Raw genomic sequence first — 47,113 nt, 5'->3', positions numbered from 1 at the left:
ACTTGTTGTAGCGTTATTAAACTGCCGTGCGGCGGTTGAAGATCGACGGCCAAGATGAGAGCGGCAACGAAGAAAATTCGTCGGCAAACTTCCTGGCCTGCTTCACCACAACCCCCAATGCAAAAACGACTCTAAGTCCCCTCATTGGCTCATCACGCGCCAAATACACTGGAGCTGAAATCTCCTTCATCGCGATCGCAAAGTGCGCGGCTTTCGAAGACCCCCATTCCGATTCAATGTAATGCGAGTACTCGAGTAAACTTGCGTGCAACGCTCTCGCATCGGCCTTCTCTTCCGCGGATGCACCACTGTCAGCCAAAACATGCCCTATTGTGCGCATCAAATGCGACAAATCGGACTGCCTTAGGTCTGGCAAATAAGCCAGCAAAGAAACACCTCCGGCAAGCTCAGACTCATCCGCGCGCAATACGCGGCTCGATAGCTCGCCAATATGGTTCACGGGATGACAGAACACACATTGAGGTGCGAAGTTTTCTTCAGAATTGTTTGCGTGATTGCAATCCTTATGATGAACTTCCAGGCCGCCACCAGACTTAACTCCGCAAGCCTGGCAGGTGTACTGCGCACGCTGTAAGACCAAAGGTCGTTTAGCTCTGTAGGCAGCGTCGGCCGCCTCGGCCTGAGGATCATGGTCTCGAAACGTGTTGCGGCTTACGCCTGGAATGAGCTCATTCATTTTAATTACGACCGGTTCGCAGTATTATTCGAAGCCGAGCCACCAACGAAGGTCTGGGTCATGGTGTCGGTGGTCACGGTCAAACCTACCAGAAGTGCTCCGGCAACGAACTTGATACCGACTGCACCCCACGTTACATCGCCGCCATCGCGCCCCTTCGACTTCTTGAGCATTTCCATACCAGCCCAACCGATCGCACCAAGTCCGATCAGGAAGAACAGGTAAATCAACGCCTCTTTGACCACCGGCATGTTGCTGGTAATCGTACGAATGCGATCGAAGACCGTTTCAGCTTGCGCAGGCTCGACAGCCATCAGGCTCAGTGCGAGAACAGGGACGATGATTTTCAAGAACTTTTTCGTGGTTTTCATATTTGGACTTCCTTTTGATTAAGTGGTTTTTTAACTAATTACCCGGCGTATATCCGGATTCGTTTAGCGAAGGGGTAAGTTCAGATCAACGGACTCACCCAACGCCATAAATTGATACCAAACGACCCTGCGACGATAAAGACTGCTGCTGTCCACCCAGGATCTTCAACTTGAGATTGACCACCGTCGGCCGCCTTAACAATCAAGCGCGTTCCCTTTATGATCGCCAACACGCCAAGCGTCGCCATCCAGACGAGAACACATTGAAGAATCATGATCGGCACGCTTCCACCGCTTCCTGGCATAACCGTCATCGAGTTCGATGCCGGCATCGCTTCCCCTGTCCATGTAAGGACCTGCATGTTCAGGTAAGCAGATGCGTTGATGAAAAAAGTGCCCACTATGAATCGGGCAGAGATCGAACCCATACCGTATGTTCGGCGCGGATCACTCCATTTAGTCATACGGTGGGCAGCATTTCCTACCAAGAACCAACCGAGTCCGTAGGAACATACCGCTACCGCCAACTCACGAACTGCTAGCGCACCATCCGCGATCGAAGCTAATAATTCAGGGAGGCCCATCAATTTGCTCCTTCTTTATTGGAAGCGCATACCGTTGATTTCAACGACCGGATTTCCGGCGGCATCTACAGCAACCCGATCGACAGCTCCCAATCCTGGAATGACTTCACCCGAGGAAACCCGGTGTTTTACGCCACCAAAGTCCACGAGCGCGGTTGTTACCCCACGCCGTGTAGATATTCCAAGGACGCGGACGCTGTCGCCATTGAGCACCACCGGACTTCGCACTTCGGTTGCCGGAGGCATATTTTGGCTGGCCGGTCGATTGTTCTGCATCTTCGCCTGGCGAGTGCTTTCAGATATCTCCGCTTTTGGTTTCGGTGCAGTTGCGCGCCGCTTGGTGGATTGAACTCGTTCGACCGCTTCAACGCGTTCAAAGCGAGCCAGACGTTTCTCAAGTGTTGCAACACGGACCGCAAGGCCATCGACTAATAATGAAGATGACTCCGTTTTCGTAGCAACTGAGGAGTTTGTGCTCGGGCCCGCCGGCACCACCGGGGTTGCAACCTTATTGTTGGCTTTGTTGACCGCCTGCACGCCGGGTTGAGTCTGTGGTTGCCCACCCGATACAGTTTGCTCAACCGGACCAGTCTCGGCATGCGTTGGCACTGAAGCTACACCTTGTGTTTGCTCAGCAACCGGCGGCGTTGACTTAGCCGGAACACCGGCAGGTACTTCTGCCGCTCCTGGCGCAGGCGTAGACACCGCAGGTGTCGAAACCTCAGCGGCTGTGGCAGGCGCATTACCCATCACCGTCGCTTCGATTTCTGCCTCTGCAGTCATAGGTCTGGCCGCGGGCGTAGCAGCTGAAGCCGGTGGTTGTGGAGACGGGTTTACTTTCGGTGGACCGGGGTCCAGAACAATCACCAACAGGAAGAAGGTGATCAAAAGGCCGCCTACAGCGATCCCAGCTTTCTTGCCGGTCGACAGTTTCTTCTTAATCTTTACTTTTCCTATCTTTAGTGGCGTGGCTGCAGATGGATTGCCACCGATCGAATCCACTGGTTGTGTTCCGAACCCTGTTGGTGCGGCACCATCTGTAGGGCCGAATCCGCTCTGGTTGGCTGTATTAAGAGGATCCATCTGCGAACCAAAGGCTGATTCCGCTCCGTCAGCTGTTTCGTACAATTCATTCTTAGACATATTCTTTTCTCTCAGTTGTCGCTCTGCCGAGGTTGGCCAATAAGATCGGATTGATAAATCGATTGCTCAAAAACAAGTCCAAACTGGGTACGTGGTTCGAGCATTACGTGTCCTTCTTTAGGACCAGTAGCGAGGCCACGTGAGACCTGATCCGCACCAGCGGAATACATTGCGTTTCGTGCTTGTTCTGCCGATGGTGCTGGGGTCTGCTGGGCACCGGTCACAGCGCCTGTTCCTGCCCCTGGGACAGAAATAGCAATTACCTGTGTTCCTGTTTGCGCGCGCGCACCGGCATATGCCTTCACACCCTCTGAAAGCACAGGGAAGACGTACCTTTGCATGTATCGCCCGTCGTAATCACCACGGACGATGTCTCCCGGCGCTTCGGCATCCATACCAAACGCTGCTATCTTTATAGTTTTGCCGTTGTACGAACCCTGGTTGAAGTCCAGCTGAAATCCTTTATCTCCGATCCGGCGAGTCGTGCCCGTCACGACAGCTCCGGACAGAGGTCCACTCAGGATGCGTGCACGCAATTTGCCTGGTGTGTCTGAATCAGCACCACTGATCAGCTCTGCAGCGTATGGTTGATCAAAGGCCTTAACCACCATCAAATCGCTTGCAGAACGCTCGCTTGAGGTAGCGCCCACTTGCTGACCAGTTTGTCCAGGGGCTCCATTTTCCACCGCTACTTTTGTTTTTTCGCGCACATATGTGGATAGCGTGCGTTGGCCGCCTTCGCTTGGAGCCATACCCCATGCACTCATCATGTTTTGCATCTGCGACTCCAAACCCTTGAGCTTGGCTTCGTCGGTACCCACCGTTGGTGTTTGGGCTTGAGTCTGTGGCCCGCCGCCGGAATGAGGCTGATCCAAACGAATCTCACCTTGTTGCGTGAAGCCTGGATTAGGTGTTTGCTGGGCGGACTGCGGCTGCCCAGTCACCTGCACACCGTGCGGGTCTACTGAATTTGTAATTACACTCTGTCCGCCGGTCAATGCTGCGGCGACACGTGCATTTTCCTGTTGTGCGAGTGCGGCCCGGTCATCTTGGCTCAACATTCCGTTCACGACAGATCTATCCGGTTGCACCTCATTAATTGTCGATACTTTTTTCTCGTCTCGACCGCCCTTGCTGCCTGAAAAAAGGAGTACCAGAAGCAAAATCGCGACGCCGATGACGCCACCAATGATCATCATGTTGCGCTTCCCCTTCGGGTCCCATCGCGGCTTCACTTTGACGGCTTGCGCATTGCTTCCATCGATCGTGTCACTAGCTGCTGGTGCCGCGCCGGCACCAAGTGAATCGTTAGCTTGCATCTGTTTTCCTTTTGTTATTTCGACCGGACTGCGCTTGTAACCGATGGGATATACGGCAGCTCGAGCACTGCATTGACCTCCCTGCCATCAACGCCCATACGCACCAAAGAGGTGTAAGGGAGCTTATAGACTGCTGTGCCGTCTACAGCAGCCTGGCGGCTGAACCAACCTGGGCTAAAAATGGTGTATGGAGTGCGTAAGTACAGGTGGCCACGCCACATCCACGCCGCGGTTGCCGCGACCTGGCTAACCTTCACATCGACCGCACCCTCCGGCGGAATACCCATTAGGAATGATTGCATCTCCCCAACCTGGGTACCACCGTCGGCTTCAAGTCGATCCCCTGGAAGAACGCTCTTGGCAGGATTAAGCACCGGCACCACTGCTTGGATAACGCTATCGACCGATTTCGATTCATTACCCACGCGGACTTGCAGCAGCACGGGATTGGGCACACCAACCAAACGAATCATCATGTTGCCGCTACCGCTAATTGTCTTAGCCGATACATCAATCGTGGACGAGCCTTGCTCATTAACTTCAGCAGTCGCTAGAACCCCTACATTGAATGCATATGAAAAGCTCTTTGCGCCATCAACGATAAGTGGTGATCCAGAACGATCAACAAAGGTCACCAAGGCGCCATGGTTAAATGCGATATCAATTGTGCCGGGGCGCGAATTTGGCTCGAAACTAATGGGCATTATTCGGCTCCCCTTGACCGTATATGGACCACCTGGCGTCTCAGCCATTGCGCGCGCGCGCTCATACATAAGTTGCTCAAACTTCCGGATTTCGCTTGGATCCAAAGGAGACACCCGTTCAACAGCCTCCGTCGGGTAATCGATCTTTGAATTTGGCAACTTCGGGTCTGGCAACTCACCGCCTGAAATGCGGCGGCTGTCGGCAGGAGCAGCATTGGCTTTGCCTGCACCGGCAGGGCCAATGCCGGTGCCAGGTCCATTCGCAGTGGAATTTGTATTGGGCGGGTTCAACTTATCCCAATTTTGCTTCGCCTCTTGCCGTGTTGGGAAATTTTCAACCACAGCTCCTTTCCCAGCGACGACATTCGCTGCGGAAGGTTGAGCAGCCGGCGCGGCTTGACTCTGTACGTTTTGTGCATATACCACAGAACAACCACAGACAAATGTAGCCAGTACTGATGCTTTAAGCTTCATGTGGATACTTTCAAAAAAAGCTACGGCCGGCCACGAGGTTGATGCTCTGGCGGAACGCGAAGATGGAGAAGAGATATTGGCGAACGAACCCATTCGGAGCGCGACGTAATGCGTCCACGAGTTCGAGTCTTGGGCAGATGTAGGGATCGATGTCCTCGATCCAGTCTGCAAATTCAGGATGCTGGAGCAATACACGCTCGTGCTCCGACTGGCACAGCTCGATCACCTTGGCCTCATCGCCTGATTGCATGGCGTCCAGTTCGGCATCGCTCAACACATTGGGCTCTATATTCATGCGAAATGCTTCCTTATTTGCGACTTCATTGCTACTCATCTTTACCTCTGCCAAGGCGCCAGGACAATATTCTGGAGGCGCATTCCTTCGATATGCGAGTCGTACGAGACACGAACAACATCAGACTGAAATGCATATGCAACTGGGCGAGACGTCGAATTCGCTTTACCACCACGATACCCGATTTCAATTACCCCCTGCACATGGAACACGTTTCGCGCGTTGCCGCCAGAGCCCTGCACACTGCGTCGGTTGATGAAAGGCTGGATGATATAGCTGCTGGCCAAATTAACATCTCCCTCACTCATCTTTTTGAGGAATGGTTCTATAGCTTTCCGAACCGACTCGCTACCACCACCAGTAAAGCAGTCGCCAATCGTCCGCTCCACGGTCGTCTGATAGTTGTGGAAAGCATGATTAAACAATCCATTGACGCAATCTCCAACCATTCGCGTTACGCGAGCATCGGGTGGATCCCCCTTTGTCAGCATCAGTACCGGATATGCTCTACCTTGAGCATCCAATGCGATTCGTTCTCGCTCAGGCTTGCTAGTCAGACCGATGATGGCCGCGGCGATGCCAATGGAGCCGGCAATTACAGCGATTGCGATGCCCGCAACGAGTTTGCCATTGAGCATCCTGAGGCGCAGCACTTCTGCGTGCAGATCGAGCCCAAACAGGTCCGCGACTTGTTGTTGGTTGGACATTATCGAGTTGCTCCTACTTCTTTAGATTGTGGCTCAACTAACACGAGCGCATGCTCTCGACCGGCAGGGTCCATACCCACAACACCAGCGCCTGGACGTACTAGGATCGCGACAACGAGCGCGATCGAACATACCACGAGCCACGCGCCAGAAACCATGGCCGACTTAATCAGGACAGCATTCAGGGATCTCTGTCTTACGTATTCCTGATAGTCGCTTGTGCCTTCATGGTCGTCGATTTTACGCTCACTTTCTTCCAAAACAATCTCCGAAAAATGGACCGTTTCTTGTCCTCAGGCAAGATGATTTCACAAAGATCAACCCCGGTCAACGGCGTAGCGTTAGGTGTCAGGACTCACCTAACATATGTAAAACTAGTACATTTTGCGTATATGCCCGCATAGCAACATTTTTGTGCCATACTAATAATACGTAACAACTTAAAAATAATTATGAATGAGAACCGCTTTGTTGCTGTCGGACGAATTGAACGCTTAATCCCCTCCATTCGTGGCCTCACGCTCGTCATCGGTGGTGCAGGCCCCGTTAAAGGGCTGGTAGTGATCGAGCTAAGAGATTCCGCACTCGTCGCCCTCGTATCCAATCCGGCAACCGGCTTCGCCGTCGGTGACATTGTGAGCGCCAGCGGACGACTCGAGCTAGATGTCGAGACCCTTCAAAATATCGCGGTCGCGGCACCAGACGGCGTTTCGAGAATCTGCCGCACACAATCTCCGCGCTCTGCCACACCGAACCCGTCAATTATCGGAGCCGCGCTCCCAAATTCTGCAATAGGTAGAAATCCATCTGGAGATCATTTCAACTCCCCCTTACGTATTGCCCAACCTCAAAGTACAGACGCTTCGATCCCCTGGCTTGAGCACGAGGTACATCACTATATCAACGGCAAGCCTATCGAACTTGACGACATACCTAGTTAGAATTTACACAGCACTCTCAGCTATGACCATACCAATCCACATTCACCTCAAAAATCCCCTCACAGCAACAAGCATGCCCATATCGGACGCTGATGAGCGCCGAATATCTGGCTTCAACAAAAAAGAATTCTGCAAGCTGCTATCAACCCGCTTTGGTGTAACTTTGGAAGAAGGTGCACTCTTTTACGAGGAAATCGGCCAACGAATTAGTCAAAGCCTTGGCGGCGGCGAAACAGCCTTTCTCTTCGGTCAAGGTACTCTTAAGGTCGTCAAGAAACGTGGAAACACCACCGAACGCAGAGTCAGATACCGTCCAAGCACTCGTACCGAAAAGAATGGCACTGTGGCCATAGAAGGGCTACCAGGAATTGTGGCGGGCATCATCACTGACGTTGTGCTCATTGGTAGCATCTCTGCGGGAGAACGAGCCTTGCAAATCGACCGCGCGTGCGCGGCCGATGGTCCTGGTGGGAAGCTGGTGATCTACAAAGACGACAACAACAAGTATCGAGGCGTTTTCACTACAGAATGCGCCGCCCCTCTCGAGACGATTATGGACACGAAACGTGCGGCTAAAACATGGCTGCGTGAGACATTTCCTGCCACAGTTATCAAGAGCTAATTTATGTCGCACTCCTTTGTTTTTACTAACCAAGGCCAACGCCCTATCTCATCTATAGGCAGTCTCAGGGGGGCCTGTCCCTAGACAGGCCTCTGCAACATCTTCGTTCTGTCGCCGAATTTCATTGCCTTGTCGAGCAACCGGCATATCGTCGGAGCGCCGGGCGTCCAACAATCCCTCCCGCTGGGAACGAACAATCTTCGCAAGGAAGTCCGTCGGTGACACACCTCTTCCACGAATCCAATTGCACACCGACTTCACTAGCTCCTGTGCCTTGGGGAAGAACTTCGTGAGTATCCGGCTCGCGCCGGCCTTGGCTTCGATACTCATTGCCAGGTTTTCAATACGCGACAGCGGCATCTGGCCCTTGCGCCATAATGAGTATGCATGTGCAGCCGCCTCCTCCCAATCTGCCATTGCCTGCTTCGCTGCATCGAACTCCCCGTGAGAAAGCAACAAGCGAACAGTACGAACTAAAAGCGGCGCGCCATAAGCAAATTGTCGCTGGACATCCTCTCTCTCACTCGCGCTAAAGTGATGGGCCAGAACGAGGTGAAATCCTTCGTGATCCAGAGCAGCAACTGGATCTTCGGCATTGAACGCGATACGTGCAGTGCGACCAACAAGCGCCGCCGCCGGGCGTCCCTGTTCATGGGCGTCCATCACCTCCTTGACAATCGAAACACGCATACGCACATCGCTTCCCAAGCATTTATCGGCGCGCAACTGTAGGAAGTTCTCCAGTTGGCGCGCACGAATTGGGTCGAAACTTGCTTGCTCTATCACGCGCGCGTATGAGTAAACTGGCGCTCGACCAGTGAACTTCTCTCGCATAGCAGCAGTTACAGGCATCACCGCCAACCGCCTCACCTGTCCCTTCAGCTCGAAGTCAGCCAGGCGCAGCTCTGCTTGGAACGGCTTCCCGATTTTCTTAGCCAAGCTGGGGACGATCTTCATGTAGAACTCATCCAGACCAGCAGCGCCAAAGTTCCCTCCATTGGCCATGGAGGAACCGCTGATCCAAGTTAACTGCTCGCAACCCTGCTCTACAGCCAACAACATCGCACGACGCAACAAAAACGCTGTCCAATGTTCAGTATCAGTTACTAACGGTGCGCGCTTATAGCTACCCTTCCATTCATTTGCGCGACCCTTTTGTGCCCAATCGCTCTGGAACTCATGAACAAAAAGGGTCTTAATGCCATCCTCGATCTTCACTGACCAACGCATGTGGGCAAAATCAGCCCGTGCGTCCGGGCACATCATTTGGAGCTGAGAAGAAAAGTGCGTGGACAAAGTGATGCCTGAAACGACGTCATCATGTTGCGCGAGTAATACTGAGCGTCGCTTGTCGAGCCGGAACACCGCATCAGGATCCTCTCCAAGCGCATCAAAATCGAAGTTCAGCAATGCGATTCGATCGTCCAAATCGGCAATTCGATCTGAAAGGTCCTCGTCGACGGTGGGAAAGTAAAACAAACTTTCACTATAGTCCTCGCCGTCGACTGCGAATGAATAACTACGATATCGCGTATCTGCGCCCGTAAGCCTCGCCTCTTTTATCGATGGAAGCCTATACGAAGCCACATCAGCGAGCTCTTCGCGCGTTACTTGTCGGTTGCCTTGATCTTGAAGCCATTCAGCAACATTGGAGTCTTCAATTTCCGATAATTTGATACCCTTTTGGGAAAAACCATTAATCACATGTATCCATTGGGACGCCTGCAACTTGGGCTGTTTATATCCTGCAATTTCCTGGGGCAAACGCCAAGAAAACAGCGGATATGCTCCACCTGTGAGTTGTATTACCTTTTTTGCCATTTTGCTTTCACCGATGTTGAATAGCTGATCCTCGGATAGTGGCATAAGACCTTCATTACTTCAGTGCAACCACGCCAGCATGCTGCTGGCCGGCGCCACGCTGTTCCTGCTGCTGATCTACGGTCTGTACCGCGCCATCGCCGCTGACGCGCCGCTGCGGCCCTGGCCAGCACCCAGTTGATGACATGCATTTATCTGGCTTCGTAGCTCTCGAAACCTCTATGGCACTGTCCGACATGCTCAGACCGTTACTTTGTCGTGGAGGTGCATCAAATTTGAGCAACACTTGTGATATGATGAGCGCATCGGCCAGTTCTTGGCTATGAACTTAGCGTTCTTAGATGACATTATGATAACCAACTCGCAAATTCAATACAATCAAGGAGCGTCCATGGCGTTCTCGGATATTGGCGAACGTCGTCTTGCGAAACATGTGCCCGTTGCATTGGCACTTCGTGATGCATCGGCCCAGGTTGTGAATGAAATTATCTCTTTGGCCAATCTCCAAGTGGAACGCTGGGAATTGAATTCCCTATGCAGCAAAGACTATATTTCCGCCTGGCGTGAACTTCTCAAGCGCCCGAGTGATGCAGCTTCCATTCTGGAAGAACGGTCGTCCCGCGCGGCCGCCTTGCGCCAGAACTCTCCTTTTGTCGCCTCGGTTCGGCAATTTCAAGCGCTAGCGCATGCGGCGTGAGCAAATACGGATTGCGCTTGAGGAGGCAATCAAGCTTGGAGCCCATAAAGAATTTGTCATCGTGGGAAGCCTGTCGGTCTTGGGGCTAAAAGAAGTTCCCCCCGAAATGATGTCAATGTCGATCGACATTGATTTTTTTCCTTTGCACGATCAAACCCATGTCCAGGAAATCAGTGCCGAGCTAGGGGAGGACTCTTCCTTCCACGAATCCCACGGCTATTATCTCGATCCTATATCGGCAGATGTACTCGTACTTCCTCCTGGTTGGATGGAGCGTATGGTCTTGCATGAATTTGGTGATCTTAGCGTCTATTTTTTGGATGTCAACGATACTGCGATTTCGAAGTATGTACGAAGTGCCGACAATGACTTTCGATGGATTGACGCAGGCTTTGAAGCAGGCATTCTTGACCTTGATAAAATTGACGCAAGGGCGAAATTCAGCATGGATTATCCAGGCGAAGACGACAAACGCCGAGTCCGCAATGGTATTGAATCCCACCGCGCGGCAATGAAGGATTCTGGCGCATTGCGTATGGATTTACTTGACACGATTCGAGCGCGCCCCGATGCGCGAATCGCCAATCTCATTGACGACGACTACGTTTACACTGGACTAATCCTGCACTCTTCGGACGACAGGGTCGTTCAGGAAGTAGGAAAAGCAGTGTTAGTAATTCATGATAGTACGAGTTGGGATTTCATACCCTCGGTCGGCGACACTTGCATTGTGTCGTACAGCGACGGGGAATGCCAAATCATTCACGATGCTGATTCGCCTGGCCCCTGCCCTGTTTAGCAAGCCTAGCGGCTGATACATTTGGTTGTCGGGACATCACGCATTCGGCAAGCATCCGTCGGGTAGAAACACAACGCGAATGGATGAGTGAACTTGACCGAGTATATTTCGACGCTGATAGTTGACTTACCACAAAAGCATCGAAGTCTAGGCTACAGCCGGCCGTCATTCCCATTATTAGGTTTGGTGGCTTTTCTCTTCTAGGGTATCCCTACTCATCGTCTTGAACCCGGCAGCCGCTCACCAGACTGACCCGCGCCAGCACCGCCGGCGCGCTACGAGAGGCCGCCGCGGTGGCCAGCACCACGTCGACGACCCGCACCAGCTGCTGCACGGCGCCTGGCCGGCGCCATTATGTTCCTGCAGCGGCTCACCGGCCGGGACCGCGCCGGCGCCGCCGACGCGCTGCGCACGGCCACCGCAGCGGCCAGCACCATGTCGACGGCTGGCTCCAGCTGCTGCCCAGCGCCTGGACGGCGCCAACTTATTCCTGCAGCGGATCATCGGCCGGCTCTCCACGCCAATTGATTCGACCGTTCAGTGAAAAAGTAACGATCCGTCACTTACGAATGAGAATTTGTGACATCATAAGTGCTCAAAATTTACGTTAGGAATTGAAATGGATCTATCGAAACTGAGTATGGCTGAATTGAAGGATTTATTAGGAAAAGCTCTGAAGGAGGAGAAGAATCGAGCGAAATCCGACCGGGAAGCTGCGCGCAACGAAATCTTCGCAATTGCCCAACGCCTCAACATGCCTTTGAGTGATTTGATTGGAAGTGGAAGAAGCAAGTCGACGCAAAAGGTCGCTGTCAAGTATCGAAATCCAGCCAACTCCACTCAAGAATGGAGTGGTCGCGGCCGTCCTCCGCACTGGGTAAAGGAAATGTTGGAGGCTGGAGCCGATCTTCAAACAGCGAAGATTGACGCTTGAATTTTCTAGTAGCCGACAGCTTGGAAAGCCACGTCGATGGCGCGCACCAGCTGCTGCACGGCGCCTGGCCGGCGCCATCACGTTCCTGCAGCGGATCTCAGGCCGGGACCACGCCAGCGCCGCCGGCGCGCCGCGCGCGGTCACCGCGGTGGCCAACACCACGTCGACGGCGTGCACCAGTTGCTGGCCAGCGCCTGACCGGCGCCACCACGTTCCTGCAGCTGGTCATCGGCCGGGCCCACGCCGGCGCCGCCGGCGCGCCGCGCGCGGCCCCCGCAGTGGCCAACACAACGTCGACGGCGTGCATCAGCTGCTGCACGGCGCCTGGCCGGCGCCATCACGTTCCTGCCGCTGATCATCGGCCGGGACCACGCCAGCGCCGCCGGCGCGCCGCGCGCGGTCGCCGCGGTGGCCAGCACCACGTCGACGGCGCGCACCAGCTGCTGGCCAGCGCCTGACCGGCGCCACCACGTTCCTGCAGCTGGTCATCGGCCGGGCCCACGCCGGCGCCGCCGGCGCGCCGCGCGCGGCCCCGCAGTGGCCAACACACGTCGACGGCGTGCATCAGCTGCTGCACGGCGCCTGGCCGGCGCCATCACGTTCCTGCCGCTGATCATCGGCCGGGACCACGCCAGCGCCGCCGGCGCGCCGCGCGCGGTCGCCGCGGTGGCCAGCACCACGTCGACGGCGCGCACCAGCTGCTGGCCAGCGCCTGACCGGCGCCACCACGTTCCTGCAGCTGGTCATCGGCCGGGCCCACGCCGGCGCCGCCGGCGCGCCGCGCGCGGCCCCCGCAGTGGCCAACACAACGTCGACGGCGTGCATCAGCTGCTGCACGGCGCCTGGCCGGCGCCATCACGTTCCTGCCGCTGATCATCGGCCGGGACCACGCCAGCGCCGCCGGCGCGCCGCGCGCGGTCGCCGCGGTGGCCAGCACCACGTCGACGGCGCGCACCAGCTGCTGCACGGCGCCGGGCCGGCGCCAACACGTTCCTGCAGCTGATCACCGGCCGGGCCCACGGCGGCGGCGCCGGCGCGCTGCGCACGGCCGCCAGCACCACGTCGACGGCGTGCATCAGCTGCTGCACGGCGCCTGGCCGGCGCCATCACGTTCCTGCAGCTGGTCATCGGCCGGGACCACGGCGGCGGCGCCGGCGCGCTGCGCGCGGCGGCAAGCACCACGTCGACGGCGTGCACCCGCTGCCGCCCGGCGCCTGGCCGGCGCCGCCACGTTCCCGCAGCGGCTCACCGGCCGGGACCACGCCGGAGCCGCCGGCGCGCCGCGCGCGGCGGCCGCAGTGGCCAGCACCAGGTCGACGACGCGCACCAGCTGCTGCACGGCGCCTGGCCGGCGCCATCACGTTCCTGCAGCGGATCTCAGGCCGGGACCACGCCGGAGCCGCCGGCGCGCCGCGCTCGAGCACCGCGGTGGCCAGAACCACGTCGACGGCGTGCACCAGCTGCCGCCCGGCGCCTGGCCGGCGCCATCACGTTCCTGCAGCGGCTCATCGGCCGGGACCACCCGGGCGCCGCCGGCGCGCCGCGCTCGAGCACCGCAGTGGCCAGCACCAGGTCGATGGCGTGCACCAGCTGCCGCCCGGCGCCTGGCCGGCGCCACCACGTTCCCGCAGCGGCTCACCGGCCGGGACCACGCCGGAGCCGCCGGCGCGCCGCGCGCGGCGGCCGCAGTGGCCAGCACCAGGTCGACGACGCGCACCAGCTGCTGCACGGCGCCTGGCCGGCGCCATCACGTTCCTGCAGCGGATCTCAGGCCGGGACCACGCCGGAGCCCGCCCAAGTTCTGACATATTGAAACCTTTCAACATGTCCGAGGCCTGTCCTACACCTTTTTCCCCACGGCGTAGGCGCAATACCAGTCGAGAAACCCTTCGATATCGTGGCTCATCCTGAGGACGTTGACAATTATCGGGGTGGTTTTGGCAAGCGGCTTTTCCGGATATATCCCTTCGGCTTTGAGAATAAGCAGCTCTACTTCGAAGTCATTCGGCAAGACCACGGACCTCATGTGTTTCGGTGCGGAGTGGACGACGAAATTGTCGCGCACTTCCTTCAACGGCATCTCGAACCATGAAGTCCCATTTCGAATGTAACTCGCGTAAGGTTCGTGCTCGCCGTAAGAGCCGGAGAGCTTCTGGAAGAACTTCTTGTGGTCGCTGAACGAATTGAAGCTCGGACGGTTTCCGCTCTTGAGAAACCGACTCGACATAGCGGCTACGCGGTCAAGCAGTATCCTTGCATGGATCAAGCAGTTGATGATTTCCAGTTCGGTATATGGCGCTATCTCCCGATACTTGTCGGCAATCTTCCGCTCGTGGGACGTGTAAGCCACCCGGTGTTTCCTGGCGTAGTACGCCGAAGCCATGTAGCGCGCGACGACCGACATGTTCGTTAGGAAGCGTCGAGCCGACAGGAAGTAGAGACGATACGCGTCGCGGTAGCGGGAGATGTCCGTACTGATTACCGGGTTCAAGTCGTGTCCCAAGACTTCGAACCAAGGCTCCAAGGGATCGCGCTTAATCCTAGCTATCTCATTTCGGACGTTCGGCCGTTTTCCGAGCGGGCGGTGCCCCAAGGGGAAATTCATGCGGTGCGGCTCCGGCTGTGAATGTTGTGGCTGAGTCCGGCCTTGCAATTAACTGGACCGTGTGTATAGTTTCCTGTAGCACATTGTAAGACAATCAGTATGAAAACAACTACCTTAAGAGCGCGCCTGCCCGACGGCTTCAGGGCCACCGTCTCAGCGCTCTCGAAGGTCTCCGGGCAGTCGCTCTCCTCGATTTACTGATTGGATTCTCGTCATGTCGTCCTTTGTCCGCTGTCATCCTCTGGCTCGTCGAACACCAAGCGCAGCGCGTATGGAATGGGCCGAGGTTGGGTCACGCCGGCAAACATCACTAGCAACCGCTGCACCTCGTGACGGGCAAATCCCGCCGGTGGTACGTGCAGCTCCAAGCGTGCGTGGAGCAGGGCACTGTCGCAAGCGCGTTTCCCCGTGCGCTCGGCCTTACCGCGCACCTGACGCATCTGCTTGGAAAGCACACTGGGATCGGACCCATCTTCCGGTGAAGAGATCGATTTGGCCAGCCGTCGCAGGAGCGTCCTGATAGGTGGGCGGTCGTCCCTATCGATGCGTTCTTTCACCCGCTGCGAGTTGAGTTCCAACGGAAACGATATCTCGCGCAAGGCCCGTCGCACGGGTTCCCATGTGGATTGCGACTGTGTACCGCCAGGTTGAGCATGCATCAGGAGCTGCGACCAGTTCGCCTCTGTGTCGACATGGATGATCGAGCCAGTAAGTGCCGCCAGATACAACGCCGCTTCCAAGCTCAACTCCTTGCGGATCTGGAACTGCGCACCGGCCCTTCCCACAGGGAGTGGCTGAAGCAGCGTGAATGGATCGGCCTCAGCTTGGCGCTTGAAGTCCGCGATGATCTGATCCGTCATCTTGGAGTCAGCCTTTGGTCTGTGGTTGGCAATCAAGCGCCGCTGGTATGCCTCTGGCAGCATCCAGATGAGGCGTTGCGCGTCTTCTTCCGGGAGTTTCAGGAAGCGGTACAGGCCGCCAATCTTAGGGGGCTTCTGTCCGTCGGTGCGCCGCGTGAGCACATCCTGAACATGCTGGCCGAGTGGGGCACTGACCTCGCCGGGATCAGGCACCAGATGCACGAGGCCGTCGCGAATAAATGGCTCGAGCACCAAGAGCAGCATGACGTTCTTGAGCGTCTGCATCTTGTGCCCGGCGGGCGACTCGATGGGGCTGAGCTCGGGCTTCATGCGCGTGCCCAGGAAGAATGGGTTGACCAATACAATTTCATCGACAAACGGCAGCCATCCCAGCACCGTCGCCTCGATGGTGCGCGGATCGCTGACGCCGATGTAGACAGAGCGCAGGACTTTCGGATTGGGTCGCGGTAGCAGGGAGGCCAGATCGGTGTCTTCGGGCCACAGACCCGCAAATGCGCGATGGATACGCTTAACCTGCTCGTCACTCAGGTTGCGGCGGACGTCTTCCCAAGACGCCCCGTCAAATAGCCCCAGGATGCCCTTGACCGCGTTACAGAACTTCAGGTTGCGCTCGCGCAGGCCGTAGACCTCCCACGACGGGCGCTCCCCAGATGGCAACTGCTGGCAGCAGTCCTTGAACGCGTAGGCGCTGCCGCAGCCGCAGAAGTCGTTGGCCCCGATGTTCTTGCGGGGGGATTCGCGCGTCAGGAATTCATGAACCTTGGACGTACGGCCATGTTCGTCCCAATAGCCAGACGTTCCGTCCTTGTAGCCGATGTAGATTTCTCCGCCAAAGTGCCACAGGTTGTCCTTAGGCAGCAGCACATTAGCAATCTGCGCCCATGCCCCCTTGAACTCCAGTTCCGGGTAGAGCCAGGTCTTGTCGGCGGCCGCGATGTAGCGCTTCGCCCGCGACTTGAGCAGGTGGTTGATCGCGATCACCTCTTCCCGATTCAATCGTCGGTCTCGGATGAAGGCGTCGGTGCGCGCCATGCCCACGCCCAAGTGTCGGGCGTTCGTGCGTAGCCGTATCAGGTCTGGTTGATCCGGCTCCTTAGCATATTCCAGGTGCGTGAGAATCAGGCAGGTGTTGGCATCCAGCGCGAAAACTGTCTGAGATCCAACGGCCGCAACCATCGGATCATGCGGGTAGGCGCACTGCTCAGACGTAGCATCCACCGCCGCGTTGTAGACCGTCACTGGGTGGTCTGTCAGGATAAACTTCACATCCGAGTCATGTGCCGAGACGATCTCCCGCACGCCCTCGACCCACATAGTGCAATGCATCCAGCGCAAAGCCTGCATCTCGACCATCAGATCGACTTGGCCCAGAGCGCCGTAGCACGAGCGAATCCAGTCCAAACCCTTGGGCGTGCGCAGCTTCTGCGCTGCCATGTGCTCAAAGAAATCCTGGAACGATTCGTGGACGTCGGCGTGATTCCCGAGCGCGAAGGCCCGGAGTGCTATCGCCCCCTGGTCGTCGATGGCACCAAACAAGTACTTCTCGACGTCGTCGTTGACGATCGGACCGAAATGCGTAGTGTATAGATCGAATTCGACGAAACATTTCTTGGTGACCGATTCACGGAGCGCATGATGCGGCACTTGTCGGCCGTCAGGCAGCGTATTGCAATCAGGGGCCAGATTGAGATGAAAGAGGCGTGATTGACCGGGAGCGAGGAAACCGCGCTGGTACCACTGTGGGACGTAATGGTTGTTCCTGGTCTGCTGATCGGTCATCGGCTCACTCGGTTCGTTTTATGCGTGGATTATCACACAACCTCTCCGGACCTGATGAGGAGTAAACCAGCATGCAACGGCGCTCCTGAACCGGCATCTGATCACCAGCCCGGGTCCGAGCTGGTACCTCCGGAGCGCAGCGAGCGAGCTCCGCGGTGGCCAGCACCACGTCGACGGCGTGCACCGGCTGCCGCCCAGCGCCTGGCCGGCGCCACCCCTGTTCCTGCAGCTGATCATCGGCCGGGCCCGAGCCAGCGCCGCCGGCGCGCCGCGCGCGGTCGCCGCGGTGGCCAGCACCACGTCGACCGCGCGCACCAGCTGCTGCACGGCGCCTGGCCGGCGCCACCCTGTTCCTGCAGCGGCTCACCGGCCGGATTCTCGCCGGCGCCGCCGGCGCGCTGCGCGCGGCCGCTGCTGTGGCCAACACCACGTCGACGGCGCGCACCAGTTGCTGCATGGCGCCTGGCCGGCTCCACCCTGTTCCTGCAGCGGCTCACCGGCCGGATTCTCGCCGGCGCCGCCGGCGCGCTGCGCGCGGCCGCTGCTGTGGCCAACACCACGTCGACGGCGCGCACCAGCTGCTGCATGGCGCCTGACTGGCGCCACCTTGTTCCTGCAGCGGATCATCGGCCGGGACCACGCAAGTATCAGGATCACCTTCCTAAACTACCCACCTGCAAACCCACCCGATTACCCCCCCTATTTCGGCGTGGTTGCACCTACCTAACACGGAATTTTCGACTAATCTGAACAGGTTCTCATAGGAGATAGACTGCATTTAAATGACGATCCCAATCTCATCTTCTGTGACAATAATCTCATCTTTGGTGACAGTTTACGGAGAAAAACAATTACAAAAAAGCAATACCAACAATTCCACCCAGCTCAGCGGCTTAAAATACATCGTAACTATGTAAAATTAGCCGGTATATAGCATTATTTGGCTATATTTACATCATACTAATGTACTTAAACGAACGCTTCCTCCTGATAATCATGGCGCAGCCCTCTCCTATGCAAAGCAAGACTCAAATCCTTAAATCGCGGGAAATTTTAAATGCAGAAAATGTCGCCAGAATGCTTGGGATCACTGTGCGTTCAGCCTCGAACCTTCTTCAACGCTGGTCAAATGAGGGAACCGTCTTCAGAATGGCACCCGGAGCGTATATGAGCGTCTTCGCCGAGATTGACAAAGATCGGCTAACTATCCAGAGCTTGGTCAAATGCATCGGCAAGAACTTCCTTTTAGTTGGCCCCTCTTCGCTTAAACGCGTAGGGTGGTGCGAAAGCGATACTCTCCACGTCGCGGTCCCACTCCGCCCATCCCGCATGACACCTCGTGTTCGTGACACCGTTATCTATCCAGTCGGTGCGAAGACCTGGCTACAATTGGCCAAGAAGGCGCTTCAGATGGATCTCGACAAACCTCCACTGCTTCACCCCTTAAGCCAGATGCTGTGGTGGATGGACAAGGACTGTCCAATCGAGATGCCCTCTCCTGACCGCATTAATTGGAAAGCCATCGAAGCCGAACCGCAAGTCACTGAAGCTATGCGCCAACATTGGCTTGACGAGCTTGACGATTCCTTTGATTTAGAGTTGTTTTATCGAATGTTACACAAGGACAGGCTGACGGGGAAAATAGAGGGTCGCGCGGAACCTTTTGCGAATGACTGGGTGGAGACAGCAGAATCAATGTCATACTCGACTTGATGGCTACTGAGTTCATCGCCGGCGCAAATTGCTGACCTACATTTGAATCCGCCCGCGGCCCCACATGCTTTCATGACACAGCTGTTTTCAAGCCTCAGATGGACGGAATCACACTGGGCAACCAAATCGCACGAGCTTCTCCTGCTGAGCCGGACTGATTGCGGATTTCAATGCAATATCAACGACCCGGCAAGTGCTAGCCTCCAGGTCCCGGGTCGCCAAGTCACATGCCATTACCGTCGATGCTTCGTGTTCTAAAAAAATACGCAATTGGTGCCCATCCTCAAGCAGGGTGGCCTCGCCCAGTCCGTAGGCATCGAGTATTTGACGCACGGCCTTCGAATTAATACTCTGTATCTCGTTCATCATTACTCCTTAATCTGCCTTCAATCGGCCGTTTACTTCATCTTGCCCCTTAGCCTCAAGATTGATCGAATCAACGATTGAGTCCAGGTTGTTAGCGTTGGCGTAACCCTATGCCGTCAAATAAAATGGCTATCACGGGGCCCGCCAGAACCATCTGTCGTCGTCACTGTCATCGTAATAAAAAGTAAGTATATTTAGTGCAATCTACGTCTGTCAAACACCCATCACCCGACCAGGATTCTCTCGGCTTGTGCGGTGGCCATCTGCACACAGAAAACATCCGCGGCGATCTTTGCTTCACTAGGTTTAGATCGCGACTGATACCTCAATGTCTGAATGCCCGCAGCGCTCATAAAACCATCACGAATAGTATCGCGCAGGCCATCATGCGTCCTATCGTCGAGTTCAATTACAAGCACTGTCGCCCATAGTGAATCAAACACCGCATAGTCGACAATTTTTTGCGAAACCCGTCGGAAATCATGGAGCCGAGTGGTGATATCAACAGCCGTGGGTTCTATCAATGCATGCATTGCAACCTGCGGGCATACGTGCAAGCCCGGTAGAGCCCTCTTCAATCTCCCATAAAATTCCAGCTCATTTGGCGTCAGAATTGCGCGCTTTCGATACGGAGCTGGAGAACAGCTGGGCGACTTCAATACATACGCAATAATTGACGAAGCTCCAAGAACTATAAGGAGGCAGAGAAAAATCTTCATGTTCAACCAAGGAGGAAATGCACTGAGGGCCCGCCCATGCACTTTTAAGGCTGAACGGGAATTCAAGGTGAACGTTGTCAATCAAAGAACAGCTCTACCTTATGTTCTTTCGACAGCTTGTAGCCAGCGGTGAATCCGTTTCCAGTCCGGGCACTGACAAACCCACTGCAAACAGGAGTCTTCCGTTTTTCGAGCAGGTAGTCTGCCTCGATGTCGATCATTCGACGGCCGGAGATCGTGCGATAAAAGAAGAAGTCTCCTTTTTCGCAATTGAAGGATGCCTCAAGAGCTCGCATTGTCCCTTTGCACTTCGGGCAATGATGCATAAGTGCCGGCGCAGCAGCGAGGGTTGCTGGGTCAGCTTGCTCACGGGGGGCAAATGCAAAATCAACCTTCCAATCTGCATTAAGTGTCAACATCGCTGAAAATGGCTTTTGAGTTTTCGGACTAATAAAGCCATTTAGGGTTTCCGTTGTGCGTAACCTAAGTAGATCTGTCACCTCCTCCGGAGACATCTTCCTGGACAACAGGTTTCGCTTCACCTCAAGGCCACATTGCCGATCACAACCATATGAGGAGAGACCGCCCTTAATGACGCCACCACATTTTGGGCACGGCACTTTCAACGTCACAGCATCAACAACCGGCGCCTTACTCCGGATCGCATCAAGCATGTCTCGCGTGGCCTGCTCAATCTCCTGCATGAATACCTGCCGCTGGTACTTCCCTTCACTCATCATCACGAGCTTGTGTTCCCATTCGCCGGTCATGGCTGGCGAGGTTAGTGCACCCACCCCGATTTGTCGAAGAAACGCAATCAAGCCCATTCCCTTCTCGGTAGGAACAAGCTCATTCTTGTCACGCATTAAATATGGTTCTTTAGGCTTTCCAGCTGGACCTACCGTGCTGAGCAAACCCTCGATCGTCGCTGCACGCGTAGCTGGAGTTCCCAGTCCCTTCCCTGCCATGGCCTCACTCAATTCCTCATCGTCGACCAGTCGTCCGGCATGCTCCATCGCGGACAGAAGGGTAGCATCAGTCAAACGCTTAGGCGCTTTGGTCTTCAAGGCTTTCAAAAGTACTTCCCTCGTACTCACACGCTCGCCGGGGGTAACCGGAACTAGAGCCGGCGTTTTATCGTCGTTGTCGATCAGGGCGCCATACACTGCTTTCCAACCTTCAAGTTTCATCACCCGCCCGGAAGAACGAAAATTTTCGCCCGCGACAACAGTAATTCGTTCCGTTTGTTGATACTCAGCTGCGGGGTAGAACGCTGCTATAAAGCGCCGCACGACCATGTCGTAGATCGCCTCTTCGGCCTTGGAAAGGCCACTTGGCTTTACACCCGTCGGAATAATTGCAAAGTGATCGGAAATTTTGCTGTTATCGAAAATGCGCTTGTTTGCACGAACCCAACCACTTTTGAGTGCAAGTTGCGCGTGGGTCTCGTATTGTGTACCACTCATCTCGGCGAGCACCTGCTTTGCTGGCTCAACATAGTCTTCAGGCAAAGCTGTCGCGTCCGTACGAGGATAGGTCGTCACTTTATGCAGGTCATAGAGTGATTGGGCAATCTTGAGAGTATCGGCTGCAGAGAGCTTATACTTTTTGTTTGCCTCTCGTTGAAGTGTAGTGAGATCGAATAGGCGTGGTGCATTCTCCGATGTTGGTCTCGTTTCGTCCCGAACTGAAGACGGCGCCGTACCACGACACTTCGCGATGATAGCTTCCGCGTCCTCCTTCTTTAATATCCGATATTTTGCGGCGTCACCATCTGCGCCAGGTGTAGTGGCCGCTGCGTTATACCAACGCCCGATGTAGTCCCCCGCGCCTGCGCCAAACGTACCGTGAATCTCAAAGTAGTCCACAGGTTTAAAGGTCCGGATCGTGTTTTCCAAATCGACCAATATGGCCAGTGTTGGCGTCTGCACTCGGCCAGCATTCATCGCCTGATAGATGCCGCGAACGACTATATGCAACATCGAGATACCGCGCGATCCATTGATGCCTACGAGCCAATCAGCCTCGGATCGGCAGCGTGCAGCATCGCCAAGCCGATCATATTCAGCCGATGGAACCATATTTGAATAGGCTTCCCTGATCGACTCTGGCGTCATCGATTTCAACCACATGCGTTTACATGCCTTACGGCACCCTGCAGCTTCATAGATAAGACGAAAAATCAACTCCCCTTCGCGACCAGCATCGCAGGCGTTCACAACTTCACTGACATCCGGACGGCTCATCAGCCGCTTAAGCATCTTGAACCGGGTCATTTTTTGCGGATCGGCGATAGGATGAACTTCAAACTGACTGGGAATCACTGGCAGCGTCTCCAGTGATTTTCCTTTTTGGTCTGCGCCTGGCGCTACAACTGTCGCCAAATGTCCGGCCGCGGCTGAAATGACTACACCGGAGTTCTCAAAGCCGTCAGCTGTTTTTGTGCAATTGCCGATCGCCTTGGCGATATCAGCGGCGACCGAAGGCTTTTCGGCGATGATAAGGATTTTGTTCATTTCTGAACCTTTTAAATGGAAGCTGCGGAGAACACACGCGTTTAGTAATTCAGTACTGGAGGAATTTTCGTTCCCTGATGCCAGAGAAGAAGTCGTATTAAGCAGATAGCGAAAAGGCGCGCGCGCGCGCCCTTTCGCTAATCAACGGTTAACCGGGCCATCGCCATCGCTTTCTTCGTCGTCCTGACCAAAGTCGGTGCCCAGGCCAACGTCATCTGCCGACAGCGTACCGCCCAGGCCAAGAAGATTCATCAGGTTCGTTGAGGCTGTCGGCTGCACAAGTGTCGGCTCACCTGGTTGCGCATTCACCTCACGCATTGGCTGTACCGACAACAGCAGCTCCCGCGTCCGCGAGGCATCGAAAACGTCAAAGGTTTCGTTAGTCGAATCCTTCGTCGGTGAAGTAAACTTCATCGCGTCGAGAGCCGGCCGGCCATCGCGGACAGCTTGCGGATCCGTCGTCAAAAAGACAGTACTTGTCTCGTAGGTGCGGGTGATTTTTTGTTCGACCACTTGCACGCCAGCAACAGAGAGTTCGTCGACGATCTTGCGCAGATCCGAGTTTGCCGCTTCGCCCAGAAGCGCCTGCAATACACCGCGATTGACGGTGCCATCAGGGCCAGCAGCGCGCTGACGGGCAATATCAGCAATCTGGCGCAAATACTGGAGGCCCATAATTGCTTTCTCATGCTCCTGGTCGACCGAGATGCGTTCCATCGTCACGGATTCCGACAGAGTCATCGGGCCGATTTCGCGAATGAGCGCTGGGACTCGCTCATCTGGCACCAGCACTACAGCACCACCCTGGCGATCAATCTTGCCGAAAATACCTGCTGCAATCATCACGACTGCAGGCCCTAAACCAACCTGGGGATAGCTCGCGCCATGTGGATTGATGATACGAACGAAATCGCCGGGCATCGCGGCGGCTGCGGAGGTTGGCTGAGAACGGTGAATGGTCATGGGATTCCTTATCGAGTTAATGGCGTTGTGCCCGTACGCTACGATAGGATTTTTATGCGGACGTGGTTACAAAATCGACGTCCGGCCGGCTACATCGTATCGCTCAATGTCTTCGATCAATTTCAATCTTCGATCACGATCACGGGTATTTCGGAGGGATATACGGGAAACATAACCAGAAAGTGCCTGCCGGTCCATCACTTGGCCATGCATGCTCTCAAAGCGGCCGCTCTTCCAGCTGAGTCCAATCTTGCTAGCCATCGCATTTTTTACATGGGCGCTATCTCCTGGCGATTTTGCATACACCTGTTTTTCTGATAAACGCGAAACACGCAGCCCGCACCTGGGGCACGTCGCTATTGCGTAGGTCGGTACCCACAAATCAACTCCCCCAAGCGCGCCACAACTTTGAATGCAAAATTTGATACGCGGGCCTTCGACCCCAGCGGGAATATCCACTATGCGCGCTTCGATCGATAGAGATCGACAGGTCACCATTTTGAACGAAGGAGGATCTGGCAGATCGAACACTCCCAGCGCTCTTGCAATCAGTTCCGGAACGTTTCGATACTCGAAGAGCTCAGGCCGCCCCCTCACGGCGTTTAGCAGATCTTCAACCGGCACCCGTGCTATACGCCCAGCCTTCGGACGTCTAAGCCAGCCCGCTCCAATATAATCCCTCCAATACACGCGATCGATTCCGGTAAGTATCGCGAGCTGCTGTAACGTGAACCCAGCTGCCTTAATGGAATCAATCAACTCACGCAGCCGAAGCTGCACTTCGGCCGTGTTCGTTCCCGATATCGCGGCTACCTCCCCGATGCTGACTCGACTGATGGTAGCGGCTAGCATTCTGTCGTAGCGCTCTGAACGCCAGCCGTCGTATTTTGGAAGAACACCGTGACGCCGCAGAAAATTTCCAATCGTACTCAACGACACCCCATAGGTTACCGAGAGTGCTGACAGCGACTGGCTCGTAAGCGCCATCTTAAGGTGAGGTAAGTGTGCTTCAGTGAGTAAAGGGTAACGGGGCATTACACGTTTGATGTCTATAAAACATAACAGAATTAGGCCGAATTATGACCGATTTCGAGTTCATGTGTCCATTCCCGTAACCAGTAATCGATCATCTCCCCCAGAAGTCAGCGAATATGTATTCAAGCTGCATGTGATAAGGAGCTAGGCTCAGGCTCGACCGGCGCAGTAGCTGGTGTCGGCGCTGGTTTATCTCCTGCTTTAGGGAAAAGATGCTGTGTCGCCGCTTGGCTACTGAACCATTCAGCCATCTCTGGAGTCGGAGCGACAGCTTTCATTGCTCTGGTCAATGTTACGTACGCGAGATTCGCTTCCTGCGGATCAATACGTGCGGGAGGAAGCCATTTCGTCCCGTCAGACTGGTCTTTAAAGGAGAAAAAATCGTTAACGAGACGAACCACTGGCCACTCAAGACCCTTTGCCTTATGCGCAGTAGTCAACGCAAATGGAGCCTGGTCACTAGACCGAACCTGTTCTCGTTTAAGCGTCTCCACTATATTCGGGATTTCATCCTTGTACTGCTCGATCAAACGAAAAACAGACCCTGCTTCTGCATCCTTTGTCACCTCCACGTAGTCGGCAAGTTCCGACCAACTTTTCATCAATTTGAGCACGGGGTCCTGAAATTTAGCTGCGCTCTCACCTTTATAGAGTCGGTAAGCTTCCATAATCGGGGCGATTCGATAGTCTTCAAACCCTTTTACCCAATGCAATTTGTGGCCCTTCATATGCAGCTCAAAACCTTTACCAATCAAGCCTGAGACCGTACGAGCTAAATAGGCTTGTTGATCACCCGGAAGTATGCGGCCGCCAGCCCCGAGGCCGCGAATTGGCAAAGGTTCACTCTTCCAATGTCCCAGGAAGGTTGACGCCAACAGACCGATGTTTTGCGCGAAGCGAAAAGACGCGGTGAGGTTATGTGTCTCGTCCACGTCCATGGTCGACATCGCATCGACGGCGCCGCGGAATCCGTAGATGGCCTGGTGCGGATCGCCGATGTAAAGCCTGGAGCAGTGTTTCTGCTGTTCTACCAGGTGAGACAACAATGGATTGGCGTCCTGGCATTCATCGAACAGGATGAAGTCGTAATCAAGCTTCGGCTCGGAATTTACCCAAAGTTTGATATATACATCTGGAACTATCATCGCATCGTGGTCATTCAAGTCGATGAGGCGACTCCAAAAGTTTCGCGCATTCTCCAATACGGTTCCTGCCGCGGCACGGACGATTGGATAGTCTTGCTCGTCTGGCAGGTGCACATCCGAAATTTGCTGGTCGGCGCTGCACATGTATTTCTTGACTGTCTCGTTGACAGCCTTGGCGATCGGCCAGTTAACACCCAACAACTGGGCGGTCGTGCCTGGACGCAAAGAACCGTTTGATAAGAGCTTTCCCGCAGCGTCAAACTTGGACCCAAAACCTCCCCATGCCAGGCTATGTGAGGTACGCGCTTCCGTATTAACGCCAAGTGTCCGCAGGCGACTACTTGCTTCCATTTGCGTGGGCTTGCCAAATGCTAGGTAAAGGCCGCGAGCCCCAGGGCGAGCTGCAGCGTAACCCATCGCCACCTTGGTTTTGCCAGAACCAGCACGCGCCACGACCTTAATGGACTTGGATGGGGATAGAATGACACCGCCCTGTTCACGGGTGAGACTTGCAAATTGGGCGATTCGGCTGATTGAATGGGTTTGTTTCATTAATAGCTTTCCAAGGGGGGCATCAAGCACCATTCTGGAAGGCTTTTACATGCGTGGTTGCAACTACTTATTCACTACGACCATCCGCGATATCAATCTCGTGTGGCGCGTGCGAGGTGAGGCGATCACGTTCAAGAGAGTCTGAAAGTTGACGAACGACTTCACTGCGCGCCTCAGCCGTGGGAGGCTGCTTGTTGACCTGGTATTCGGATAGTGGGCCTTCTAACTCGCGATACTTGCGCAGCTGACGTTCGGTGTCGATAGTTGACTTTAGCCACCGCACATCTTCACTTAGAATTTCAACCGCCTTCAAGGTCCTCTCATTTGCTGTTTCGCCTTCGATAGCGCTGGACATTAAGGCCAACGCCGCCTTGACTGTCGATTGAATAATGCCACGCACCGTGGCTTCATCCACAACAAGGTTCTCTGTCGGGTTGCTCCGTTGATTACATGGTGCCTGATGCGCCGCTTTCTTCGCCCCCTCATATCGAGCGCGGCCAGCCGCTCGTGCAACCGAAACGGCAGTTGCTTTCGAACCCCGGCCGGCCAAGGCGAGCAAAAGAGTAGATGTTGGGGGGAGCCCAGCTTGATCGAGCGCAATGGCGATTGCCTGCATTTGCATTGATGCAGTCTTGCCCGCATCAGCGCAAGGTAAGTACTGAGACACTAACGCGGCCTCTGTTGGTGTCAACCAAGGGAACGATGTCAGCAATGACGATACGTGTGAAGTCATATTAATACCTTATGGTGCAGAAATTGTACCATAAAGTACACCGACAAATTTAAATGTATCAAAGTCGTCACAAAGTCGTGAAACAATCAATTTTGAAGTGCAGTATTCCATTAAATATCGCGCTAACCCATTGTTCTTTATCGATCTTTTTTTTCTATACAAGAGAATTAATGTTTCACGAATCAGTATCGTGCACTTTCGCGGTCATCCTCTACGTTTCCAAGCGCGCTAAGCAACGCAGGGTTCATCTCGAACTTTGCAGCCATCTGTAAGACGTCCTCACCTGGCACAGGAACAGGGATGCCACCATGCCTTACCTTGCGTGGCCCCGCGAAAGAGTTCGCGCGGTGTTTCCCTGTGTACCAGTTATTTCCTACATACGGTGAGTGCCCCATCATTGCCGCCGCGACGAAACCGCCATATGCGGCCGCGACGTTTGCTCGTGCCTGGTGCCGTAGAGAGTACAACGTGATTCGAATTGGATTCTTGCCGCGAGTAGACACTGGCCACAGTTCCTTACAGGCCCGACCCATTGCCGACGAACACCTGCGTGAGTAGTTCTTAGCAGCGTCGTGTGGATCCTGGCGGGACAGCAATGCTGATTGCAGCTCCTCGTAATGCTGCCGGACGTGGATTTGATATACGCCAGGCTCCACGATAATAGTGCGCTCCCAATCTGGTTCGCCCGATTTTCGCTTGGCGGTGTCGACAACGACTGCGATCCAGCCGGCCTCGGGTTCTCCGCGAGGTACCTCGGCAGGAAGTGCAGGTCGAACTTTGGCGTTGACCCATTCTGTGGGCCTCATACCTGTAGCAATCGTCGCCATTGCAAACGATTGAGCTCGGCGAGCCCAGTGGTTCCGCTCTGAGTATGCAGTTGCGAGGTGGGTAATAACTTTGTCAAAATCTTTTGCTGGAATCGATTTATCACGGGAAACCCGGGCGACAGGCGGGCGACCTGCCCCATATGGCTTGGCCGACACGACGATCAGCGCGCCAAGCGCTCGCATGAGAGTGGGCTGCGGCAATCCCTGGAGTGCACACGACAGCGCACGCTCATTCATTGTAAAGATGAATCCCGATCTGTATAGCCGCCAGGTTGCTGCGCTAATGTTTGCCGAATGCAGGAAAAGGCGCTTGATAATATCGACAGGGCTGAGTATCCCCTCCTCTGCATGCACCTCGTTGGAATACTTAATCTCGAGCATGCGTGAGTTCGCGACGTAAGTTGCGATTGAACGAGCATTGGGATCTCCCATGCCAGCGAGTACTCGAGCTTGGCGCCATTCGAAGACGATCTGCTCGGCCGCGTCCTGGGGAATGTTTTCCAACAGCGTTTCGGCATCCAGTGTTTTTAGCGCGAGAGCTGTTGGCGAAGTCCCTGGAGCCATCGATATTGGTTTCGGAGGAACGAAGGATTGCAGCGTGGTTTCTTGATGCATTGGCGAGATTTCGTGATTTATCGGGCACGCAGCTTATGGCGCAAAATCGCGTCTGTCCTGCCCGGTGCTTTGTGGAATTTCCATGTGGCAATAGTATAGTTGTTTTTTGCGCCGCTCGGTCCCTGCCCTGCCATTAGGTGATGGGTCGAGACTCCCCTATGAGCCGTAGCCTAACCACTGTCAGATAGACGCAAAGCGACATCTCCACTGCGGCTATAGACCAGTGGAGTTGCGGTTCTTCCTAGTGAGCTCGTGTTGCAGCTATCTCAGCATAGGCGCTAGCGAATAATGGATGAATTTATGTTCGCGCCTTCACCAACGTGTCTCATTTTGATTACAGATTTCCCATTGATGCCTGTCTGCCTTTCAAGGCCGGCTCACTCTCCCTTTGCGAAGTTTGCCACGAAACATTTTCAACGTGTTTGCAACCACGCCTAGCTAACTGAATTTTGTTGAAGTTCATATCTGCAACAACATCGAATTTTTGACGGCGTAACTTGTTGATTACTAATGTTAGGTTGTTTTTTTGCATTGCGAATTTTGTTGGGTTAGGTGACATACACAACCTAACCGGTATTTAGCCCCGCTTTGATGCGGCACCAAACCGTTCTTCCAGGTACCCGTCGTGACGCTGAGTACTTTGGGCCTAGGCCTGACCATGCCGGCTCGTGCCACCTCACATCACCATTTCGATTCAACGGAAAGAACGATTGCTCTTCGTTCTTTCCGTTGAAGAATGCGCCCTCGTTACCTTAGCTAATCAACACCCTGAGCTGTATATATCCCTTCAAGAAAGCGCGCCCCCCATCACCCATCCCCCCCCCTGATCGCAACTCCACACCTAGTGCTTTCTCATACTCTATAGGGACTTTCCCAGATAAATACTCTAGTCTCCCGCCTGGAAGTAAAGCCACTGAGTGCATTTATAGTGCATAAACCAGCCGTAAAATGCATCACAAGGCCATATTGGCCCGTTGCTAAGAGGTAAAATGATGAATTTTAGAGCCGCTAAAAGCATCGAAAAGTCATATAAATGCATCCAAATGCAATAAAATGCTGTTCCTTTACTTATCTCCTCTTGACAGTCTCTGCACATCGTTTATAGTGTCGAAACGTAGTCATAAAACGTAACAAACCGGCCCACATCAATTTTTACCTCGACGGAGAAAACATGAAAAAACAACTCATCGGTATCGGCCAGGACGACGGCCACGACACCATCAAAACCTGCTATGGCTTCGATGAAGCTAAGAAGGAATATTTGTACGGTTACCATAAATCCCGTGCAAATGAAGGTCTTCAGCAGGTTATGTCCGTTGGTAACCAGCACAGTTCAGCATATGAAACCGAAGGAAAGCAGTTCACGGTTGCGAACGGCCAGGCCCTGATTCGCACGATGGACACCCGGATGATCGATTACCCAGTTTCCGACCTGAACAGGACGCTCGTGAATCATGCACTGGCCGAGGTGGGCCTGGGCGGTCAGACCATATTTCTCGTAACAGGATTGCCTGTTGACCAGTACTATAAAGATAGCAAACCAAATGTCGCGCTTATCCAACGTAAAATGGACAGCTTGGCTAAGCCGGTGAGGCGCATTGGAGTTGGCGCGCCGATGGCAAAAATTGGCGGCCAGAAAGTCTTGAGCGAAGGCATCGCAGCCTTCTATGATGCGATGATGAGCCACGACGGCACCTATAATGCTTCGATTCAACAGATCATCAGTCGTCGACCAGTCGCCGTGGTAGACATGGGTGGCAAGACGCTTGATATCGCAGTCGTGATAGAAAATGTTCGCGGCGTATATGGTGAACGTAGTGGTACAGCAGACATCGGGGTCCTCTCTCTTATCACGAAGATTGCATCACGCCTCAAATCAAAATTCGAGATCAGCAATGACGTGCCCTCTACTTACGTAGAGGAAGCGTGCCGCACGAAGATGTACGAATTCTTTGGCGAAATGCACGACGTTTCTGAGATCATAGAAACGGCATGCCGCGAATATCTTTCCGAAGTGAAGAACTTTTTCGTGGCCAAGGTAGGCGACGGTTCCGACCTGGGTGCTGCCATCTTTGTTGGTGGTGGTGCAGCTCTGATACGTAGTGCTTTGGGAGACGAAGCGTTTGCTGTCGTATTCCGCGGAAAATGCTTGGTCGCAGACCAAGCAGAGTATGCCAACGCGCGCGGTATGTGGAAGTACGTGAACTTCATCATGCGAGAGGAAGATCGCTCTGTCGATGTACCCGATACAGAAGAGGCTCCAATGAGTCTGTCGAAGGTAGCGGCATAACACCGGGGGCGACATGGCACAGTTCAACTTCCGACTTTTCCTACGGCCCACTGCGATAGGAAAATCTATCATCGATCGACTTAATTCTGAAGGGGCTGATCGTCAAGCCGACTCCAGACGCTGGATAGAGTTGGGCTATGCACTGGAACAGGCAGGGTTCCGCTTAGACGGCACAGTGGTGTACCAGGGTGGCCAAATTTTTTCTTCTGACCATCCAGGCACCTTACCGGCAATTGTTCATACGTTTGCCGGAACCAGTTCAGTGCCCGCCGCTGTGGATCCCTCCTCTACAATCCCACTGGGAACCACAGTCAGACAGGGGCAAGTGCGGCAATCAACAGCAATGCAGGCCGAACATATTCCATTCAAGGAAATGGATAACGCGCCTGGTAGTGAGAAAACCACTGTTGAGCCTGACTCAGGCACCACTTCAACACCAGTTGTTGATGAAATGAGTCTGAATCTGAGAGGCTTATCTCTTTGAGTTACGCGAAACAGAATCAATGACTTTACCTAAGTCATTGATTCTAAAGGTTTCCCAAGTTGGGAAACCTTTAGAACTCCCCCAAACCATCCCAATTCCACTCATTTCCATATAGGCTCATGGTTTATCGGGCGCCCCAGCATCAATCTAGCTCACTCATTTTCACCAACTCGGATTTCATAAACGACTCGAATTTACCAGCCCACTCCCCCGCAGAAGTGGTTGCGTTTGAAAATTTAATAGTCACCTGATCACCGCGCACGACTAATTTTGCGAAGTGACTTTTGCCCTGCTTAACGACCATTGGGGGCAGCGGAGTTGCCTTAGCAGCAGCTGGTTTAACACCATTTGCATGTGCAACCGCATTATCCTCGGTAAAGCGAGGCGTCTTGTTGTTAGCCGTGTTTAAAAGCCTTGCTTCCGCAAGTTTGATAACAGCCTCAATTACCAAGTTCCCCCGGCCGGCTTCCGTCGCCTTGGCTAAATTCTCAGCTGCAGTAGCTCCCAGAATGAAAGGATTCTTTTCCAGAACCTGAATTGCCTCGTGTGGCAATGTCTCAAATTTAAGGAGCCTGGAGATCGAGGAGGTACTCATACCCGATTCCTCCGATAACTGTCCCAGGGTAAATCCAGTTTCGACCTGGCGAGCCTTGAGTCCTTCATACTTCTTGAAATCCGGCAGGGAAGGGGCCAAGAGGTTAGCGTAAAACGCCAATACCTCAACTCGATCGGCAGGAACGTCCCTAACAACGGCCAAGATTGTTGACCTTCCCAATTCTTCGTATAACTCGACACGATTGTAGCCAGAGAACAACTCGTACCCATCTTCAGTCTCTGGAAGCACGACAACCGGATGGATTAGTGGATTGACATCAAGATTAACCTTCAGCTCTGCCCGCTCATCCGCTGTCAGGGGCCGCTGACGACCAGGAACTCGAATGATTCGAGAAAGCGGCAATTCCATCGCGTTGCCGCCCTTCTCTAATCGTTCAATTGCGGCCTGCGCATCGCGATACTTTCCCTGCAGATCCATGAGCTGGCCCGGCGCTGTTCTCGGTGGCCGAGCAGCTGCGGGGGCGCCTGGGCGAAAAGGTTCATCATCATCAAGGTTCACACTGGCGGCTTTATTGGCTTGATCTTTACTGATTGACATAGCAGTCCTCTTTTATACGGTCACAGTTGCTTCGGCTTCCCACAGACGACACACTCTGTCGTCGAGCAGATCGACAAATTTATCGTACGGTTCGCGAATCCTACGGTAAGCCTCGGGGCTACCTTCATAATTTGGCATATCGTATATTGTCTTGAACTCAGTACTAGTAGTACGGACAAGCTCGGTTTCAGGAATCTCTACAGCACTCACGTAGGCACCGTAGGTCTTACGGATCCAGTCATTCACAAGTTGGGCGGATGCCTTATTCGGCATACGCGAAATAAGAACGTCGATCGAATCAAAGGATTTAGTCGGACCATTGCCCGAGTAACTCTTCATACCGTTTACCAAGTCAGAAAATAGGGTCCAAAACTGTACCATCGAGGAATAGGAGAGAATATCGGGCACAACTGGCACGATCATCGAATCCGCTGCAAACAGGGCGTTGATCGTGAGGTAAGACAGCGTGGGTGCCGTGTCAATGATGATGTAATCGTACTCGTCAAGTAACGGCTCGAGGGCGTCACGCAATACTTGCCAGAACTGGAAAGACGCATCGCCTTGGTGAACTTGGGCCGGAAGCAAGAATTCGGCATTAAACAAGTCGGACGAAGCTGGAATCAGATCAAGATTCTCCCAGTAGGTCTTCATCGGAGCGTATAAAAGGTTAACCTCCGTCCGTTCGATTACAGGCAGAACTGTCTGACTGGCATCGATCTCAGCATTCGGATTGATACCATACAGAGTGGTAGTAGAACCCTGAGGATCTATATCAACGTGCAGCACGCGCCGGCAACGACGGAGTGTCAATCCTTGAGCCAAATTCATTCCGGTGGTGGTCTTGGTTACACCACCTTTAAAATTACCAACAGTGATGATCTTACCTTTTTGGCCTTTTCTACGTTTTTGCGGCTTCACAGTAGCATCAACCCATTCAATGGTCTCAGCTAGGGTAAATTTCCTCATCTTGCCCTTTGCCTCCTGTGTTCCCTGGGGCAATTTACCAGCCTTAAGCAGGCTCGACATCTTTGTTTTGTCGATCGCACACAGTGCCTGCACTTTATTACTGGGGAAGACAGGAGGTTCTTTGCGCGGGTGAGGTTGAAGCATTGAATCGCGAATCTTCTTAAGCATCCTTGAGGATCGCTCAGCCAAATTTATCAAATCTTCAGCCGTGACTCGCTGTGGGAGGGGGGGAATGCTAAGTTCCATTTAAGCTCCAGAGAGAAGTGGCAGCACCAGGTCGGCGACCCAGCTGCTCAAAAACACCATCTCCGAAGAATACTACCGAATCGACTTGAACTCAACGATTCGGTAGCATGAAGTGTTCAAGGCATTAAACTCCCTTATCAGGAGTAACTCCCTCTTCGAGATCATTTCTAGAACGAATTTGGAGTCGCAACCAATTCATGAATGGCACACGTTCCGTTGCGTTCTTGAACTCGCCGGTGGAGGGATTAAAACTTTTGGCGAATGCAGCTCCTGGACCAGCTACATAAGTCTTCGCGAACTCCTTTCTCTCATCATCTGAAAGAGCCCTAACCAAGGCACGCACCTTGTCCCCACGAGCAAGACTATCGGACTCGCTCTTCATTTGATCCGCCGCCTTTTTTTCGACCAAGGCACGCTTTTGTGCCGCCTCTTCTTCTATTTGCTTTTCAAATGCGCTTGCTCCTAAATCGATAGTAGTGTCCTCGATCAGTCGCCGAACGTATCCACCGGTATTCGATTTAATTTGTCCGCCTCGAGCGCGTTGCTCGGTTATATCCAAGGCGGCCTTTGCACGCTGGGCATCCGTGAGAACCCAGGCTACAGCTAGCTTTTCGCCAATGCCATGACCACGAAGCCGCTGGAAAGTTTCACTTTGTTTCGCTTGCTCAATCAGGTTCTCGTTCTCGGTGAAAATCGTCTGCTGAGCATTCTCCTCGACCGAAAAGCGAACGTGGGTAACCTTCCGAGCTTTTCGTTCGTAATGAACCTCAATGCTGATATCCGAAACTGCGTTGACCTCCTTCACGGCTGTGTTGATTACAAATTGCGACAGGCGACGGAAATCATCATAGGTAGGCTTAGTGGCCCCCATCAATTTACGAAAAATCTCCAGCGTCATCCATCCAGTAGAGCCAGTCCGGCGAAATCGCATGCAATTTTCGTAAAGGGTGAGTGCATATCCCGAATTGAACTGCCGTTGGATACCTACGTTGATGATCGCATAGACATCTGGATCAGCCAGCTCTTCGGCCAGGCGAGTTGAGTATTCATACTCGCAAAATCCGTTTATCAGGTCGGCCGAAGCGAGGAGAGCGGTGGCAGTCCAGCGAGATTTCTTGCCCGACTCCCCAGCTGTTTCCATCAAATCAAATTCCACAGGCGTAGTCACGATTCGAAGAAGAGCCTTCTTCAAGTGGACCGTGTCATCACCCTCGGACCATCCCAGCATTGCCATTAACATTTTCGTCGGGAGCCGATGCGACCGCGCGGTTGCCAGTTCGTCATATGCATTGAGCAGAAGAATATTCACCAGCTTTCTCTCGACCAAACCCAATTCGCCGGAAGTGTGGATTGCAGCCACATGCTTCTTAACCTCTTGCTTGCCACCGACAAGTTCGCCGTGCCTGGTGGCACCAGGTACTACAGCAGTTCTTCGGGCAGGCCGAATGCCGGCGACAACTTGCTTGGATGCACCTGGAGCACTTAAAACGGCTGATCCATTATCTACTTTATTTTTGCTAGGCATTACCACTCCTGAAAAAGTTCCGCACTGGCGATATCCTAACAGCATAAGCCATAGTCTCACAACTTCAGCTATGGCATTTCAATATGGAAGGCCATTGCATACTGGTGTCCATTGAGAAAGTGAAATATTTTGCAACCACGCCAGACGATTTACGCTATGGGCACCCCGAAAACTATGGCATTACTCAGGGAAAACCGGTCAGGGTCGGGCTCACGCCCCGGAGACTATGGCATTACTCGATCAAAAGTGCCATATACACAATAAGAGTCCAAACATAGGCAACCATGTACCAGAACTGCAATAGCGAAATAATCACGTTTCCACTCTGAGGCAACCGTACCCCAGAACACGTAGAAACCGCGCTGTCAATCCCATGAGACCAAACCTTTGTAAGAAAGAGTTACCATTAATGAATGAATTTAATGAACAATCCAACAATATTGCTTTTTAATCATATTTCTACTTGCTTGGCGGAAATTTATATCAAACATTGTTATGGCTAAGCTGTAAATTTATTGCAAATTAAATAACACATTTTATCCTAGCCCCGAAAAATATGGCATTACGAGTTCCTTCCCACAAAAACGCCCCGTGTTTTATGGCATTACACCCCGAGGACTATGGCAGAGCCCCGAAGACTATGGCGGCCTTCCCCGGAGACTATGGCATTACGCCCCGAACACTATGGCAATATTGCCCGGAGACCCTGATGAATAGAGGCTTTGCGAGACGTAAAGGTTTTTAAAGGTGTTGTTTCTAAAGTAAACAACAACAAGCCGCCTAAAGTCGGCCGGTTGTCGTTGTTGCTTCCTCCTAAAGACAAAAACAACAACACTCTCTCGAATTTTTGATGCCCGCTTTCGCGGGACCTATGCCAACGGCTTCCCAGTTCCTCAGTCAATCCACGTTTTCATACAAAACCAGGCAAGTTACCCAAAAGCAGCGTTTTTCTTGCACTACAGCACGTGACAGGGTAAATTACGGCCTTGATACGTTTTATGACCACAGGACAGAACAAATGAACCGCGCCACTTACCGGAAAACACGCCTAGCGGTAACCCTAGCCATATCGGGGTTGCTCGGTGCTTGCGCTACTCCGAAGCAAGTCGAAGTCGTTGGTGACGCTCCTGGAGTTCGATTTTCGATCATTCAGGCTGCTGACAGGGCCGATGCGAAAAAAATGGAAATGTCCGATGCGACAACTCCGGCAAGCTTGGCCGGGAACACCATGTCAGTAATATGGGAGGGCGACGCGTTCGAGATACTTAAACGCATTGCCGCGGCACAAAAGTTGGACTTTAAACAAACTGGTCCGCAGCCAAGACTTGCAATGCCGGTTTTTATCAAGCTGCAGCGTGTAACTCTGATCCAGGCACTAGCCGCGATCGGGGAGCAATGCGGCGGCCGGGCCGACGTCATTCTCAATGAATCGTCCATTGAACTCCGCTCGAAGCTGTACTGACACCCATGGCCATTTCAGCTATTCGTTGTATCGCCTTTATTTCCTGCGCAGTTGGCGTACAGGCAGCAAGCGCCGCAGTTCCTTATCCGAGCTCGAACCTCGATAAAGTCTTGTCTGCAACTTCGCAGGTATCCACAATTCCAACTGGCATTTCTGACGTACGCGCGGCAGCGCTCAAGCAGCTTGGCGTGGGCCTGGGTATGAGAGCAGGTCAGGCAGACGAAAATCGTGTCATCGTCAGTGAGATCGAGAAGGAAAAGACGATCTTGGACACAAAGTTCAATTTCGGATCGCTAACCTTCTCCTCTGGCGCATTACCACCGGTTATCGAAGAAGCGCAGGATGTGATCGCGATTACCGAATATTCGATGCGCGTGCAGGGCAGGGTATATCGAATCATCACGCCAGCGACCTTCACACAGAACAACTGGCGCAATTACCTCTATCTTGGTCTGAGCGACACAGACGACCAGATTGTCGGCGATGCTCAGCGTAGCATTCTCCCAAAGAGTGACGTTGAGAAGGGCTACTGGGAAACGATAGTGCGTGCTGCATATGCTGAAGGTCGCAAGCAATCGCGAAAGATCTTCGACCTAAACTTGGCCCGCCTGGAGCGTGATTTTAATGGTATGCGTTTGTTCTACGCTCTGTACGGGCGCGGACTCGTGACGGCGCCGAAATTCGCCCAGGCTACCGATAGCGTAAATCGTCCAGACAAGAACACGATCATCATTGGTGACTCGATCTTCCGAATCAGCGCACAGCCAGAATTTAACAGTAACGGCAGCGATTGGAAGGCAACCAAATGACGCCAAATACTGTCGAGGGGCTTACAACGTTCGCCTTGCCACCTGGCTTTGGCGAGCGCGAAACACGTCTACTAATTACGTCCGCATTAGACCAGGGGTGCTCAGATATTAAGGTCCAAAGCAACGACTACATCTCGGTGTACTGGCGCCGCAGTTGGTACCCGTTGACGACCCGTACGCTGGAGGATACTGAGGCAAAAAAGGTACTGACCATTCTCTGCGGCCCAGCTGCGATCCCTAAACTTGGAAAAGGCGATGAGATCGACGAAGATCCGGAATTCTACCGCCCAGACCTCGATCGAGTACTTGTGCGTCTGCGACTTCATGCTATTGCAGCACGTGTTGGGGGCGAGAAGAACGGTGTGTCGATAACGATACGAACCATTCCTGAGCCTTTGCCGGAACTATCGAAACAGGGGCTGCCTGCGGGTGTAGCGGACGATATGCTGGTTGATAAAGGACTTGTGCTCGTAAATGGAGCAACAGGCTCAGGTAAAACTACGCTAATTGCTGCGATCCTTCATGAGCGCACAAAGGAAACTCCAGCGCCCAGTATCCAAACATTCGAGGAACCTATTGAAATTAGCTACGGAACAGCCGGACTGGGTCGCGGTCCATTAGTCGCACAAGCTGCAATTGGAAAACACCTCCATGGATGGCATCGCGCGGCGCCGGCAGCAATGCGGTCCAAGCCAGACATACTTTTAATGGGTGAGGTTCGCGATCAAGAAACGGCAGATAAAACGGTCGAGATGGCGATCACCGGCCACGCAGTGCTGGCCACAATTCATGCAGACACGCCGAACGAAACTGTGTTTCGCCTGGTTGAGATGTTTCCGCCTGAAGTGCGATCTGCCGCAGCCGCGAAGATGCTGGGTGCATTGCGCATGATCTGTTCGCGAAAAATTGTGAAGCTCGATAGTGGTCGGGTAGTTCCCATCACTTCCTGGATCGCATTCGATTCAGAAATAAAGAACACTCTTCAAAGCGAGGAGTACCCATACGCTCGGTGGGCATATTTTGTTAGATCCTACCTGATTGAGCACGGCCAGGATTTTGCGTCCCAATGCATACCCCATATCCGCAGCGGTGAAATGGGGGAAAAGCAATTCCGTGAGATCACCCAGATGGGGCGAACCGAAGCGCAGAAGTATGTCGAGAAAGCGAGGAATTGATGGAATGGAGAAATGCAGGCTATCGAACCAAAATCGGAAAAATTGATGGATCCGTTGTGTTCCCAATTTTGCTTGCCACGATCGTATTTCACTATACGACGATCACGATTCTCATGTTCTATGCGGGTGTCAGTTTGTACATGTCATTCCGCGGCCGCTCAATGCAGTGGATGTGGCGGCGTCTGCGCTACTGGTTGCGCGGTGGAGTGATTCTGGCCCGCACGCCACGGTATTGGCGGTATGTACGCACTGGACAGTATTGAAAGTATTAAATATGAAAATGACAAAACTTACACTTGTGCTTGCTCTCCTGGTCATCGCAAGCCCGTCACAGGCTGGGTTCGTTGATAACCGCGCATCAGATGCAGTGATAGAAATCACATACAAGGCGATTTCCGTAGAGGATCTTTTCGCCGATATTGTTCCTCGCGAAGTGCAGATCGAGTATGCGAGTGCTGACCTCCGCAAGAAGTTGGTAACGATCAGTGGAAAGGGCACGTGGGTCCAACTGCTTGAGCAATCGGCTTCGGGCGCTCCCGTGCGGATCGTAGTTGATCAAAAGGGCCAGCGCGTATCAGTTGCAGCACGTTCCATGGAAATTGAGCGAATCGATAGTGTAAATGACGCGAAGTCATCGATTACACCGACGACTCCCCAGACTGCTGCCGTTACGAAAACTGCACCTGTTCCAGCAACTTTTACGACAACGGGATCCGACTACCACGTCTCTGCGGTCCTGCGTCGTTGGGCCACCCAGGCAAACATGCAGTACGTTTGGGAGCCTCGTGATGTCGAGTACCAGGTTAGTGCCGAGAATGACTGGGGCACTGACGTGCGGGTCGCAGTTCGAAATCTTCTTACTTCGGTACAAACAAGCCAAGGCTCCCAAGCGGGCCGTGAACGCGTTCGCGCGTGCATTCATGCAAACACACCAAAAAATGTACTGCGCATCATCAAGTTTGACGAGCGCTGCAAGGGAGGCATCTAATGCGTATGACTTATCGCACCCACCTGTCGGTCATCGCTGCATCGCTCGCGCTTGTTGGCTGCGCAGGGTTTACGGCAAATGATGAATCGGTCAAGGCCTTAACGAATGTCAAAGCGAAGGAAGCTGCAGCTGCTGAATTGCGTTTGGAAAAACAGCGTCAGGATGCATCCGTAAGGGACATGGTTGAAGATGTCGAAATTCCCTATACCGGCAGCCGGCAGATTGCACCCCCTAAGTCAAGTCAATGGCCAGCTGCATTGCGTAACGATGCCCAGGTCAATCTTGCTTTCGCCGACAACGCTGTCGACCTGAATGGCAATACGATCATCCCGCTTGCAGATTTTGCGCAGAAGATCAACGTCGCAACTGGTATTCCTGTGCGTGTAAAGCCTGACGCGTTAGTCGACGGCGCGGGTAAGGTGGTCTCGGTAACCATACCAAAGGCGTCGAAGAGCAGTTTGGTCCCCCTGTTCGAGCAACTCGCCGCCCGCTATCGAGTGCACACTGAGTTCGAAAACGGGCAGCTTGAATTCTTCAGAACGACGACTCGTCGCTATGTCATTGGTACTGCTGCAGCGACAGCGGGTGGAACTATGACGGTCGATAGTGGAGGGGGGGATGGTGGTGGATTTACTGCAAAATCCACAATGAACTCGGTGTTCCCCGAGATCGATGCGCCGAAGACCCTTATTCCAGGGATCAAGTTGTGGATGAGCAAAGACGCGCCAGAACCAACATACAACCCAGCGACGGGTTCGTTGACTGTCACTGATACACCTGAGGTGTTGGACAAGATCGGCGAATATATTGATAGCGAAAAGCGCTTGATGAACCGTGGAGTCGTTTTTGACGTGGAGGTCATTCGGTACTCGAGCAAAAACTCTGGTCAGTCGAGCGTTAATTGGCAAGTTATGTACCAGCGTGCAAAGGCCCTCCAGGAAACCGGACTCAAGTACCTTGCGCCAGTACGCGCGCTAGAGCAAGGCGCTGCTGTCTTGGGCGGCACCATTGCTGGCGACTCCCGGTTCGCAGGATCTCAAGCTCTGATCTCTGCCCTGAATGAGACTGGCCAAGCAACCGTGGTGCGCCACCTATTGCTGGAAACACAGAACCGTGTGGGCGTAATGCATACGACGAACAAAACCTTTGACTATGTCAATGAGGTTTCGGCTGCCTCTTCGTTATCTGGCGTGTCATCTGGTCAGAAAACGAAAACAGAGAACGCTGGGCGAACGTTAATGCTAGTCCCTGCCATCACAGGGGAAAGTGATGCTACGGTTGACATCTCGATTCGTGAGTCGGTTAAAAACCCGTTTGGTGTCAATACGAGCGGAAAGGGTGATAGCCAAACCACAGTGATGCTGCTGGATAAAGATACCGAACTGGCGCGGCAGCGCGTTACCTTGAGCAACGGCGAGTCGCGGGTCGTCGCGGCAATCAGCGGGCGATCACTCGATGGATCTGATCAAAGTTTGGACAAGCACGTGTCTGCATTATTCGGGGGCAGCATCGCTGGCAATCGCGCTGAAGATCAGTACTACCTGATCGTCACCATGCGATTTCGCGACTAAGGTACGGAGCAGGATATGGCGCAAATTATCAACGTCTCCGGTACATTCCTATTGGCCGGGATGCACTGGCTCGATCCAGAATCCGTTAAGCCGGGCGTATCGGGGGCCTCGCCGCTCTTCACCAAATTACGCCGAGTTAAAACTGGACCGAGCTCCATAAGTGAACGCGACCTGGTCGCAGCGACAAAGGCCACGCATGCCGCGGGCAGCACACACAATGCGTGGGGCTACCTGACGACATCGGAAAAAATGTCATTGAGTAAGGTTGGCCGCTTCACCAAGGTGTACTCCCTGGCTGAGATGTTCAGCTCTTTGCCGGCACTTCCAGTCTGTGCAATCCTCGTCTCCCAATTGCCGGGTGATGATGCATTCGCGATGTGCATATCCATCAACGGTCATCCGGCACCAGGTCAGTTCGATGTCGTGGTGCCGGCGTCAGCAGTTGCTTCGACCTTGAGTGCTTGGAAATCACAACTGCGCCGACTTGGTTCTACCGGGGAGGCAGCGCTGTATGGCACCTGGGAAGGTGTCTCGCATGAACTGACGCTTGATAAGCTGGTCAGTATCGCCGTGGCCCCGACTCCTGTCCGCACCATTGGCATGGGCGTCCGCCAGATTGCAGTGATGGCAACGGTTGCAGGCGTTAGTGTCATTGGCTATCTGGCCTACGCTGAGTACCAAAGCGAGCAGAGGATCAAAGATGCTCAAGTGCTAGCCCAACAGCATGCGCCGGGAGTGGTGTATCAAAAGGCGCTTGCAGCGCAGTGGGCTACACAACCATGGGGAAGCTTAGAACGTGTCCGTGAAATTCAACGAAAGATTCGCCAAGTCCGTGAGTTCGTAGGCGGCTTCAAAATATCCACTCCAGTAGCGTGTGATGTCGTCAGTGGGATCTGCACCTTTAGTTACAAGAAAGACAGCGAGAGCGCAGCGACTTTCGTTGACTTCGTAAAAGATGTTCGGAGTCAGTTTAACGTCATCTCGTTTGGGCAGGATGGGCGTACCGTCGAATGCAGTATGACGCTGTCGGGCCTGCCGTTGGGCGTAGTGCCAAGTATCGAAGGTCTCGCCGACGAAAGTCAATCGCCGTTGCTCTTTTGGCCGCGCATACAGAAGCTGGTACCGACACAAAAGGTGTCGGGAACGCTCACAAATGATTACAAGCTTTTTCCTCAGAACCTTGGAATAAATGAGGCGTCAGTTCCCTCGACCGTAAGGACTGTCGGTGTAACCGTGACATATCCCCTTTGGGATCTCGTGGTGATTCCAGCTGGCGGAGGAGTATTCGCCAACGCCATTAACTGGAAAACAATTTCGGCAGGTGCCGGCGCCGTCACGCTAGTAGGAGAAATGTATGCAAAAAAATCGAATTCTTAAAACTTTGATTGCCCTTACCGCGTGCCTGGTAACTCAGACGTTGTGCGCTCAAGCTTCAGCATCGAAAACACCTCGTTCTGATCGGTCCGATGTTATCCCGGGTAAGGCTGACATAGCTGCCTCCTCATCAATCACCTATACGCTTGGCGACCTTGCGGATATACAGCGTGATGTCGAATTTGAGAAACAACGACGTGCGCTGCGTGATGCAAAGGGAGCAGAAGAAAAGCCGGTGTATAAGCCCACTACACCGGTACCTGCAAGAAAAATCCCGAAGGTTATTCCTAAGCCTGTGGTCCCTGAGGGACTAGAGTTGCGGGGAATCTTTGGAGTAAAACCGGACACCACTGTTCGCTTCTTTACGGCAGGTGGACAGTTCGAAGACCGCCAGGTTGGTGAGAGCGTACAGGGGTGGACAATACACAGCGTAGAAAGCTCGACGGTAATCCTGCAAAAGGGCAGGGTGCTCTACCCGCTTGCGTTAAAAATGCGTTCAGTATCTTTCTCCCAACCTGCTTTTCAAGCACAGCCGGTCAATGGTGGTAACAGTGTCCAGGCCGGCCCACTGCCGAGCCCGAGACTGAACGGTGTGAACTAATGCTGAGAAAACTGTTAACCCCACTGGTGGACGGGCTGGGGTGGAGGCAAAAGCCAGTTCTGGACTCCGGAGTGCATCCAGTTCCTACTACCTCTTTGCAGGTAGTTGAAGATAATGCTCATATTGCCGCTGGAACTTTTTATGATTCAGTTGAGCAGCTACCTCCATCATGGTTTCCTTTGAGTGGGAGAAAAACCCATTCTGCACGTCTGCAGGTGACCGACGACTTATTGCAAACTGTTGCAGTTATTGCTTTCCCTGTGCCGGGAGCAGGTGCACAGCGTTATGGGACCGTCCGTCTGTCAGTTGCAGGCTGGAGTGAGAACTCGCACAATTTGCGCTATGGACTGGCAATTAATCGAGAGCTCGTTGCCATTGCCACGGAGAAAAACGTGGCACTGGATCCCGCGCAGCCTTTAGATGCATCGCGAAACCTAATTGCAGAGATCAATGGCGTTGACGCAAACCAGCATGACGGTGAAGCTGTGTCCAAGCATGACGCGAAGATAATCCGCAGAGATCTGGAGCAACGGCAGGCGCAAGGTACCAATCGCTTCAATAACATGATCACGGAGTTGATGACGCAAGCTGTAAAACTTGGAACACAAGACATACACATTTTTGTGAGGTATGACTCGGACAAGAAAACGCAGCGCAATCGTTCGAAGATTGAGTTCCGGCTGGATGGGGAGCTCGTTACGGTCGATGATTTGTCGCCTGCAATGAAGGATCCGTCAGAGTTGCGGGGAATGATCGGCTATATGTACAACGAGTTATGCACCAACCGGTCCGAGACGCAGTTTAATCCTGGGAACTTTCTTGAGGCGACTTTGGAAGATCGTGTCGTCGGCGCTCGAGGAGAGACAATTCGGGGTCGTTTCACGACATTTGACCTGGGTGATAAAGTCGGCGCTAATGGTGACAAGCCCTTTAAGCTGGTTCTGCGCTTGATCTATGTCGATCGAACAGAGATTCCGACGGTGGATGCGCTCGGCCTCTTTCCAGATGTGATAAGCGCGATTAACCGCTTCAATGCAAATCATAAGCGCCTCCTCTGTATTTCAGGAGCGATGAACATGGGCAAGTCCACGACGCTCCGCTCCGTATTTGCGATGGTACCCGGCTCCGAATCCAAGTACGCCGCGGAAGATCCGATCGAAAATACTCACCCCGACACGGCGCAAGTGAACGTGTCTGGGGCAAATGCTATCCAGCTCGCTCTGCAACGTTTTAAGCGAGGAGACGGAAATGCATTTCTTATTGGTGAAGTGCGCTCGAGAGAGACACTTGAGATGGTCATTAATATCGTATTGTCCGGTCATCCATGCTACACGACGACTCACTCCGATTCTGTATTGGGTCAGTTACCGTATTTCCTTAGCTCGAGCATGGGATTGGAGGCAGATCTGTTGTCTCACTCCGCTGTGCTTGGCCTGAATTTGCACCAGGTGCTTGTTCGGAAATTGTGCGGTTGTGCATTGAAAGGCGGAAAAGCGTTGGAAGCACTGGGTCTTCAACGTCTTCGTCATATTGAGAAATCGTACCAGGTGGATGTGGAGAAATTCTCTGCACACAACCCAGAGGGATGCGAAGAATGCCGAGGCCAAGGTCATGTCTCTAGGATTGGCTACAAGGGTCGCCAGATTCTGGCGGAATATTTTGAACCTGACCACGACGACAGGACTCTGGTGATGCAACGTGACTTCCTTTCATTGGAACGAAAATGGAGGGAGTCAAGGTCTCGGTTTGACGATTTATCGAGCACACGAGGAAATACTGCTCTGGAAGTTGGTCTGAAGGCCGCAATTATGGGGGCGGTGGACCTTCGATCGGTGGAGCGATACTGCGGCCGGTTTGAAGATGCGCTCGTGGTTCATGCGCCCGGCTTTATCCCGTCCTTTTCAGATCAACGCAGTGCTTCGGTAATAGGCTCCATCACAAAACACGCTGATCCTCGGATCGGAAGCGCGCTCCCATGAATAGGAAATTATGAATATGTGGTCTGAAATGTTTCATGTATGGAGCACACGTCGTGCTTTCAATCGACATCGTGCAACTTTCTACCGGGACCTCGGCGCCTCATTATCGGCGGGAGCGCCGCTGAACGGCCTAATCAGCCAGTACGCGAAGTATAACGTGCCAGGCATAGGTGCAATGATGACGTTGTGGGGGGACGGCCTGTTGGCAAGTCCTGGTTCGCTCGCGCGCGCCACCAGCGGTTTTGTGAGCGAAGGTGACACGGTTGTTATTTCGGCTGCCGAGATGAACCCCGACGGTGCCGGCCAACTCTACAAAATGTACGCAGCCAACCTGGCCCAGCGCGATGCGATGGTGCGTGCTGTGACGGTCCCATTGATCATGCCCGGCATTACCTTTGTGCTCTTAATCGCAGTTCTTTTCTTCTTTAAGAACGTCATCTATGCGGACATGCTCAAGGGCGTGCCACTGAAATACTGGCCTGACTACGGTAAGTTTGCGTATGGGGTGCTGGAGTTCTTTACTGGTATGGGCGGAGCCTGCATTCTTTGCATAATTGTGTGTCTGCTGACATGGGTAACCTGGAGCATGTCGAATTACACCGGTCCAGGCCGAGACTGGCTTGACCGAAAAATCCCTCCTTACACAGTCGTTGCCCAGATGGACTTGATCTCAAGCCTGACTGCTATTTGTTCCATGATCCAGGCGGGCATTGCGGATACCGTTGCGTTAAACAAGGTGGCATCAAACGGCTCTATTTGGCTGACCTATCAAATGAACAAAGTTCGGGCGCATACCGCGCGCGGCCGTCCTGTCCTGACCGCACTAAGGGACTTGCCCTTGCCGAGTATGTTGGCGGCTCGCGTGGTTGTTCTCGCTGGGGAGGAAAAGCTGGTCGATGCGTTACCCGAGTTAGTGATCCAAAGCTGCCAGGATGAGGCCTTAAGTATTGTTGAGCGTATGCATGTAACAGGAAAGTTCGTGACAGCACTTTCTGTTTTTGTGTTGCTAGGTTTTGCTGGCGTGCTGGCACTTGGAAATGTCGGCTTTGCGGAAGCGTCGCAAGCGATGTCACGTAATGCTAACTTGAACAGTGCGGCAGGGCGGTGAACGGCCCAAATTGGTTTGCACTGTAGTTGCTCGTGTGCTATTTTATGTGCATACAACGAAACAAGTGAATTGCACAGACATTTGCTTGCTTCAAATTCAATTTTTAACCCTCAAGGATTTTCAGTAATGACAACCTACATTCGTATCCCAGCTCTTCGTCGCACACGTCAACGAGGATTTACGCTCATCGAACTTATCGGCGTGTTGGCGCTTATTGGCTTTGCGGTCTATGGCGTCATCAGGTTGAAGCGCAGCGCTGAAGTTGACACCAACTCCCAATCGCTATCCACCAGCGTCACAACGGTTCATCAGCAAGCGCCGAAGGTCTATCCGGCTGTTTTTACCGGGTTGACCTGTGCGGTCCTGGCAAACAATAGTGTGTTTTCCGGAACATCTTTCCGTGTCGATCGCACCAATCCCGCAACTCCTGTCGTTTACTACAACGCAGAGCCGAATAGTCAGATCGCGTGCGCACCAGCATCGGTCATCGTCGGTGGTCAGAATGACGGCTACTCTCTTTCGTTCCCGGCGCTGTCAAATGAAATGTGCAATGAAGTAGCGAACCGGCTGAATCAATCTGCATGGTTGATGACGGTGAACGGAACCTCAGTGAAGGCGCTGCGCGGCCTTCTCGACACGGCGACGAAAGGCTCCCTCTGTTCTGCTACGGCGACGCAAGATAACCAGACTATCGTTGCCACCTTCACACGCTCGTTGCCACCGCAATAAGTGTTTGCGTAATTACGGAGGCGATGAAGTGCTCTATGCACTCATCGCTTACCTTTTTATATGTCGAGAGAGTGAAAGTGATCAAAAAGAACAGCA

The 47,113-nt window shown here is 53.6% G+C and carries 43 protein-coding genes (1 of these 43 running past the window's edge); 21 read left to right on the top strand and 22 right to left on the bottom strand.

The window, feature by feature from the left end:
• Positions 1–16: 16 nt before the first annotated feature.
• The 8 genes from JAB4_RS29505 to JAB4_RS29470 all read right to left on the bottom strand — a co-directional run bounded on the left by JAB4_RS29505 (position 17) and on the right by JAB4_RS29470 (position 6,294).
• Positions 17–697, bottom strand: a complete 681-nt coding sequence (locus tag JAB4_RS29505) for an HNH endonuclease (RefSeq protein ID WP_139143825.1) — start codon at positions 695–697, stop codon at positions 17–19.
• 5 nt (positions 698–702) lie between these two features.
• Positions 703–1,068, bottom strand: a complete 366-nt coding sequence (locus JAB4_RS29500; RefSeq protein ID WP_070225039.1) for a DUF6750 family protein — start codon at positions 1,066–1,068, stop codon at positions 703–705.
• Between the two features lie 80 nt (positions 1,069–1,148).
• Positions 1,149–1,652, bottom strand: a complete 504-nt coding sequence (locus JAB4_RS29495; protein WP_139143826.1) for a hypothetical protein — start codon at positions 1,650–1,652, stop codon at positions 1,149–1,151.
• A gap of 15 nt (positions 1,653–1,667) precedes the next feature.
• The gene (locus tag JAB4_RS29490; protein WP_139143827.1) at positions 1,668–2,795 is read right to left on the bottom strand and encodes a hypothetical protein; all 1,128 of its coding nucleotides are present in this window, start codon (positions 2,793–2,795) and stop codon (positions 1,668–1,670) included.
• 11 nt (positions 2,796–2,806) lie between these two features.
• On the bottom strand, positions 2,807–4,114 hold the full coding sequence (locus JAB4_RS29485; protein WP_070308534.1) for a hypothetical protein: 1,308 nt from the start codon (positions 4,112–4,114) through the stop codon (positions 2,807–2,809).
• Positions 4,115–4,128: 14 nt separating this feature from the next.
• On the bottom strand, positions 4,129–5,292 hold the full coding sequence (locus tag JAB4_RS29480) for a DotH/IcmK family type IV secretion protein (RefSeq protein ID WP_175444821.1): 1,164 nt from the start codon (positions 5,290–5,292) through the stop codon (positions 4,129–4,131).
• Between the two features lie 10 nt (positions 5,293–5,302).
• Positions 5,303–5,626 carry a hypothetical protein gene (locus tag JAB4_RS29475; protein ID WP_070225042.1) on the bottom strand — a complete coding sequence of 108 codons (324 nt, stop codon included), beginning with the start codon at positions 5,624–5,626 and terminating at the stop codon, positions 5,303–5,305.
• A 2-nt stretch (positions 5,627–5,628) separates the two neighbouring features.
• Positions 5,629–6,294 carry a hypothetical protein gene (locus JAB4_RS29470; RefSeq protein WP_070225043.1) on the bottom strand — a complete coding sequence of 222 codons (666 nt, stop codon included), beginning with the start codon at positions 6,292–6,294 and terminating at the stop codon, positions 5,629–5,631.
• Between the two features lie 452 nt (positions 6,295–6,746).
• Here JAB4_RS29470 and JAB4_RS29465 point away from each other — a divergent pair, with 452 nt between their 5' ends.
• Positions 6,747–7,235 (top strand): hypothetical protein, encoded by a 489-nt coding sequence (locus JAB4_RS29465; RefSeq protein WP_139143828.1) that lies wholly within the window; start codon positions 6,747–6,749, stop codon positions 7,233–7,235.
• Between the two features lie 73 nt (positions 7,236–7,308).
• Positions 7,309–7,857: a hypothetical protein gene (locus JAB4_RS29460; protein ID WP_070300508.1), complete on the top strand. Its 549-nt coding sequence runs from the start codon at positions 7,309–7,311 to the stop codon at positions 7,855–7,857.
• 48 nt (positions 7,858–7,905) lie between these two features.
• Here JAB4_RS29460 and JAB4_RS29455 read toward each other — a convergent pair whose 3' ends face one another.
• Complete coding sequence (locus JAB4_RS29455) at positions 7,906–9,723, bottom strand: hypothetical protein (RefSeq protein ID WP_070225045.1); 1,818 nt, start codon at positions 9,721–9,723, stop codon at positions 7,906–7,908.
• 346 nt (positions 9,724–10,069) lie between these two features.
• Between JAB4_RS29455 and JAB4_RS29450 the strand changes: the two genes are divergently transcribed.
• The 5 genes from JAB4_RS29450 to JAB4_RS29430 all read left to right on the top strand — a co-directional run bounded on the left by JAB4_RS29450 (position 10,070) and on the right by JAB4_RS29430 (position 12,981).
• On the top strand, positions 10,070–10,375 hold the full coding sequence (locus tag JAB4_RS29450; protein ID WP_139143829.1) for a hypothetical protein: 306 nt from the start codon (positions 10,070–10,072) through the stop codon (positions 10,373–10,375).
• Positions 10,365–11,174, top strand: coding sequence for a DUF6036 family nucleotidyltransferase (locus JAB4_RS29445; RefSeq protein ID WP_070225047.1), 810 nt, complete (start codon positions 10,365–10,367; stop codon positions 11,172–11,174). Before JAB4_RS29450 ends, JAB4_RS29445 begins: the two co-directional genes overlap by 11 nt.
• 619 nt (positions 11,175–11,793) lie before the next feature.
• Positions 11,794–12,108, top strand: a complete 315-nt coding sequence (locus JAB4_RS29440; RefSeq protein WP_070225048.1) for an H-NS histone family protein — start codon at positions 11,794–11,796, stop codon at positions 12,106–12,108.
• On the top strand, positions 12,105–12,566 hold the full coding sequence (locus tag JAB4_RS29435; protein ID WP_139143830.1) for a hypothetical protein: 462 nt from the start codon (positions 12,105–12,107) through the stop codon (positions 12,564–12,566). Before JAB4_RS29440 ends, JAB4_RS29435 begins: the two co-directional genes overlap by 4 nt.
• A gap of 79 nt (positions 12,567–12,645) precedes the next feature.
• Positions 12,646–12,981 carry a hypothetical protein gene (locus tag JAB4_RS29430; RefSeq protein ID WP_193725222.1) on the top strand — a complete coding sequence of 112 codons (336 nt, stop codon included), beginning with the start codon at positions 12,646–12,648 and terminating at the stop codon, positions 12,979–12,981.
• 967 nt (positions 12,982–13,948) lie between these two features.
• Here the strand turns inward: JAB4_RS29430 and JAB4_RS29425 are convergent.
• Both JAB4_RS29425 and JAB4_RS29420 read right to left on the bottom strand, forming a co-directional pair.
• On the bottom strand, positions 13,949–14,713 hold the full coding sequence (locus JAB4_RS29425) for a hypothetical protein (RefSeq protein WP_139143950.1): 765 nt from the start codon (positions 14,711–14,713) through the stop codon (positions 13,949–13,951).
• Positions 14,714–14,925: 212 nt separating this feature from the next.
• Positions 14,926–17,373, bottom strand: a complete 2,448-nt coding sequence (locus tag JAB4_RS29420; RefSeq protein ID WP_070225050.1) for a DUF4238 domain-containing protein — start codon at positions 17,371–17,373, stop codon at positions 14,926–14,928.
• A 996-nt stretch (positions 17,374–18,369) separates the two neighbouring features.
• Between JAB4_RS29420 and JAB4_RS29415 the strand changes: the two genes are divergently transcribed.
• Entirely contained in the window at positions 18,370–19,086 is a 717-nt protein-coding gene (locus JAB4_RS29415; RefSeq protein ID WP_139143944.1) for a hypothetical protein, read from the top strand.
• Between the two features lie 108 nt (positions 19,087–19,194).
• Here JAB4_RS29415 and JAB4_RS29410 read toward each other — a convergent pair whose 3' ends face one another.
• The 8 genes from JAB4_RS29410 to JAB4_RS29375 form a co-directional block, all read right to left on the bottom strand.
• Complete coding sequence (locus tag JAB4_RS29410; RefSeq protein WP_070225053.1) at positions 19,195–19,455, bottom strand: hypothetical protein; 261 nt, start codon at positions 19,453–19,455, stop codon at positions 19,195–19,197.
• Between the two features lie 221 nt (positions 19,456–19,676).
• The gene (locus JAB4_RS29405; protein ID WP_071650307.1) at positions 19,677–20,171 is read right to left on the bottom strand and encodes a DUF2726 domain-containing protein; all 495 of its coding nucleotides are present in this window, start codon (positions 20,169–20,171) and stop codon (positions 19,677–19,679) included.
• 77 nt (positions 20,172–20,248) lie between these two features.
• Entirely contained in the window at positions 20,249–22,687 is a 2,439-nt protein-coding gene (locus JAB4_RS29400; RefSeq protein WP_070225056.1) for a DNA topoisomerase, read from the bottom strand.
• Between the two features lie 141 nt (positions 22,688–22,828).
• The gene (locus JAB4_RS29395) at positions 22,829–23,650 is read right to left on the bottom strand and encodes a hypothetical protein (RefSeq protein WP_070225058.1); all 822 of its coding nucleotides are present in this window, start codon (positions 23,648–23,650) and stop codon (positions 22,829–22,831) included.
• Between the two features lie 66 nt (positions 23,651–23,716).
• The gene (locus JAB4_RS29390; RefSeq protein WP_139143943.1) at positions 23,717–24,583 is read right to left on the bottom strand and encodes a hypothetical protein; all 867 of its coding nucleotides are present in this window, start codon (positions 24,581–24,583) and stop codon (positions 23,717–23,719) included.
• 224 nt (positions 24,584–24,807) lie between these two features.
• Positions 24,808–26,382 (bottom strand): UvrD-helicase domain-containing protein, encoded by a 1,575-nt coding sequence (locus tag JAB4_RS29385; RefSeq protein ID WP_175444850.1) that lies wholly within the window; start codon positions 26,380–26,382, stop codon positions 24,808–24,810.
• A gap of 67 nt (positions 26,383–26,449) precedes the next feature.
• Positions 26,450–27,115 carry a hypothetical protein gene (locus tag JAB4_RS29380; protein WP_139143942.1) on the bottom strand — a complete coding sequence of 222 codons (666 nt, stop codon included), beginning with the start codon at positions 27,113–27,115 and terminating at the stop codon, positions 26,450–26,452.
• Between the two features lie 182 nt (positions 27,116–27,297).
• A complete protein-coding gene (locus tag JAB4_RS29375) occupies positions 27,298–28,557 on the bottom strand; it encodes a hypothetical protein (RefSeq protein ID WP_139143941.1) in 1,260 nt (419 codons plus the stop codon).
• 1,171 nt (positions 28,558–29,728) lie between these two features.
• On the opposite strand from JAB4_RS29375, the gene JAB4_RS29370 reads away from it, so the two are divergent.
• Together JAB4_RS29370 and JAB4_RS29365 are read left to right on the top strand one after the other, a co-directional pair.
• Positions 29,729–30,847: a ParM/StbA family protein gene (locus JAB4_RS29370; RefSeq protein ID WP_070225064.1), complete on the top strand. Its 1,119-nt coding sequence runs from the start codon at positions 29,729–29,731 to the stop codon at positions 30,845–30,847.
• A gap of 13 nt (positions 30,848–30,860) precedes the next feature.
• Positions 30,861–31,331 (top strand): hypothetical protein, encoded by a 471-nt coding sequence (locus tag JAB4_RS29365; RefSeq protein WP_139143890.1) that lies wholly within the window; start codon positions 30,861–30,863, stop codon positions 31,329–31,331.
• A gap of 142 nt (positions 31,332–31,473) precedes the next feature.
• Here the strand turns inward: JAB4_RS29365 and JAB4_RS29360 are convergent, their stop codons facing one another.
• From JAB4_RS29360 to JAB4_RS29350, 3 genes are all read right to left on the bottom strand, one after another.
• A complete protein-coding gene (locus JAB4_RS29360) occupies positions 31,474–32,484 on the bottom strand; it encodes a ParB N-terminal domain-containing protein (RefSeq protein WP_083287446.1) in 1,011 nt (336 codons plus the stop codon).
• A gap of 12 nt (positions 32,485–32,496) precedes the next feature.
• Positions 32,497–33,696 carry an AAA family ATPase gene (locus JAB4_RS29355; RefSeq protein WP_070225067.1) on the bottom strand — a complete coding sequence of 400 codons (1,200 nt, stop codon included), beginning with the start codon at positions 33,694–33,696 and terminating at the stop codon, positions 32,497–32,499.
• A gap of 124 nt (positions 33,697–33,820) precedes the next feature.
• Positions 33,821–35,221, bottom strand: a complete 1,401-nt coding sequence (locus tag JAB4_RS29350; RefSeq protein WP_175444832.1) for a replication initiation protein — start codon at positions 35,219–35,221, stop codon at positions 33,821–33,823.
• A 1,018-nt stretch (positions 35,222–36,239) separates the two neighbouring features.
• Here JAB4_RS29350 and JAB4_RS29345 point away from each other — a divergent pair.
• The 11 genes from JAB4_RS29345 to JAB4_RS29295 form a co-directional block, all read left to right on the top strand.
• Complete coding sequence (locus tag JAB4_RS29345; protein WP_070225071.1) at positions 36,240–36,683, top strand: DotD/TraH family lipoprotein; 444 nt, start codon at positions 36,240–36,242, stop codon at positions 36,681–36,683.
• 5 nt (positions 36,684–36,688) lie between these two features.
• Positions 36,689–37,492: a type IV secretory system conjugative DNA transfer family protein gene (locus JAB4_RS29340; protein WP_070308552.1), complete on the top strand. Its 804-nt coding sequence runs from the start codon at positions 36,689–36,691 to the stop codon at positions 37,490–37,492.
• Complete coding sequence (locus JAB4_RS29335) at positions 37,489–38,667, top strand: ATPase, T2SS/T4P/T4SS family (protein ID WP_071650308.1); 1,179 nt, start codon at positions 37,489–37,491, stop codon at positions 38,665–38,667. Before JAB4_RS29340 ends, JAB4_RS29335 begins: the two co-directional genes overlap by 4 nt.
• 259 nt (positions 38,668–38,926) lie before the next feature.
• Positions 38,927–39,655 (top strand): TcpQ domain-containing protein, encoded by a 729-nt coding sequence (locus JAB4_RS29330; RefSeq protein ID WP_139143889.1) that lies wholly within the window; start codon positions 38,927–38,929, stop codon positions 39,653–39,655.
• 5 nt (positions 39,656–39,660) lie between these two features.
• Complete coding sequence (locus tag JAB4_RS29325; protein WP_139143888.1) at positions 39,661–41,226, top strand: hypothetical protein; 1,566 nt, start codon at positions 39,661–39,663, stop codon at positions 41,224–41,226.
• 15 nt (positions 41,227–41,241) lie between these two features.
• Complete coding sequence (locus JAB4_RS29320; RefSeq protein WP_070225081.1) at positions 41,242–42,603, top strand: hypothetical protein; 1,362 nt, start codon at positions 41,242–41,244, stop codon at positions 42,601–42,603.
• The gene (locus JAB4_RS29315; RefSeq protein WP_139143887.1) at positions 42,581–43,201 is read left to right on the top strand and encodes a hypothetical protein; all 621 of its coding nucleotides are present in this window, start codon (positions 42,581–42,583) and stop codon (positions 43,199–43,201) included. Before JAB4_RS29320 ends, JAB4_RS29315 begins: the two co-directional genes overlap by 23 nt.
• Positions 43,201–45,180, top strand: a complete 1,980-nt coding sequence (locus JAB4_RS29310; protein WP_083287443.1) for an ATPase, T2SS/T4P/T4SS family — start codon at positions 43,201–43,203, stop codon at positions 45,178–45,180. Before JAB4_RS29315 ends, JAB4_RS29310 begins: the two co-directional genes overlap by 1 nt.
• A gap of 10 nt (positions 45,181–45,190) precedes the next feature.
• Complete coding sequence (locus JAB4_RS29305) at positions 45,191–46,288, top strand: hypothetical protein (RefSeq protein WP_070308550.1); 1,098 nt, start codon at positions 45,191–45,193, stop codon at positions 46,286–46,288.
• A 126-nt stretch (positions 46,289–46,414) separates the two neighbouring features.
• Positions 46,415–47,017 carry a type II secretion system protein gene (locus JAB4_RS29300; protein ID WP_071650309.1) on the top strand — a complete coding sequence of 201 codons (603 nt, stop codon included), beginning with the start codon at positions 46,415–46,417 and terminating at the stop codon, positions 47,015–47,017.
• 35 nt (positions 47,018–47,052) lie between these two features.
• Positions 47,053–47,113: the start of a prepilin-type N-terminal cleavage/methylation domain-containing protein gene (locus JAB4_RS29295; RefSeq protein ID WP_139143886.1), read on the top strand. It continues 1,373 nt past the right edge of the window; the window shows 61 of its 1,434 coding nt (coding positions 1–61); its start codon is at positions 47,053–47,055; the stop codon falls past the right edge of the window.

This window comes from Janthinobacterium sp. HH102, from assembly GCF_001758625.2.
GTDB lineage: Bacteria > Pseudomonadota > Gammaproteobacteria > Burkholderiales > Burkholderiaceae_D > Janthinobacterium.
The sequence above is the reverse complement of the archived record's forward strand: the minus strand, read 5'-3'. Positions and strand labels throughout refer to the sequence as shown.

Excerpts from the sequence above, each read along its gene's own strand:
- JAB4_RS29505 (WP_139143825.1), bottom strand. The coding sequence starts at position 697 with ATGAATGAGCTCATTCCAGGCGTAAGCCGCAACACGTTTCGAGACCAT.
- JAB4_RS29500 (WP_070225039.1), bottom strand. The coding sequence starts at position 1,068 with ATGAAAACCACGAAAAAGTTCTTGAAAATCATCGTCCCTGTTCTCGCA.
- JAB4_RS29495 (WP_139143826.1), bottom strand. The coding sequence starts at position 1,652 with ATGGGCCTCCCTGAATTATTAGCTTCGATCGCGGATGGTGCGCTAGCA.
- JAB4_RS29490 (WP_139143827.1), bottom strand. The coding sequence starts at position 2,795 with ATGTCTAAGAATGAATTGTACGAAACAGCTGACGGAGCGGAATCAGCC.
- JAB4_RS29485 (WP_070308534.1), bottom strand. The coding sequence starts at position 4,114 with ATGCAAGCTAACGATTCACTTGGTGCCGGCGCGGCACCAGCAGCTAGT.
- JAB4_RS29480 (WP_175444821.1), bottom strand. The coding sequence starts at position 5,292 with ATGAAGCTTAAAGCATCAGTACTGGCTACATTTGTCTGTGGTTGTTCT.
- JAB4_RS29475 (WP_070225042.1), bottom strand. The coding sequence starts at position 5,626 with ATGAGTAGCAATGAAGTCGCAAATAAGGAAGCATTTCGCATGAATATA.
- JAB4_RS29470 (WP_070225043.1), bottom strand. The coding sequence starts at position 6,294 with ATGTCCAACCAACAACAAGTCGCGGACCTGTTTGGGCTCGATCTGCAC.
- JAB4_RS29465 (WP_139143828.1), top strand. The coding sequence starts at position 6,747 with ATGAATGAGAACCGCTTTGTTGCTGTCGGACGAATTGAACGCTTAATC.
- JAB4_RS29460 (WP_070300508.1), top strand. The coding sequence starts at position 7,309 with ATGCCCATATCGGACGCTGATGAGCGCCGAATATCTGGCTTCAACAAA.
- JAB4_RS29455 (WP_070225045.1), bottom strand. The coding sequence starts at position 9,723 with ATGCCACTATCCGAGGATCAGCTATTCAACATCGGTGAAAGCAAAATG.
- JAB4_RS29450 (WP_139143829.1), top strand. The coding sequence starts at position 10,070 with ATGGCGTTCTCGGATATTGGCGAACGTCGTCTTGCGAAACATGTGCCC.
- JAB4_RS29445 (WP_070225047.1), top strand. The coding sequence starts at position 10,365 with ATGCGGCGTGAGCAAATACGGATTGCGCTTGAGGAGGCAATCAAGCTT.
- JAB4_RS29440 (WP_070225048.1), top strand. The coding sequence starts at position 11,794 with ATGGATCTATCGAAACTGAGTATGGCTGAATTGAAGGATTTATTAGGA.
- JAB4_RS29425 (WP_139143950.1), bottom strand. The coding sequence starts at position 14,713 with ATGAATTTCCCCTTGGGGCACCGCCCGCTCGGAAAACGGCCGAACGTC.
- JAB4_RS29420 (WP_070225050.1), bottom strand. The coding sequence starts at position 17,373 with ATGACCGATCAGCAGACCAGGAACAACCATTACGTCCCACAGTGGTAC.
- JAB4_RS29415 (WP_139143944.1), top strand. The coding sequence starts at position 18,370 with ATGGCGCAGCCCTCTCCTATGCAAAGCAAGACTCAAATCCTTAAATCG.
- JAB4_RS29410 (WP_070225053.1), bottom strand. The coding sequence starts at position 19,455 with ATGATGAACGAGATACAGAGTATTAATTCGAAGGCCGTGCGTCAAATA.
- JAB4_RS29405 (WP_071650307.1), bottom strand. The coding sequence starts at position 20,171 with ATGAAGATTTTTCTCTGCCTCCTTATAGTTCTTGGAGCTTCGTCAATT.
- JAB4_RS29400 (WP_070225056.1), bottom strand. The coding sequence starts at position 22,687 with ATGAACAAAATCCTTATCATCGCCGAAAAGCCTTCGGTCGCCGCTGAT.
- JAB4_RS29395 (WP_070225058.1), bottom strand. The coding sequence starts at position 23,650 with ATGACCATTCACCGTTCTCAGCCAACCTCCGCAGCCGCCGCGATGCCC.
- JAB4_RS29385 (WP_175444850.1), bottom strand. The coding sequence starts at position 26,382 with ATGAAACAAACCCATTCAATCAGCCGAATCGCCCAATTTGCAAGTCTC.
- JAB4_RS29380 (WP_139143942.1), bottom strand. The coding sequence starts at position 27,115 with ATGACTTCACACGTATCGTCATTGCTGACATCGTTCCCTTGGTTGACA.
- JAB4_RS29375 (WP_139143941.1), bottom strand. The coding sequence starts at position 28,557 with ATGCATCAAGAAACCACGCTGCAATCCTTCGTTCCTCCGAAACCAATA.
- JAB4_RS29370 (WP_070225064.1), top strand. The coding sequence starts at position 29,729 with ATGAAAAAACAACTCATCGGTATCGGCCAGGACGACGGCCACGACACC.
- JAB4_RS29365 (WP_139143890.1), top strand. The coding sequence starts at position 30,861 with ATGGCACAGTTCAACTTCCGACTTTTCCTACGGCCCACTGCGATAGGA.
- JAB4_RS29360 (WP_083287446.1), bottom strand. The coding sequence starts at position 32,484 with ATGTCAATCAGTAAAGATCAAGCCAATAAAGCCGCCAGTGTGAACCTT.
- JAB4_RS29355 (WP_070225067.1), bottom strand. The coding sequence starts at position 33,696 with ATGGAACTTAGCATTCCCCCCCTCCCACAGCGAGTCACGGCTGAAGAT.
- JAB4_RS29350 (WP_175444832.1), bottom strand. The coding sequence starts at position 35,221 with ATGCCTAGCAAAAATAAAGTAGATAATGGATCAGCCGTTTTAAGTGCT.
- JAB4_RS29345 (WP_070225071.1), top strand. The coding sequence starts at position 36,240 with ATGAACCGCGCCACTTACCGGAAAACACGCCTAGCGGTAACCCTAGCC.
- JAB4_RS29340 (WP_070308552.1), top strand. The coding sequence starts at position 36,689 with ATGGCCATTTCAGCTATTCGTTGTATCGCCTTTATTTCCTGCGCAGTT.
- JAB4_RS29335 (WP_071650308.1), top strand. The coding sequence starts at position 37,489 with ATGACGCCAAATACTGTCGAGGGGCTTACAACGTTCGCCTTGCCACCT.
- JAB4_RS29325 (WP_139143888.1), top strand. The coding sequence starts at position 39,661 with ATGACTTATCGCACCCACCTGTCGGTCATCGCTGCATCGCTCGCGCTT.
- JAB4_RS29320 (WP_070225081.1), top strand. The coding sequence starts at position 41,242 with ATGGCGCAAATTATCAACGTCTCCGGTACATTCCTATTGGCCGGGATG.
- JAB4_RS29315 (WP_139143887.1), top strand. The coding sequence starts at position 42,581 with ATGCAAAAAAATCGAATTCTTAAAACTTTGATTGCCCTTACCGCGTGC.
- JAB4_RS29310 (WP_083287443.1), top strand. The coding sequence starts at position 43,201 with ATGCTGAGAAAACTGTTAACCCCACTGGTGGACGGGCTGGGGTGGAGG.
- JAB4_RS29305 (WP_070308550.1), top strand. The coding sequence starts at position 45,191 with ATGAATATGTGGTCTGAAATGTTTCATGTATGGAGCACACGTCGTGCT.
- JAB4_RS29300 (WP_071650309.1), top strand. The coding sequence starts at position 46,415 with ATGACAACCTACATTCGTATCCCAGCTCTTCGTCGCACACGTCAACGA.